This window comes from Hypericibacter sp., from assembly GCF_050729195.1.
In the GTDB taxonomy this organism is placed as follows: Bacteria; Pseudomonadota; Alphaproteobacteria; order Dongiales; family Dongiaceae; genus Hypericibacter.
The window spans coordinates 1-56,685 of sequence record NZ_JBOHKS010000101.1; the positions used below are offsets into that span (position 1 = coordinate 1).

Annotated in this window: 48 protein-coding genes; 28 read left to right on the forward strand and 20 right to left on the reverse strand. The window is 65.2% G+C overall.

The window, feature by feature from the left end; all coding sequences use genetic code 11:
• The 3 genes from ACREE8_RS07340 to ACREE8_RS07350 all read right to left on the reverse strand — a co-directional run.
• Positions 1-308, reverse strand: a 308-nt coding sequence (locus tag ACREE8_RS07340; RefSeq protein WP_431572330.1) for a helix-turn-helix domain-containing protein, incomplete at its 3' end; no start/stop codon positions are given.
• Between the two features lie 108 nt (positions 309-416).
• The gene (locus ACREE8_RS07345; protein ID WP_431572331.1) at positions 417-1,199 is read right to left on the reverse strand and encodes an N-formylglutamate amidohydrolase; all 783 of its coding nucleotides are present in this window, start codon (positions 1,197-1,199) and stop codon (positions 417-419) included.
• Entirely contained in the window at positions 1,177-2,595 is a 1,419-nt protein-coding gene (locus ACREE8_RS07350; protein WP_431572332.1) for an aldehyde dehydrogenase family protein, read from the reverse strand. Before ACREE8_RS07350 ends, ACREE8_RS07345 begins: the two co-directional genes overlap by 23 nt.
• Before the next feature lie 196 nt (positions 2,596-2,791).
• Here ACREE8_RS07350 and ACREE8_RS07355 point away from each other — a divergent pair, with 196 nt between their 5' ends.
• The 4 genes from ACREE8_RS07355 (at position 2,792) to ACREE8_RS07370 (ending at position 6,837) form a co-directional block, all read left to right on the forward strand.
• Positions 2,792-3,547 (forward strand): SDR family NAD(P)-dependent oxidoreductase, encoded by a 756-nt coding sequence (locus ACREE8_RS07355; protein ID WP_431572333.1) that lies wholly within the window; start codon positions 2,792-2,794, stop codon positions 3,545-3,547.
• A gap of 392 nt (positions 3,548-3,939) precedes the next feature.
• Positions 3,940-5,127 (forward strand): hypothetical protein, encoded by a 1,188-nt coding sequence (locus tag ACREE8_RS07360; RefSeq protein ID WP_431572334.1) that lies wholly within the window; start codon positions 3,940-3,942, stop codon positions 5,125-5,127.
• Positions 5,124-6,347 carry a DNA cytosine methyltransferase gene (locus ACREE8_RS07365; protein ID WP_431572335.1) on the forward strand — a complete coding sequence of 408 codons (1,224 nt, stop codon included), beginning with the start codon at positions 5,124-5,126 and terminating at the stop codon, positions 6,345-6,347. The genes ACREE8_RS07360 and ACREE8_RS07365 overlap by 4 nt, the downstream gene beginning before the upstream one ends.
• Positions 6,348-6,432: 85 nt before the next feature.
• Positions 6,433-6,837, forward strand: coding sequence for a very short patch repair endonuclease (locus ACREE8_RS07370; RefSeq protein WP_431572336.1), 405 nt, complete (start codon positions 6,433-6,435; stop codon positions 6,835-6,837).
• Between the two features lie 32 nt (positions 6,838-6,869).
• Here the strand turns inward: ACREE8_RS07370 and ACREE8_RS07375 are convergent, their stop codons facing one another.
• Complete coding sequence (locus ACREE8_RS07375) at positions 6,870-7,667, reverse strand: alpha/beta fold hydrolase (RefSeq protein WP_431572337.1); 798 nt, start codon at positions 7,665-7,667, stop codon at positions 6,870-6,872.
• A 9-nt stretch (positions 7,668-7,676) separates the two neighbouring features.
• Positions 7,677-8,423, reverse strand: coding sequence for a GntR family transcriptional regulator (locus ACREE8_RS07380; RefSeq protein ID WP_431572338.1), 747 nt, complete (start codon positions 8,421-8,423; stop codon positions 7,677-7,679).
• A gap of 358 nt (positions 8,424-8,781) precedes the next feature.
• Between ACREE8_RS07380 and ACREE8_RS07385 the strand changes: the two genes are divergently transcribed.
• The 10 genes from ACREE8_RS07385 to ACREE8_RS07430 all read left to right on the forward strand — a co-directional run bounded on the left by ACREE8_RS07385 (position 8,782) and on the right by ACREE8_RS07430 (position 21,907).
• Positions 8,782-10,593 (forward strand): hydantoinase B/oxoprolinase family protein, encoded by a 1,812-nt coding sequence (locus ACREE8_RS07385; protein ID WP_431572339.1) that lies wholly within the window; start codon positions 8,782-8,784, stop codon positions 10,591-10,593.
• 92 nt (positions 10,594-10,685) lie between these two features.
• Entirely contained in the window at positions 10,686-11,870 is a 1,185-nt protein-coding gene (locus ACREE8_RS07390; RefSeq protein WP_431572340.1) for an ABC transporter substrate-binding protein, read from the forward strand.
• 42 nt (positions 11,871-11,912) lie between these two features.
• Entirely contained in the window at positions 11,913-12,671 is a 759-nt protein-coding gene (locus tag ACREE8_RS07395; RefSeq protein WP_431572341.1) for an ABC transporter ATP-binding protein, read from the forward strand.
• A gap of 4 nt (positions 12,672-12,675) precedes the next feature.
• Positions 12,676-13,404: an ABC transporter ATP-binding protein gene (locus tag ACREE8_RS07400; RefSeq protein WP_431572342.1), complete on the forward strand. Its 729-nt coding sequence runs from the start codon at positions 12,676-12,678 to the stop codon at positions 13,402-13,404.
• Entirely contained in the window at positions 13,401-14,282 is an 882-nt protein-coding gene (locus tag ACREE8_RS07405) for a branched-chain amino acid ABC transporter permease (protein WP_431572343.1), read from the forward strand. Before ACREE8_RS07400 ends, ACREE8_RS07405 begins: the two co-directional genes overlap by 4 nt.
• 3 nt (positions 14,283-14,285) lie before the next feature.
• On the forward strand, positions 14,286-15,353 hold the full coding sequence (locus tag ACREE8_RS07410) for a branched-chain amino acid ABC transporter permease (protein ID WP_431572344.1): 1,068 nt from the start codon (positions 14,286-14,288) through the stop codon (positions 15,351-15,353).
• A gap of 10 nt (positions 15,354-15,363) precedes the next feature.
• Positions 15,364-17,421: a hydantoinase/oxoprolinase family protein gene (locus ACREE8_RS07415; protein ID WP_431572345.1), complete on the forward strand. Its 2,058-nt coding sequence runs from the start codon at positions 15,364-15,366 to the stop codon at positions 17,419-17,421.
• 200 nt (positions 17,422-17,621) lie between these two features.
• On the forward strand, positions 17,622-19,421 hold the full coding sequence (locus tag ACREE8_RS07420) for an adenylate/guanylate cyclase domain-containing protein (RefSeq protein WP_431572346.1): 1,800 nt from the start codon (positions 17,622-17,624) through the stop codon (positions 19,419-19,421).
• A gap of 259 nt (positions 19,422-19,680) precedes the next feature.
• Positions 19,681-20,880 carry an amidohydrolase family protein gene (locus tag ACREE8_RS07425; protein ID WP_431572347.1) on the forward strand — a complete coding sequence of 400 codons (1,200 nt, stop codon included), beginning with the start codon at positions 19,681-19,683 and terminating at the stop codon, positions 20,878-20,880.
• Between the two features lie 46 nt (positions 20,881-20,926).
• Positions 20,927-21,907 (forward strand): phosphoribosylaminoimidazolesuccinocarboxamide synthase, encoded by a 981-nt coding sequence (locus ACREE8_RS07430; protein WP_431572348.1) that lies wholly within the window; start codon positions 20,927-20,929, stop codon positions 21,905-21,907.
• Between the two features lie 57 nt (positions 21,908-21,964).
• Here the strand turns inward: ACREE8_RS07430 and ACREE8_RS07435 are convergent, their stop codons facing one another.
• The 3 genes from ACREE8_RS07435 to ACREE8_RS07445 form a co-directional block, all read right to left on the reverse strand.
• The gene (locus tag ACREE8_RS07435; RefSeq protein ID WP_431572349.1) at positions 21,965-23,611 is read right to left on the reverse strand and encodes a GMC family oxidoreductase; all 1,647 of its coding nucleotides are present in this window, start codon (positions 23,609-23,611) and stop codon (positions 21,965-21,967) included.
• Positions 23,608-23,967, reverse strand: a complete 360-nt coding sequence (locus tag ACREE8_RS07440) for a hypothetical protein (RefSeq protein ID WP_431572350.1) — start codon at positions 23,965-23,967, stop codon at positions 23,608-23,610. The genes ACREE8_RS07435 and ACREE8_RS07440 overlap by 4 nt, the downstream gene beginning before the upstream one ends.
• Before the next feature lie 190 nt (positions 23,968-24,157).
• Positions 24,158-24,499 carry a hypothetical protein gene (locus tag ACREE8_RS07445; protein WP_431572351.1) on the reverse strand — a complete coding sequence of 114 codons (342 nt, stop codon included), beginning with the start codon at positions 24,497-24,499 and terminating at the stop codon, positions 24,158-24,160.
• On the opposite strand from ACREE8_RS07445, the gene ACREE8_RS07450 reads away from it, so the two are divergent.
• Complete coding sequence (locus ACREE8_RS07450) at positions 24,498-27,821, forward strand: S8 family serine peptidase (RefSeq protein WP_431572352.1); 3,324 nt, start codon at positions 24,498-24,500, stop codon at positions 27,819-27,821. The genes ACREE8_RS07445 and ACREE8_RS07450 overlap by 2 nt on opposite strands.
• A gap of 14 nt (positions 27,822-27,835) precedes the next feature.
• Positions 27,836-29,347 carry an MBL fold metallo-hydrolase gene (locus ACREE8_RS07455; RefSeq protein ID WP_431572353.1) on the forward strand — a complete coding sequence of 504 codons (1,512 nt, stop codon included), beginning with the start codon at positions 27,836-27,838 and terminating at the stop codon, positions 29,345-29,347.
• A 36-nt stretch (positions 29,348-29,383) separates the two neighbouring features.
• On the opposite strand, the gene ACREE8_RS07460 is transcribed toward ACREE8_RS07455, so the two are convergent.
• From ACREE8_RS07460 to ACREE8_RS07495, 8 genes are all read right to left on the reverse strand, one after another.
• On the reverse strand, positions 29,384-29,884 hold the full coding sequence (locus tag ACREE8_RS07460) for a MarR family winged helix-turn-helix transcriptional regulator (RefSeq protein ID WP_431572354.1): 501 nt from the start codon (positions 29,882-29,884) through the stop codon (positions 29,384-29,386).
• Complete coding sequence (locus ACREE8_RS07465; protein WP_431572355.1) at positions 29,881-30,465, reverse strand: amino acid synthesis family protein; 585 nt, start codon at positions 30,463-30,465, stop codon at positions 29,881-29,883. Before ACREE8_RS07465 ends, ACREE8_RS07460 begins: the two co-directional genes overlap by 4 nt.
• Complete coding sequence (locus tag ACREE8_RS07470; RefSeq protein WP_431572356.1) at positions 30,462-31,046, reverse strand: amino acid synthesis family protein; 585 nt, start codon at positions 31,044-31,046, stop codon at positions 30,462-30,464. Before ACREE8_RS07470 ends, ACREE8_RS07465 begins: the two co-directional genes overlap by 4 nt.
• Positions 31,039-31,938 (reverse strand): UPF0280 family protein, encoded by a 900-nt coding sequence (locus ACREE8_RS07475; RefSeq protein ID WP_431572357.1) that lies wholly within the window; start codon positions 31,936-31,938, stop codon positions 31,039-31,041. The genes ACREE8_RS07470 and ACREE8_RS07475 overlap by 8 nt, the downstream gene beginning before the upstream one ends.
• Position 31,939: 1 nt before the next feature.
• Positions 31,940-33,430 (reverse strand): 6-hydroxynicotinate reductase, encoded by a 1,491-nt coding sequence (locus ACREE8_RS07480; RefSeq protein WP_431572358.1) that lies wholly within the window; start codon positions 33,428-33,430, stop codon positions 31,940-31,942.
• 1 nt (position 33,431) lies between these two features.
• The gene (locus ACREE8_RS07485) at positions 33,432-36,206 is read right to left on the reverse strand and encodes a molybdopterin-dependent oxidoreductase (protein WP_431572359.1); all 2,775 of its coding nucleotides are present in this window, start codon (positions 36,204-36,206) and stop codon (positions 33,432-33,434) included.
• 5 nt (positions 36,207-36,211) lie between these two features.
• Positions 36,212-37,042, reverse strand: a complete 831-nt coding sequence (locus ACREE8_RS07490; RefSeq protein WP_431572360.1) for an FAD binding domain-containing protein — start codon at positions 37,040-37,042, stop codon at positions 36,212-36,214.
• 99 nt (positions 37,043-37,141) lie between these two features.
• Positions 37,142-37,522: a hypothetical protein gene (locus tag ACREE8_RS07495; protein WP_431572361.1), complete on the reverse strand. Its 381-nt coding sequence runs from the start codon at positions 37,520-37,522 to the stop codon at positions 37,142-37,144.
• A 31-nt stretch (positions 37,523-37,553) separates the two neighbouring features.
• Between ACREE8_RS07495 and ACREE8_RS07500 the strand changes: the two genes are divergently transcribed.
• From ACREE8_RS07500 to ACREE8_RS07525, 6 genes are all read left to right on the forward strand, one after another.
• Positions 37,554-38,963 (forward strand): hypothetical protein, encoded by a 1,410-nt coding sequence (locus ACREE8_RS07500; protein ID WP_431572362.1) that lies wholly within the window; start codon positions 37,554-37,556, stop codon positions 38,961-38,963.
• A 128-nt stretch (positions 38,964-39,091) separates the two neighbouring features.
• The gene (locus tag ACREE8_RS07505) at positions 39,092-40,414 is read left to right on the forward strand and encodes an ABC transporter substrate-binding protein (RefSeq protein ID WP_431572363.1); all 1,323 of its coding nucleotides are present in this window, start codon (positions 39,092-39,094) and stop codon (positions 40,412-40,414) included.
• A 266-nt stretch (positions 40,415-40,680) separates the two neighbouring features.
• Entirely contained in the window at positions 40,681-41,562 is an 882-nt protein-coding gene (locus ACREE8_RS07510) for a branched-chain amino acid ABC transporter permease (RefSeq protein WP_431572364.1), read from the forward strand.
• On the forward strand, positions 41,559-42,554 hold the full coding sequence (locus ACREE8_RS07515) for a branched-chain amino acid ABC transporter permease (protein ID WP_431572365.1): 996 nt from the start codon (positions 41,559-41,561) through the stop codon (positions 42,552-42,554). Before ACREE8_RS07510 ends, ACREE8_RS07515 begins: the two co-directional genes overlap by 4 nt.
• The gene (locus ACREE8_RS07520) at positions 42,542-43,282 is read left to right on the forward strand and encodes an ABC transporter ATP-binding protein (protein WP_431572366.1); all 741 of its coding nucleotides are present in this window, start codon (positions 42,542-42,544) and stop codon (positions 43,280-43,282) included. The genes ACREE8_RS07515 and ACREE8_RS07520 overlap by 13 nt, the downstream gene beginning before the upstream one ends.
• Positions 43,279-43,992: an ABC transporter ATP-binding protein gene (locus ACREE8_RS07525; protein WP_431572367.1), complete on the forward strand. Its 714-nt coding sequence runs from the start codon at positions 43,279-43,281 to the stop codon at positions 43,990-43,992. Before ACREE8_RS07520 ends, ACREE8_RS07525 begins: the two co-directional genes overlap by 4 nt.
• Before the next feature lie 13 nt (positions 43,993-44,005).
• On the opposite strand, the gene pncA is transcribed toward ACREE8_RS07525, so the two are convergent.
• A complete protein-coding gene (gene pncA / locus ACREE8_RS07530; protein ID WP_431572368.1) occupies positions 44,006-44,647 on the reverse strand; it encodes a bifunctional nicotinamidase/pyrazinamidase in 642 nt (213 codons plus the stop codon).
• Between the two features lie 89 nt (positions 44,648-44,736).
• Complete coding sequence (locus tag ACREE8_RS07535; RefSeq protein WP_431572369.1) at positions 44,737-45,732, reverse strand: lipid A deacylase LpxR family protein; 996 nt, start codon at positions 45,730-45,732, stop codon at positions 44,737-44,739.
• Positions 45,733-45,983: 251 nt separating this feature from the next.
• Between ACREE8_RS07535 and ACREE8_RS07540 the strand changes: the two genes are divergently transcribed.
• The 6 genes from ACREE8_RS07540 (at position 45,984) to ACREE8_RS07565 (ending at position 52,733) form a co-directional block, all read left to right on the forward strand.
• Positions 45,984-46,574 carry a dTDP-4-dehydrorhamnose 3,5-epimerase family protein gene (locus ACREE8_RS07540; protein WP_431572370.1) on the forward strand — a complete coding sequence of 197 codons (591 nt, stop codon included), beginning with the start codon at positions 45,984-45,986 and terminating at the stop codon, positions 46,572-46,574.
• An 18-nt stretch (positions 46,575-46,592) separates the two neighbouring features.
• Entirely contained in the window at positions 46,593-47,474 is an 882-nt protein-coding gene (locus ACREE8_RS07545) for a glycosyltransferase family 2 protein (RefSeq protein ID WP_431572371.1), read from the forward strand.
• Between the two features lie 141 nt (positions 47,475-47,615).
• Positions 47,616-48,875, forward strand: coding sequence for a sarcosine oxidase subunit beta family protein (locus ACREE8_RS07550; protein ID WP_431572372.1), 1,260 nt, complete (start codon positions 47,616-47,618; stop codon positions 48,873-48,875).
• A gap of 12 nt (positions 48,876-48,887) precedes the next feature.
• The gene (locus tag ACREE8_RS07555) at positions 48,888-49,172 is read left to right on the forward strand and encodes a sarcosine oxidase subunit delta (RefSeq protein WP_431572373.1); all 285 of its coding nucleotides are present in this window, start codon (positions 48,888-48,890) and stop codon (positions 49,170-49,172) included.
• On the forward strand, positions 49,169-52,147 hold the full coding sequence (locus tag ACREE8_RS07560) for a sarcosine oxidase subunit alpha family protein (RefSeq protein ID WP_431572374.1): 2,979 nt from the start codon (positions 49,169-49,171) through the stop codon (positions 52,145-52,147). Before ACREE8_RS07555 ends, ACREE8_RS07560 begins: the two co-directional genes overlap by 4 nt.
• Positions 52,140-52,733 carry a sarcosine oxidase subunit gamma gene (locus ACREE8_RS07565; protein WP_431572375.1) on the forward strand — a complete coding sequence of 198 codons (594 nt, stop codon included), beginning with the start codon at positions 52,140-52,142 and terminating at the stop codon, positions 52,731-52,733. The genes ACREE8_RS07560 and ACREE8_RS07565 overlap by 8 nt, the downstream gene beginning before the upstream one ends.
• A 123-nt stretch (positions 52,734-52,856) precedes the next feature.
• Here ACREE8_RS07565 and ACREE8_RS07570 read toward each other — a convergent pair whose 3' ends face one another.
• Together ACREE8_RS07570 and ACREE8_RS07575 are read right to left on the reverse strand one after the other, a co-directional pair.
• The gene (locus tag ACREE8_RS07570; RefSeq protein ID WP_431572376.1) at positions 52,857-53,762 is read right to left on the reverse strand and encodes a 5'-methylthioadenosine/S-adenosylhomocysteine nucleosidase; all 906 of its coding nucleotides are present in this window, start codon (positions 53,760-53,762) and stop codon (positions 52,857-52,859) included.
• Between the two features lie 17 nt (positions 53,763-53,779).
• Positions 53,780-56,230, reverse strand: a complete 2,451-nt coding sequence (locus ACREE8_RS07575; RefSeq protein WP_431572377.1) for a GcvT family protein — start codon at positions 56,228-56,230, stop codon at positions 53,780-53,782.
• Positions 56,231-56,685 lie beyond the last annotated feature (455 nt).

Here is a 56,685-nt window from a genome sequence, read left to right on the forward strand (position 1 = left end):
TCACGGAAATCGCTGCACAGCACCTCGAACTTCATGCCGGGTGTGTTGTGAACGATGCCGCCGCCGACCCGCGTGATCGAGCGCCGCGCCACGGGTGCCGAGGTGGGGCTCGACAGGAAGGCCGTGACCGGGACCTTGAGGAGGCCCGACAGCATCAACGCGGTATCGAAGGTGAGGCGCGCTTTCCCGTTCTCGATTTTGGAAAGCTGCGAAACCGAAAGGCCGCTGGCCTGGCTTAATTGCTCCAGAGTCAGGCCTTTGGACTTGCGAATTTCGCGAATCTTGGCGAGGACGACGGGCCGGCGCACGGGTGACTCAAGCCTCCCTTTCCGATTTGGCAAAGCCATCCCCAAGCTAGCGTTGCGCTCGCCAGCCTGTCCATGGCTGCGTCGAGTACAATGCCGTCAAAGGAGGCGTCAGGTCGGGAGTCCGGCGATACACTGGGTCAGCGCCGGGGCGAGGCTGTCGGCGATCTCGTCGACACCGCGTGCCGTCGCCAGCCGGTCGTTGCGGATTTCGAGATAGAGGCAGGGGAGATCGCGGTCGAGCGCATAGCGCCGCAGCGTGTAGCCTTCGACCTGCCGCCAGTCGTAGGGATCGTTGTCGCCGATGGTGAAGCGCTCCTCGCGGCGCAACACGTTCAGGACCGGCGGTCCCATGCGGCAGGTTTCGCGCCAGAGCACGCCGATCTCGGTCGCCCGCGGCTTGCCACCGACCAGGGGCGTAAAGCTGTGAATCGAGACCACGGCTGGGTGCTGGCTCTCGTGAAAGCGGGCGATCTGCGCCAGCGTCGCCTGGTCGAAGGGCAGGCGCGCCACGCGTTCGCGCAACGCCTGATCCGCCGGATCGGGGTCGATATTGGTGGGGACCGGGATGCCGGCCAGGTCGGGGCGCATCACGTCCCAGTCGGTCTCGAAGCGGTTGATATCGAGGAAAAGCCGCGAATAGTTCGCGAGCACGGCCGGCGCCTTCAGGCGCTCCGCCAGCGCCTCGGTCAAGGCGCCGGCCCCGGCGTCCCAGCCGAAATGCGTATCGAGCAGTGATCGCGGCAGGCCGAGATCGGCCCAGGCTTCGGGGACCCGACGCCCGGCATGCTCGCAGATCAGGAGAATGCCGAGCTTCGTGTCGCCGTTGATCGTCCGGATCGAGGAAGCCGCGAGTTTTTCGGTATCCGCCTCAGACAAAACGGGTGCGGACATGGAAGGATTTGGTCTCCGTCGACTGCAGGATGCCCTCGCGGCCATTGACCCGGCCGGTGCCGGAATTGCGCAACCCGCCCCAGGGCAGATAGAGGTCGGCATGGTCGCATCGGTTGAGATAGACCGTGCCCGCATCGACCTGGTCGAGCAAGGCCACGCCGGTCTCGCTGTCTGCCGTCCAGACACTGGCGGTCAGGCCGTACTCGGTGTCGTTCATCAGCTTGACCGCTTCCTCGTCGCCGCTGACGGTCTGGATCGCCGCCACCGGCCCGAAGGTCTCGTCGCGCATGACCGCCATCGCGTGGTTCACGTCGATCAGCACCTCGGGCTCAACATAGGCCGGCCCCAGATCGCGCGCCGCGCTGCGGCCGATCGCGATCGCCTGCTTGGCGCCCTTGGCCAGCGCGTCGGCCACCTGATTGCGGATCGTGGCGGCCGAGGTCGCGCGCACGACGGGGCCGATATAGGGCTGCTTGCCGGCAATCGGATGGTCGAGCGTCACCGTCGCCGCTTCGGCGGCGAAGGCCTCGATGAAGCGCTTGCGGATCGATTGATGGATATAGATCCGCTCGACCGAACAGCAGGACTGGCCGGCATTGGAATAGCTGCCTTCGATCAGCAGCGGAATCGCGCGCTCGATATCGGCGTCGGCGCGGATATAGGCCGGATCCTTGCCGCCGAGCTCGAGATGGACCTGCGTCAGCGTGCCGGCCGCAGCGGCATGGACGCGCTTGCCGCCCGCGAGCGAGCCGATGAAATTGACGGCGCGCAAGCGGCCCGAGCCGATGATCTTCTCGGCATCGGGATGGGTCATATGGACCGCCTGGAACACGCCTTCGGGCAGGCCGGCCGCCGCGAAGGCCTCGGCCGCGATCTCGGCGGTCAGCGGCGTCTGCGGCGAATGCTTGAAGATCACGACATTGCCGGCGATCAGTGGCGCCGTGACCAGATAGCCCATCATCGCGACCGGATAGTTCCAGGCGCAGATCGCGAGCGTCACGCCATGCGGCACGCGGCGCACGAAACGGCGGATGCCGGGATCGGCCGGATAGCCCTCTTCGGTCAGCGCCCCGCCCGCCGCTTGCGCGGCCAGCTCGCCGACCAGCTTGAGGCGCGGCGTCTCGTCGGCCTGCCAGAGCGGCCGGCCCATCTGCCAGGCCAGCGTCTCGGCCAGCTGCGGCGCGCGCTTGACCATCTCCTGGCCGAAGCGCGCGACCAGCGCCACGCGGGTCTCGAGCGGAGTGCGGGCCCAGTCGCGGGCAGCCGCCTCGGCGCGCGCCAGCGCCGCCTCGATCTCGGTGCCGCTGGAATAACTCCGGCGCACATAGACCTTGCCGTCGATCGGGGAGACGACCTCCAGGGCCTGATCGCCATGGGCATTGACCGCGATATTCATGCTGGCTCCTGACATGCCGAATTCGAGAGAAGGCGAGTTTAGCGTGATTATCCGATTTGGAAAATTTTTTCGTATTCAGCCCAAAGGGCCGGATGTATGCTTTCCCTGCATGGCGGCAGCGGCCTCGCGCGGGAGAACGCGCGTCCGGCGGCGGCGGCAGCCAGGAAAACGGTCAGAAGACAAAGGCAGGTTCGGGATGCTCGCCTACGATTTCAGCGGCAAGTCAGCGGTGGTCACGGGTGCGGGCGGCGGCATGGGCGAGGCGATCGCGCTGGCGCTGGCCAAGGCCGGCGCGAAGGTCACCGCGATCGACATGAAGGGCAAGCCCGACAGCCTCGCCGCGGCGGGCGACCGGATCCATTTCGCGCAAGGCGATCTGCGCGACCTCGCCTTTGTCGAGAAGACCGTCGCCGCTGCCAATCAGCGCGCCGGCCGGCTCGATTATCTGGCGAATGTCGCTGGCGTGCTCTGGTTCGGGCGCGACAAGTCGGCGCTGGAGATGGATCTGGGCGTGTGGGACGAGGTGATGGCCATCAATCTCAAGACCATGGTCCATACCGCGCGGGCTGCGGTGCCCTTCATGCGCAAGACCGGCGGCGGCGCCATGGTCCATGTCTCGACCGTGCAATGGATGCGCGGCGATCCGCATCCGCAGGACGCCTATCAAGCCTCGAAGGCGGCGGTCTGCGCCTTCTCGCGCTCGCTGGCCATGCAGCTCGCGGCCGACAAGATCCGCTCCAACAGCATCCTGCCCGGCGCCACCCTGACGCCGCTCCAGGCGCGCTGGGACACCGACGATGTCCGCCGCCAGGTCGCGGACTATATCCCGATCAAGCGCATCGGCACCGCCGAGGACATGGCGCGGGCGACCATGTTCCTGCTTTCAGACCATGCCAGTTACATCACCGGTGTCGAGCTGCCGGTCGATGGCGGGCTGCTGCTGCGGAACTGACGGTACGATCTACTAACGGCGTTGGCAAAGCGGACATATCGGCAAGTGGCCTTGCTCGCCGACTAGATGTGCTGTCCAAGAAATACTCTTGGTCTCTGGCCCCGTACTTTCTTGTCGCTTTCGCGCGGAGCTAGGCATCTGTCCGGCGCTAGGTTCTACCCAGAATCTTGGCAGACGGCGGGCTAACGTGTTTGCCGATCAATTTGTGATTGACACTGCTCGTGGGGTCGGGCCAGATATCACATAGAACATTTAGCGAACAAATACTGCTAATTGTGATCAGAATGGCAGTTTCACCACAATCCATTGATCGCAGCCGCTCAGCGACCTTGTCGTCTTACCATGCTCGCCGCAGAATGCAGCAAAGCATGATACGAGGGCAGCCGCATCGCATGGCCGATACTTATCGAAGCTATCGAGTTTCTGCGGCGAAGCGGGCGGCTAGTGTAAACCGTCTAATCGAGGGACTCGAGGCCGCGGGCTGTCGAATTGTCACTCCTCCAGACTTTCATTCCGCTCCGTTCAAAATCGTGTTTGCCACGCCTAACGGTGAGCGCATTGGCGCGATCTTTTACCTTTTCACAGTCACATGTGTTGCCACCAGAAATCGGCCACTGGACGAATGTCGATTTCAGATCAAGTACGGCCCAAAGGACGGGCTACTTCATGAGCTGTGGCAAGATCCCACGGGGCTTTTTACGACAGTCTTTCTTGGCATCGATCCAGTGACTGGTTGCTGGGTGTCAGCTGATCCTGTTCTGCACAATCCCACTCGGATGTACATCTCCTTGGAGTTCAAGCGCCAAGATCTGGAGATTGCCCGTGAGACTGGTTGGCATGTTTGGGAGCGTGAGAGTTCACGCAAGAAGGATGAGCCTGTCGAAGTGCTCATTGGCGGTCGCCCCGAGCGCTTATTTGATCTTGTGCGATTTGAGCGTGCGGCGGTGGGTCTGGATCAAGGGAACCGACACCTGCTCGCAGCAGAGCATCTAAAGGACGTTCGCGAGCCGCCGAAATTGGAGGCTGTGCCGACCTTGTCAATGGAGATGCCTCTCGAGCGGTTGCACGAGATCGCACGCGAGTTTGAGATGAGTTCTGATGAAATTTTATCTCTCATTGGTACTGCTCCTCGCCTGAAGATGGCTGTGCGCGGTTGGGTTGCTGAAACTCACCTTCAAAGGACTCTGGCTACAATTCCTGGCGTAACCGACTGCGAACGCCTGAATCTCGAAGGTCAACCGGACATCAGTCTTAGGTACAAGGGTCGCGGGCCAATTCTTGTTGAATGCAAAAATGTCTTGCGACAGCCGACCGCTGATGGGATTCCGCGCGTTGACTTTCAACGCACGCGCGCTTCGCAGGGCGACCGTTGTTCTCGCTACTACCGCCCAACCGAGTTCAATGTTCTTGCCGCCTGCTTACACGCCATCACGGAGCGATGGGAGTTTGCATATCGCCTCCCGAAAACGATGGCTGCCCATAAAAATTGCCCGGGACGATTGTCGAATCTCGTTCGCGTCGACGGGAGCTGGGGTGACGCAGCACATGTTCTGGAAGCTGCCGCAGGAGACATCTCTTGAACGTAGTATCGCTATTCTCCGGTGCCGGCGGCATTGACTACGGATTTGAAGCAGCCGGTTTCGAGACGCGTGTTTGCGTTGATTTCGATCGGGATGCTTGCGCTACGATTCGCAATAGCCGTTCGTGGCCAGTTATCGAGGCCGATATCATGGAGGTCTCGGCGGAAGTCATCTTGCAAGAGGCCTCGTTGAGCGAAGGCGATGTCGATGTGCTCATTGGCGGCCCGCCATGCCAACCGTTCTCCAAGAGCGGCTTTTGGTCTCGAGGGCATGCATTGCGTCTTGATGATCCGCGGGCGGGTACGCTTAGGCGCTATCTTGAGATTGTTCGAGCGATTAAGCCCCGCACATTAATGTTCGAGAATGTCGACGCGATTAGCTATGCAGGTAAAGATGAGGGGCTGCAATTGCTCCTGGAAGGGTTACACGCCATAAACATTTCTGAAGGGACCGCGTACCGGCCCTTCACCAAAACACTCGACGCTGCCGAATATGGAGTTCCGCAACATCGAACTCGGTTTTTTCTTGTCGCATCTCGCGATGGGCTTGAATTCAAGTTTCCGCACCCGACGCACGGCGTTCGTGAGGCAGGCATGTTGGAAGCCAGACTGAAACGATATTCCACCGCGTGGGATGCAATTGGTGATCTGAATTCCCAGCCAACAAGTGAAGATTTGACGATGACGGGAAAGTGGGCGGAACTCTTACCATCCATCCCCGAAGGTCAAAATTATCTTTGGCACACTTCAAGAGGCGGTGGTGCACCGCTCTTTGGTTGGCGCACGCGGTACTGGAGCTTTTTGTTGAAGCTTGCAAAGAATCAACCATCTTGGACTTTGCAGGCTCAACCTGGGCCAGCGACCGGCCCATTTCACTGGCACAATCGCCATTTGAGCGCGCGCGAGCTTTGTCGACTCCAGACGTTTCCCGATGATGTTCTCATCTGTGAAGATCGCCGAACCGCTCAGAAGCTACTTGGCAATGCCGTTCCAAGCCTTTTGGCTGAGGTGTTGGCGCGAGAGATAAGTTCCCAATTCTTGGGCAGATCTGCCACCTACATGCCGCTTAGGTTAGTTCCAACCAGCCGGGCAGATGTGCCTGAGCCTGGGCGCATTGAGGCTGTGCCTGGTCGCTATCGCCATCTGATAGGGCATCATGAAGCACACCCGGGTACTGGAAAGGGCCGGCGTGCGAGTGTGCGGCCCGTGGCGGCTGAATGACTCGGAGTAATTCTTGAAGGGAATCTACGGCTGAGGTGATTTAGATAACTTTTGCTTGAGGGTCCCGATGGATGCTTCAAGTGTGATGAGCAGGATCCGGAAAAGAGACACTCGTCCGGAAATTGCGACTCGCTCCGTACTCCACCGCCTCGGGTATCGGTTCAGGGTGAACGTGCGGAGTTTGCCCGGCACACCCGATGTTGCGATTAAATCTCGCAAGGTAGCGATCCTGATTCATGGTTGTTTCTGGCATTCGCACCAAGGATGCCGGCTTAATAGGCCACCGAAGAGAAATACCGAATACTGGAATCCCAAGTTGCGGAGGAATAGGGCGCGCGACGTAAGAGTGTCGACCGAACTCAAGGCCCTCGGATATCGTGTGCTTGTGGTTTGGGAATGCGAAGTTGCGGACTCCGACACCTTAACGGCTAAGTTGGCAAGTTTTATGCAATCTGCATCAGGGGTGACCAGAGGGGTTTCCTCTGGATAGAGTCTGGAGCGCCCCTTGAGAACGCAAGTAGCTCATGCTGAGTCATTCTCGCGGATGAAGTCGACCGTCGCACGGGTCAGGATCTCGGGCTGATCGCGATGGGGCGAGTGCCGGCAGGCCGGGATCTTCAGGAGCTCGGTCTGCGGCGCCCGCGCCTTGATGCCGTCGATCTGCTGCATCGTCGCGTATTCATCCTCGTCGCCCTGGACCGCGAGCAGGGGACAGCGAATGGCGCTCAGTTCTTCCTCGATGTTCCAGTCGCGGAACTGGGGCGAGAGCCAGGCATTGCACCAGCCATAGAAGGCTGAATCCGGATCGACATGATAGGTCGAGAGCCGGTCGCGGAAGTCGGTGGTCTCGTAAGCGGTCTTGGCCTCGGCAATACCGACAACGCCTTTGTCTTCCACGAAATAATGTGGCGCCACGACGATGGCGCCTTTGAGCGCGTCGGGCAGCGAGGCTGCATAAAGCAGCGCGATCGTGCCGCCATCGCTGTGGCCGAAGAGCCAGGGTTTCTCCGCGCCGGCGCCGGCCGCCTGCAGCAACGCGGGCAGGACCTCGCGCGCCTGGCGATGGAGATAGTCGGGTGCCCAGCGTTCGTCGGATGCCCGCGGCGTGGAGCGGCCATAGCCGGGGCGCGAATAGACCAGCCCACGGAAACCGCCGGCCTCGCAGAGATTCAAGGGATAGTCGCGCCAGGCCGCGATCGAGCCCAGCCCCTCATGCAGGAACACCACCAGCGGCGCCTCGCGGCGCTCGCGCCCGATCCACCGATATTCCAGCCGCACGCTGCGGCCGTTCCACGCGATATCGGCGAACTCGATGGTCATGATCGCAGGTTAAAGCGCCTTGGCGATGAGCTTGGCCGCATCGTCGATATCCGTGCCGATGGCGCGGCCGGCGGCCTTGCCGTCGCGCTTCTTCAGCGCCTTGAGCAGCGCATGATGATGGATCTGCGGCGGCACGGCCGTCGACTTGGCATAGGCCGCCTGCTGGATCGTCAGCAGCGGCCCGATCTGCAGCCAGAGCGATTCGATGAGGGAGACCAGGATCGGCAGGCCAGACTTCCGGTAAAGATAGAAATGGAACTCGCGATTGCTCTCGAGATAGCCCGGCGATTGCGTCGCGTTGGGCCGCTCCATCGCGTCATTGAGACGGTCGAGCGCCTCGATATCCGCATCGGTGATGCGGGAGGCGGCTTCCTCCGCGGCCAGGCTTTCCAGCGAAATCCGGATCTGGGTGATCTCATAGAAACGGTCGCGCGTGATGACCGGAAGCGCCACCGAGCGGTTGGGCAGCATTTCCAGCACCTGCTCGGCCACCAGCCGGCGCAGGGCCTCGCGGACCGGCATGAGGCTGATGCCGAAGGCGGCGGCGAGGCTGCGGATCGTCATGCGCACGCCGGGCTCGAGCCGCCCCGCCATGATCGCCTGCTTCAACTGCAGATAGACCTCGTCGTTCAAGGTGTTGCGCTGCAGCTTCGGCACTTCGAACGGGCCGTTCTCGGCGCGCTTGGGGCGCGCCGCCGGCATCGCATCGAGCGACAGGCTTGCACGGGCAGGCTTCTTGGCGGGATGCTTGGTCATCGACGAACTCCGATCGGCCCGGGACAGCGAGCAGGGGCCTTGGCGCCCGGACGCCCCCCGCGAATCATCACAAGGAGTGCCGTCCGGCAAGCACAACCGGCGGGGTTCCCTTACTCCTGACCGGCGGGACGAGAATAATAGAATATCATGCCTTGTGATCACATGGCATTTTTGCTAATGGGTTAAGAGCCGGAAGCGGGCATCAAGACCCAGTGACCGGTCATCCAACGGTCGCCTCGGACGATAGCAAGGGGGCGCGGCGCGGTTCAACGGAGCCGCTCGAGCGCGCCTTGCTTCGCGCGAGGTGTCGCGGGGGACGCGGGGCCGGAACCCGCGGCCGGGATTGGGGAGGTTCAGAATGAGCAGCCACGAAACGCAGAAGCCCTCGGCCGCCGATGTCGGTTTCGATCCGATTCTGATGGCGGTGCTCTCCAGTCGCTTCGAATCGATCATCCGCGAAATGACCAACACGGTCATGAAGGCCAGCCGGTCGAGCGTGATCAAGAACGGCCGCGACATGTCCTGCGGCATCCTCACCTATGACCATCGCCTGGTGTCGGTCGAGGAAGCGCTGCCGATCCATGTGACGGCGCTCGAGCTCACCACCGAGCCGATCACCGAGCTGTTCGACGACATCAAGGAAGGCGACGCCTTCCTCAACAACAGCCCCTTCTTCGGCGGCACCCATCATGCGGACCTGACGCTCTGCGTGCCGGTGTTCCATGAGGGCGAGCCGCTGTTCTGGACCCTGGCGCGATCGCATCACGCCGACATCGGGGCGCCGCAGCCCACGACCTATCTGCCTTATGCCAAGGATATCTATGAGGAGGGGATGCATTTCCCCTGCGTCCGGATCCAGGAAGGATTCAAGGACAAGGCGGACATCGTCCGCATGGCGAAGCAGAAGATCCGCGTCAGCAACATCTGGTATGGCGATTACCGCGCCCAGGTCGGCGCCTGCCGTACCGGCGAGCGGCGCATCAAGGAGCTGATCGAGAAATACGGCGCCGATACCATCAAACGCTTCATCGAAGCCTGGATGGAGTATGGCAAGCGGCGCGCGATCGCGGCGATCCAGCAGCTGCCGAGCGGAACCTTCAGCTATCAGGTGCGCCACGATCCGGTGCCCGGCGTCGCCGACGAGGGCGTGCCGATCAAGGTGGTGGTGACGATCGATTCCAAGGAAGGCCTCATCACCGTCGACGCGCGCGACAATCCGGACTGCGTGCAGGGCGGGCTGAACCTCTCCGAGGCTTGCGCCGTCGCCTCCTGCCGCATCGGCGTCTTCTACAACATCGATTCCTCGATCCCGCATAACGCCGGCAGCGCCAGCCGCATCGTGCCGCTGTTGCGCGACGGCTGCGTGGTCGGGCGGCCGACCTATCCGATCGGCACCTCCTGCGCGACCAGCAACTGCAACGAGCGGCTGGCCAATGCGGTGCAATGCGCCTTCTCGCAGATCGGCGAGCCCTATGGCATGGCCGAGGGCGGCGGCAACTTCTCGGCGGCGCTGGGCGTCATCTCCGGCACCGACGGTCGGCGCAAGGATCCGGTGCAATACATCACCCAGCTCATGCTCGGCCTTTCCGGCGGTCCCGGCCATAAGGGCCATGACGGCTGGTTGACCTATGAGAGCTCGGTCGGCAACGGAATCATGGTGAGCGATTCGATCGAGGTCGACGAGGCCATGTATCCGATCCTCATCGAGGAGCGCCGCGTCTCCCTGGACAGCATGGGCTTTGGCGAATGGAACGGGGCGCCTGGCACGCAAGGCGCCTATCGGTCGCTGACCGGCGACATGGTGATCGAATATTGCGGCGATGGCGGCACCTTCCCGGCGCGGGGCGTGCTCAAAGGCCTTGATGGTCTTCCCTCTGGAACCTGGAAGCGCGGCGCCAACGGCCATGTCGATCGCCTGCCCGACTTCCATCAGGAGAAGGTCCGCTCCGGCGAGGCGATCATGTTCCGCAGTTCCGCCGGTGGCGGCTATGGCGATCCCTTGAAGCGTCCGCCTGAGCGGGTGGTGCGCGACGTCAACAAGAAATGGCTGAGCCCGGAAAAGGCCGCCGAGATTTATGGCGTGGCGCTGAGCCTGTCGAAGGATGGCGTCGAATATGACGTGGATGCCGCTGCGACGCGCCGGCTCCGGGAACAACGCGCCAGGGCATAAGACGCAAACGAACCAGCCCGGCCGGCGTGGTGAAGGCGGGGCTGGTTCACGAGACTTGAACGATAAAAGACTTCCATAGGGAGGATCGCATCATGGGCTTGAAACTGTTCGGAACGGTGGCGGCGTTGGGTTTGGCCGCATCGCTGCTCGCTTCGGGCGCTTCGCGCGCCGACGAGAAACCCATCATCATCGGCGCCGCCATCGCGCTCAGCGGCGATATCGCCCCTTATGACGACGGTCCGGCCAAGGGCATGGAGCTGGCGATCGAGGCCATCAACAAGAATGGCGGTCTCCTCGGCCGGCAGATCAAGATCATCTATTCGGACACCAAGTCCGACATCGCCTATGGGGCGACGGCGGCTCAGGACGTGATCGACAAGGGCGCCGACATGGTCGTTGTCACCTGCGACTATGATTACGGCGGAGCGGCGGCGACGGTTGCCGATTCCAAGAACCTGATCGCCTTCTCGACCTGCGCCGGCGATCCGAAGTTCGGTCCCAGCGGCATCGGCCCCAACGCCTTCACCATGGCGACCGGCTCGCCCGGCCAGGCGGCGCTGATGGCCGAATGGGCCTTCCAGAAAAAAGGCTGGAAGACGGCTTATGTGCTGCTCGACACCAGCATTGCCTTCGACGCGACCTGGGCCGCGACCTTCCAGAAGCGCTGGGTCGAGCTCGCGGGCGCCGACAATTTCCTGGGGCAAGACACCTTCGGCGGCGAGGACACCTCGATCGCCTCGCAGATCACCCGCATCAAGGCGCTGCCCAAGCAGCCCGACCTGATCGTGATCTGCTCCTATCCGCCGCAAGGTCCGGGCGCCATCCGGCAGTTGCGTGCGGCCGGCCTCAATCAGCCGCTGCTGGGCTCGGAATCCTGGGACGGCGATTATTGGCTCGAGGCGGTGCCCGACCTCTCCAACATGTATATCGTGACTTATGGCTCGATCTTCGGCACCGATCCGCGGCCCGAGGCGCAGGCCTTCTTCAAGGCGTTCCAGGACAAGTTCGGCGTACGGCCCGTCACCTCGCATTCGATGACCGGTTATGGCGTGATCCAGGCCTGGACCAAGGCCGTGACCGACGCGGGCACGCTCGACACCGACAAGGTCCGCGCCGTGCTGCAGACCTTCAAGGATGTCCCGACGCTGGTCGGCCCGACCACCTACACCGAGACCGTCCATATCAACATGCAGCGGGACATGATCGTGCTCGGCATCCAGAACGGCAAGCACGGCAACAGCGAAGGCGTCTTCCGCGCGCAGGAAGTGCCGCAATAACGCCGGCTTGAAGATCAGCATTCGGGGATTGGTGTTCTGCAGATGCAGGAGCGGGAGGAAGCAGGCCGGGGCAATGCCCCGGCCGTGCTCGAGACCATCGACGTGGCCGTCCATTTCCAGGGTGTGCGCGCGATCGATGGCGTGAGCCTGACGCTCGAGCCCGGCGAGATCCTCGGGTTGATCGGACCGAATGGGGCCGGCAAGACGACGCTGGTGAACGTGTTGACGGGATTCCAGCAACCGGCCCGGGGTTCCGTCAGGATGGGTGGCCAGGACATCACGGGTCTGGTCTCGCATAAGCGCAGCCGCATGGGGCTGGCCCGGACCTTCCAGAACGTGCTGCTCTTCGGCGGCATGAGCGTGATCGAGAATGTCGAGGCCGGCGCCATTGCCTGCGGCCTCGATCGCCATGCGGGCCGCCGCCGCGCCTGGGAAACGCTCGAATGGCTGGGGCTGGCGCATCTGGCCGAGGCCCGTGCCGACACGCTGCCTTTCGGCGAGGAGCGCCGGATCGGCATCGGCCGCGCGCTGTGCGGCCGTCCTACCTTCCTGCTGCTGGACGAGCCCGCCGCGGGCCTCAACACCGCCGAATGCGACGAGCTGTTGAACATCATCAGCGGTATCCGCAAGGAGTTCGGCTGCGGTGTGCTGCTGATCGAGCACAAGATGCCCCTGGTGTTCGGGCTTTGCGATCGCATCCAGGTGCTGGATCAGGGCCGCACCATCGCGCTCGGCGTGCCGACGGCGGTCGCGGCCGACCCGCTGGTGCGCCAGGCCTATCTCGGCGACGAGGTCGCGTGATCCCATGTTGAAGGTCAGCGATCTCCATGTGAGCTACGGCAATGTCGCCGCGCTGCGCGGCGTCTCGATCGAGGTGCAGGCGGGCGAGATCGTCGCCGTCATCGGCCCCAACGGCGCCGGCAAATCGACGCTGCTCTTGACGATTGCCGGCGTGGTGAAGCCGGCCCGCGGCGCCGTCGCGCTGGAAGACAACTCGATCCTCGGCATCGCGCCGGAAAAGCTGGTCACGCGCGGGCTGTCGCTGGTGCCGGAGGGCCGTCATATCTTCGCCTCCATGACGGTGGCGGAGAATATCCGTCTCGGCGGCACGGCCCGCCAGGACAAGCCGGCGATCGCGCAGGACCGCGACCGGGTGCTCGCCATGTTCCCGATCCTGCAGCAGCGACTGCAGCAGAAGGCGGGTCAGCTTTCCGGCGGCGAGCAGCAGATGCTGGCGATCGCGCGCGCGATCATGGCCCGGCCGCGGCTGTTGCTGATCGACGAGCCGTCGCTGGGCCTGGCGCCCTTGATCGTCAATCAGGTCTATGAGGCGGTCTCGGCCTTGCGTGAAACCGGCGTCACGGTGCTGGTGGTCGAGCAGAACGTCCATCGTGCGCTCGCGGTTGCCGACCGGACCTATGTGATGAATTCCGGCTCGGTCACCATGGCGGGCCGTTCTGCCGAGCTGAAGACGGCCGAGGGTTTCCAGGAAGCCTATTTCGGCTTCCGCGCCGCCAAGGGGGTGGTCGCGTGAATTTCCTGCAAAGCCTGATCGATGCCAGCAGTCTCGGCGCCGTCTATGCACTGGCGGCATTGGGCATCGGCCTGACCTTCTCGATCATGCGGCTGATCAACTTCGCCCATGGCGAGCTGATCATGATCGGTGGCTACACGCTCTATATGTCGGCGAGCCAGCCCTATCTGGTGATGGGCATCGCGGCGCTGCTGGTGGTGACGATCCTGGCGCTGGGCATGGAGCGGGTCGCCTTCCGGCCCTTGCGCGGTGCCAGCCCTGCGACCTTGCTGATCGCGTCTTTCGCGGTCTCCTTCCTGCTGCAGCATGTCGCCATGATGATCTTCGGTGCGCGGCCCGTCGCCATCGACTTTCTCTCGCCGCTCAATCAGAGCCTCGAGATCGGCGAGCTGCGGGTGCCGTGGCTCCAATTGCTGGCGCTGGGCGTCACCCTTCTGCTGCTGGTCGGGCTCTCCAGCTTCTTCCGCTGGACCGCGATCGGCGTCCAGATGCGGGCGGCGGCCGAGGATTTCACCATGGCGCGCCTGGTGGGGATCCCGGCCAATCGCGTGATCGCGGCCGCTTTCGCCATCTCCGGTACGCTCGCGAGCATCGTCTCGGTCTATATGGTCGCCCAGACCGGCGGCGCCTCCTACAAGATGGGCGTCAATATGGTGCTGTTCGCCTTCGTCGCCTCGGTCATCGGTGGTATGGGCTCGCTCGCGGGCGCGGCGCTGGGCGGCTTCCTGGTTGGCGTCGTGTCGGTGCTGCTCCAGACCTATCTGCCCGAAGGCATGCGGCTCTATCGCGACGCCTTCGTCTTCGCGCTCTTCATCGCCTTCCTGCTCTGGCGGCCGCAGGGCCTGCTGGTGAAGGCCTCCGACCGGGAGAGGGTCTAGACCATGGCCGAATCCTGGTCCGTCGAACGCCAGCGCAAGCTCAAGAGCTGCCTGTTCCTCGCGGCACTGATCGTGCTGGTGGCATTGCTGGCGGCGCTGGGCCCGCCGGCCCTGCAGCGCACCGTGACCGAGGCCATCATCAAGCTGGTGGTGGTGCTGGGCATGTTCATCTTCGTCGGCAATTCCGGCGTGCTCTCCTTCGGCCATATCGCCTTCATGGCGATCGCCGGCTACAGCTCGGCGCTGATGACCATCCCGCCGGTCAAGAAGGCGGTGCTGCTGAAGCTGCCGCCGGCGCTGGAAGCCCTGCAGATCCCAGTGGCCGTGGCGGCTGTCATCGCCGCGGCCGTGACCGGGCTCTTCGCGCTCATCGTCGGGGCGCCAATCATGCGCCTCAAGGGCATCGCCTTGCCGATGGCGACCTTCGGCGTGCTGATGGTGGTCCATGTCGTCACCGCCAACTGGCAGGAGGTGACAGGCGGGCGCCAGGCGCTGGTGGGATTGCCGGTCTATGTCAATCTCTGGGTGGCGCTGGGTGCGGCGCTGGTGACACTGGTCGTGGCTGCCGCCTACAAGCAGTCGCGGCGAGGCCTGCTGCTGCAATGCTCGCGCGAGAACGAGGTGGCGGCGACGGCGTCCGGCATCGATCCGGCGCGCGAGCGGCTGGTGGCCTTCGTCATCAGCGCGGTCTTCGTCGGGCTCGGCGGCGTGCTCTATGCGCATTTCATCGGCACGGTCACGGCCAACACCTTCTATCTCAACCTCACCTTCACCACGCTGGCGATGCTGGTGGTGGGCGGGATGCGCAGCCTGACCGGGGCGGTCGTCGGCGTCGGCGTCGTGTCGGCGGTCTCCGAGATTTTCCGCACCATCGAGAAGGGCATCTCGATCGGCGACACGGTCCTGTCGGCGCCGCCCGGCCTGCAGGAGATCGCGCTGGCGCTGATGATGCTGCTGATCCTGATCTTCCGCCCGCAAGGGCTGGTGGGCGATTTCGAGCTGGCTTGGCCAAAATGGGGTCGGGGTAGGCCGAAAACGGCGGCGCCGGCGGCCCCCGACGCGAGAGCATAGAGAAACCGACATGTTCGTAGGCTGCATCGATATCGGCGGAACCTTCACCGACCTCATCCTCTATGAGCGCGGCAAGGGACTCGAGATCATGAAATCCCCGACCACGCCGGGCGAGTTCGAGCGTGGCTTCATGGATGTGCTGACCCTGGCCGCGAAGTCGCGCGGCCTGTCGCTCGCCGACTTCCTGGCGAAGCTCGAGCTCCTGGTGCATGGCACCACCGTCTCGACCAATGCGCTGGTCGAAGGCAAGGTCGCGGCCGCCGGGCTGATCTGCAATGCCGGCCATCCGGACATCCTCACCCTGCGCGAGGCGCCGCGCAAACGCGCCTTCCTCACCAAGATCGACTATCCGGAGCCCTATATCCCGCGCAAGCATACCTGCGAGGTGCGGGGCCGCATCGACGCGATGGGCAACGAGCTCGAGCCGCTGGTCGAGACCGATGTCGTGGCGGCGGCGAAGCACCTCAAGGTCTGCAACGTCGCGGCGGTCGCGGTCAGCCTGCTCTGGTCGATCGTCAATCCCAAACATGAGCTGCGCGTGCGCGAGATCCTGCAGAGCGAGCTGCCGGGCATCCCCGTCACCCTGAGCCACGAGCTCAACCCGGTGCCGCGCGAATACCGCCGCACCATCTCGACCGCGATCAACGCCTCGCTCTATCCGATCGTCGGCGCCTATGTCAGCCAGCTCGACCAGGCGCTGCGCGCGGCCGGTTACAAGAATGAGCTCCTGATCGCCAACTGCGTCGGCGGGATGATGCCGCCCGACGAGATCATCGCGCGGCCGATCTACAGCGTCATGTCGGGCCCGACCCTGGCGCCCATCGCCGCCATGCAGCTCACCACCGATCCCAATGTGATCGTGGTCGATATGGGCGGCACCACCTTCGACGTCTCGGCCTTGCGCGATCGCCAGCTGGTGGTGACGCCCGAGGCGACCTTCGGCATGGACATGCTGGGGATTCCCAAGATCGATGTGCGCTCGGTGGGGGCCGGCGGCGGCAGCATCGCCTGGGTCGATGCCGGCGGCCTGATCAAGGTCGGCCCGCAGAGCGCCGCCGCCAAGCCGGGCCCCGCCTGCTACGGCAAGGGCGGGACCGAAGCGACCGTCACCGACGCCAATGTGGTGCTGGGCATCATCGATCCGGATTATTTCCTCGGCGGCCAGATGAAGCTCGACCGGGCCAAGGCGGTCGAAGCGGTCGAACGCTTCGCGAAGCGAGTCGGTCTCGGCACGGTCGAGGCGGCTTACGCGATCTACACCACCTCGAACCACAACATGATCGGCGCGGTCGAGGACATCACCGTCAATGAGGGCATCGACCCGCGCGACACCTATCTGGTGTCGGGCGGCGGTGCGACCGCCTGCCATATCGGCGAGATGGCGCAGATCCTGGGCATCAAGCGCTTCATGATCCCGAGCTTCGCGGCGGGCTTGAGCGCCTATGGCGGCCTTATCTCCGATGTGCGCTGGGAAGAATCGGCGACGCTGCATGAGACCCATACGGATTTCGACCTGGAGCGCACCAACGCGTTGATCGACCGCCTGCGCCTGCGCGGCCGCGACTTCCTCGACCGGGCCGGCTTCCCGCGCAACAAGCAGCGCTTCGAATATGCCTATCAGGGCCGCTATCTCTACCAGTCCTGGGACATCGAGGTGCCCTTCACGCTGCCCGGCGACCGGCTCAGCGCGGGCGACTTCCCGCGGCTGGCGGCGGCCTTCCACCAGATGCATGAGCGCATCTACACCATCAAGGACGAGAGCGACGTGGTGGAGTTCACCACCTGGAAGGTGCGGGCGGTGGGCGACACAGGCGGCGCCAGCCGGCGCGGCGTCGACCTGCCGAAACAGGCGGCGGCGCCCACGCCCAAATCGCGCCGCAAGGTCTATCTCGGCGCCAAGCAGGGCTTCGTCGAGCTGCCGGTCTATCAGGGCGACGCGCTCGGCAGCGGGGCCCGCATCGAGGGGCCGGCGCTGATCGAGGAACCGACCACCACGATCCTGCTGCTCAAGGGCCAGACCGCGGTCACCGACGCGCACCGGAACTATCTGGTTGAATTGACGGCCTAGGGCGTGAACTCTTAAACGCGGCGGCGTGACGGGTTCATGGAGTCTGGTCTTGAGCTCCAAGCGGCCATCAGACGCAGCAGGGAGCATGTCCGAGATGTGCCACGACCAGACATCGGTCGACCGCGCCCCCACACCTTCGTCATCCCTTGGCCCTCGCAGCTAAAGGCGTAGACTGGCCTAGACCAATCGAGGAGGAAGACTTGGCGATCGAGCGGCCAAACCGACGGCTGACGACGATCCTCGCGGCTGATGCAGTCGGCTACAGTCGTCTTGTGGGAGCTGACGAGGAAGGTACGCTCGAGCGCCTCCGGGCCATCCGCAAGGACCTGATCGATCCCCTGATCGCCGCGCATCGCGGGCGCATCGTCAAGACGACCGGGGACGGCCTCCTCGTCGAGTTCGCCTCGGTTGTGGATGCGGTGCGTTCGGCGGTCGAAATGCAGCGGGTTATGGCTGACGGCAATGCTGACCTGGCGCCGGACAAGCGCATCGAGTTCCGCGTCGGTATCAATCTCGGCGACGTGGTCGTCGAGGACGATGGCGACCTCATGGGCGAGGGCGTCAATGTGGCGGCGCGATTGGAGGGGATCGCCGAGCCGGGTGGTATTTGCCTGTCTAGGGCGGCCTATGACCAGGTGCGCGGCAAAATCGATATCGCCGCGCAAGATCGCGGTGAGCAGCGCCTAAAGAACATCGCCGAACCGGTGCGAGTCTTTGCGCTTTCACCTGCGCACCCTGCAGTGGCGGCGCTGCACGCCGCCGTCGCGCCGCGCCTCTCCATCGTCGTCCTGCCCTTCGTCAACCTCAGTGCCGACAGCGGGCAGGACTATTTCGTCGACGGCGTCACGGAAAGCCTCACAACCGACCTTTCGCGCATTTCTGGCGCCTTCGTCATCGCGCGCAACACCGCCTTCACCTTCAAGGGCAAACCAGTCGAGGCGCGCGCGATCGGCCGCGAACTCGGCGTACGCTACGTGATGGAAGGCAGCGTGCAGGACGGCGGGAACCGCATCCGCGTCAACGCACAGCTCATCGACACGGAAACCGGCTCGCACCTCTGGGCCGAGCGTTTCGACAAGCCGCGCACCGATATCTTCGACATGCAGGACGAGATAACCACACGCCTCGCCCGCACCGTGGGCATCGAGCTCGTTGCCGCAGAAGGCCGCCGGGCGGAGCATGAGCGGCCGAACAACATGGATGCCGTGGACCTGGCCATGCGCGGCTGGGCAATCCTCAACCAGCCCTTGTCACTGCACCGCGCCCGCGAGGCGTGTGACCTGTTCGACGCGGCAGTCAGGCTCGACGATCGCAATGTCGAGGCGTTGGTCGGTCTCGCCTCCTGCCATGTTAACGCCGTTCGCACCTTCGCCTCGACCAACCGGGACGAACAGCTGCGTATCGCCGAGACGGCCATCACCAAGGCACTGACGCTTGCTCCGGGCAACGCCTTAGCCCATTTTGTCCGCGCCAATGTCCTGCTGGTCTCAGGCGCGACGGAACGATCGCTGCGCGAGCTCGAGTTCGCTATCACACTGGATCGCAATCTGGCCTGGGCCCATGCTGACGCCGGCTTCATTAAGGTGCTACTCGGGCGCGCGGAAGAGGCAGAAGCCGATCTCGCAAACGCGATCCGGCTGAGCCCGCGCGATCCCGGGCTGGATCGCTGGCACAGCCTGCTCGGGATCGCCGACCTATTCCTTGGTCGGCTCGAATCAGCCCTGGACCGGCTGCGTAAATCGGTCGAAATCAATCCGAACGTCGCCCTGACCCAGTTCCTCCTGGCGGCGGCCTCGGCGCTGAGCGGCCGCGCTGCGGAGGCGCGGGAGGCGCGGGACGCCGGCCTCCGGCTCGACCCGAACTTTACCGTCGCCAGATTTCGCAACGAGCGGCGCAGTGAAAACCCGACCTTCCTTGCCCAGCGCGAGCGCATCTACGAGGGCCTAAGCTTGGCAGGCGTGCCAGAGGGGCAAGTAGCGGTTGGTACGGGCAAACAATAGCAGTACTGATGACTAGGGTGGTTCGTTTGTCCGCTTCGGGTCAAACTGGGACGAACGGCGGATTTGATGCCATGTCCGCTTAGCTACTGACTCCCGCAAAGCCAACTATTTCGCCTTCATCAAGCTCGGCTCGATCCGCATCGGGCTGCGGGATTATGAGTCCACGTCTAGTTTCGGGCCCGCGGGTCGGCCTTGCGGTGCGGGCCGGTTCTTTGAATACTGGCGCTCCCAACCCTCAAGACCTCCCGGGAGTGCGATCATGGCAGCCGAGGAAGCCAAGCCGGCCGGCGGGCCCAGCAAGCTCGTCATCCGCAATATTGGTCTGCTGCTGAGCGGCGACCTGAAGAAGCCGATCCTCGATGCCGACGCGATCGTCGCGATCGACGGCCGCATCTCGGCGGTCGGCCGGGCCAAAGATCTGGACCTGTCGGGCGCCGGCACGGTGATCGATGCCAAGGAGACGGCGGTGGCGCCGGGTCTGATCGACAGCCATGTCCATCCCGTGGCCGGCGACTGGACGCCGCGCCAGAGCCAGATCAACTGGATCGACAGCTATCTGCATGGCGGTGTCACGACCATGATCTCGGCGGGCGAGGTCCATATGCCGGGCCGGCCCAAGGACATCGTCGGCGTCAAGGCGATGGCGATCTTCGCCCAGCGCGCCTTCGCCAATTTCCGCCCCAGCGGGGTCAAGGTCCATGGCGGCGCGCCTGTGATCGAGACCGGCATGAGCGAGGAGGATTTCAAGGAGCTCGGCGCCGCCGGCGTCAAGTATCTGGGCGAGGTGGGGCTGGGCGGCGTCAAGGACGGCCCGACAGCCAGGAAGATGGTCGCCTGGGCCCGCAAATACGGGATCCAGAGCACGATCCATACCGGCGGCCCCTCGATTCCGGGCTCGGGACTGATCGACAAGGACGTGGTGCTGGAAGCCGACACCGACGTGATCGGCCATATCAATGGCGGCCATACCGCCCTGCCGGACGATCAGATCCGCTGCATCTGCGAGGGTTGCCAGCGCGGGCTCGAGCTGGTCCATAACGGCAATGAGCGCTCGGCCCTCTTCACGCTGCGCACGGCCAAGGAGATGGGGCAGCTCGAGCGCGTCATCCTCGGCACCGATGCGCCGGCAGGCTCGGGCGTGCAGCCTCTGGGCATCCTGCGCATGATCTCGATGTTGTCCTCGCTGGGTGACATTCCGGCCGAGATCGCGATCTGCTTCGCCACCGGCAACACCGCGCGGATGCGCTCGCTCGATTGCGGCCTGATCGAGAAGGGCCGGGCGGCCGATTTCGTCTTCCTCGACAAGGCGCAGCATTCGCCGGGCAAGACGATGCTCGACAGCATCCGGCTGGGCGACCTGCCGGGCGTGGGCATGACCGTCATCGACGGCATCGTGCGCACCCAGCGCAGCCGCAACACCCCGCCCGCGACCCGGATCCCCGAACTCGCCGCGCATTGAGCGCGGCCGCAATTCCCTCATTCACACCAGAGACAAAGCCTTATTCATGATCGATCCGAAGTCCGTGGAGCCCTATCTCGACCGGGTTCTCGCCGAAGTTTCCTTTCCCGAGCTGCCCAACCATTACAGGGGCAAGGTGCGCGACAATTACGATCTGCCCGACGGGCGGCGTATCATCGTCGCGACCGACCGCCTGAGCGCCTTCGACCGGATCCTGACCTCGATCCCGCTCAAAGGTCAGGTGCTGACGCAGACCGCGCGCTTCTGGTTCGAGGCGACCGCCGATATCTGCCCCAACCATGTGCTGGCCTATCCCGATCCCAATGTCGTGGCCTGCCGGCGCCTCGCCATCATGCCGGTCGAGATCGTGGTGCGCGATTATCTGGCGGGGACCACCGGCACCTCGATCTGGCCGATGTACAAGGCCGGAAGGCGCGAAATGTACGGGATCAAGTTTCCCGAGGGCATGCGCGAGAACCAGAAGCTCCCGCAGACCATCATCACCCCGACGACCAAGGCCTTCGACGCCGGCCATGACGAGCCGCTCTCGGCGGCGGAGATCGTCGAGCGCAAGGTGCTGAGCCGCGCGCAATGGGACCAGTTGTCCCGCTATGCGCTGGCGCTGTTCGCGCGCGGTCGCGAGATGGCGGCAAAGCGCGGCCTGATCCTGGTCGACACCAAATACGAGCTCGGACTCGATGAGGGCGGGAAGATCATCCTCGCCGACGAGATCCACACGCCCGACAGCAGCCGCTACTGGTTCGCCGACAGCTACGAGGCGCGCGTCGCGGCGCACCAGCGGCCCGACAGCTTCGACAAGGATTTCGTGAGGAGTTGGGTGACCGCGCGCTGCGACCCCTACAAGGACCCGATCCCCGAGATCCCCCGCGAGATGCGGCTGAAGACGGCGGCCGTTTATATCGAGGCCTTCGAGCGGATCACGGGGCGGAAGTTTGCGTGGCCCGATCCCAAGGTGGCGCCGGCGGATCGGATCGGGAAGGCGTTGAAGGCTTATCTGAAAGCGTAGGGCGATCTTTCCTCGCCCCCGTCAGGGGGAGGGGAAAGAAAATCGTGAGCCGGACGTTTATTTCGCATCCGCCAGCACGAACTCCGAGCCGCGTTCGCCGATCATGATCGTGGGCGCGTTGATATTGCCGGACGTGACTGTCGGGAAGACCGAAGAATCCACGATCCGCAGGCCCGACAGCCCATGCACGCGCAGCCGCGGATCGACCACCGACCCCTTCGGGTCCGGCCCCATGCGGGCGCTGCCGCAGGGATGGAAGACCGAGTAGGCGCGGGCGCGGATATCGGCGGCGATCTCGTCGTCGGTGGTGCCGCCCGGTCCCGGATGCAGCCGTTCCGCAATGACCGAGGCGAGCGAGGGGGCCTTCGCCAGCTTGGCCATGAAACGGATGCCCTCGACCAGCTCCTGCATGTCGTGATTGGTCGACATCAGGTTGAGCTGGATCGCGGGCGCTTGGCTGGGATCGCTCGATTTGATCTCCAGATGGCCGCGGCTGGTCGGCCGGGTGGGCGAGACGCTGATGATGAAGCCGGGGAAGGGGTCGGGGCCCATCAGCTTCTTCACACCGGGGAGCGCCTTCTCATAAGTCAGCGGCGAGAAATAGAGCTGGATGTTGGGCCGATCCAAATCGGGCCGGGAGCGGAAATAGCCGCCGCCCTGATTGACGCTGAGCGAGAGCGGGCCCTTGCGCGTCAGGATATATTGCAGCCCGACCCGCAGCTTGCCCCACCAGGGATAGAGATCGTTGTTCAAGCTCGGCCGCGAGGCCCGGTAGATATAGTCGTAGCAGACATGGTCCTGCATATGGCGGCCGACCGCCGGGCTCTCGTGATGGACGGCGACGCCGACCCGCTTCAGGACATCGGCGGGTCCGACGCCTGAAACTTGCAAGAGCTGCGGCGTGTTGATCGAGCCGCCGGAGAGGATGACCTCGCGGGCCGCATAGGCTTTCGCCTCCCGGCCGTTTTGGCGATAGGCGATCCCGGTCGCGCGCTTGCCCTCGAACAGGATGCGGGTCGCGAGCGCGCCGGTCTCGACGCGGAGATTGGCGCGGCCTTGCGCCGGCCAGAGATAGGCGCGCGAGGAGGACCAGCGCAGCCCGTTCTTGGTGGTGATCTGGTAGAGGCCCACGCCCTCGATCGTCTCGCCATTGAGGTCGGGCGTGTAGTTGAGCCCGGCCTCCTGGCCTGCTTTCACATAGAGGTGGCTCAACGGATGGACGGCGTTCCTGATGTCATCGACATGGAGCGGCCCACCGGCGCCGTGGAAGGGACCGGCGCCCAGTGCATGGTCCTCCATCTTGCGATAGGTCTGGAGCACTTCCTTCCAGCCCCAGCCGCTGTTGCCCATCGCCTCCCAGTCTTCGTAGTCGCCCGCCTGGCCCCGCGAATAGACCATGGCGTTGATCGAACTGGAGCCGCCCAGGATCTTGCCGCGCGGCACGTAGTTGGTGCGGTTGTTCAGGCCGGGGATGGGCTCCGACTGATACATCCAGTTGAGGTCGGGATTGTAGAAGGTCTTGCCATAGCCGATCGGCACCTGGACCCAGAAGCGGCGGTCGGAGGGACCGGCCTCGAGCAGCAGCACCTTATGGCGCCCGTTCTCGCTGAGGCGGTTGGCCAGCACGCAGCCGGCCGAGCCGGCGCCGACGATGACGTAGTCGTAGCGATCCGGCGAACCGGCCTGGGAGGCATTGTCGTTCATGAGGACTTCTCGGCGGTCCGATCTCGTTGAGCCATGACGCTGATCAAGCCGAGCAGCCCGGAGCCGATCATGAGGAACGGGAACACGGCATTGATGACGGGGGTCGAGCCCTCGCGCATGCGATCATACATGGTGATCGTCAAAGGCGGATCGGACCCGACCAGCATCAAGGTCGTATTGAAATTCTCGAACGGAATCAATAGCGCTACCAGGGCGAGATGGCCCGTGTCGCGATCCCGGCAATAAAGGAAACTCGCCGGGCGCCAGCGGGGCCGTCGGGAAGGCCATGAGCTCTCGGCAGCCGGTCGGAAGTCAATCATTCTCCTTATCAAAAGTTGCATGGCACGATCGATCATTGGACGCCCAGTCAGCCGGCTGCTTCAGTGGCGGTCGCAGAACGAGGCCGCCTTGTCGCTCGGAAAATGTCATTTGTGAACTCCCGGCAACGGGTCCAGAGTCACACCGATAAGTAGAATGAGCCTGGGCATGGCGCGGCCCTTCATTCTGACGCTGGGGGCAGGAAACAGCGCACTCACCGTTTCTGCTTCAGCCGCCGTGTTCTTGAATCCCGCGGGCCTCGACGACATTGCGGTACCGGCATTCGATCGCGGCCGTTCGGCATGTCGCGCGATCCTTGCCGTTGTTGGACGCTAATCGGCGATCACAGGGGGCATGATCGATGGCGGACTCGGTCGTCAGGATTTTGGTGAAGTCGGCGTCCGGCGTGCCCGGTGCGCAGCTGACGATCGGCGCGGCCAAAATGAATTTCACCGCGACGCCGCTGTTTCGCAGCATCGGCAGCGCTGCAACTTCCGGCAAGCGCCGCGGCATGGCTGCCGATGCCAGCCCCCGGGGCCAATGGCATATCCTGACGCCGAGCTTTGCCATGGACGATCTCAATCCCTGGGACGCTTGCCATTCTCTCTTGCAGGGCGGCCTTGGCATCGCCGGCACGGTGGCGCCGATTTTTGCCGAGCCCGATTTTCCGCAGCGCTGGCCGACCGGCCGCGACGACATGGCGGCACTCGCTGCGGCCGGAGAATGTGTCGTCGATCCGCAAGATCCGCGGTTCCCCGTCAACCCGGATCCGTTCTGGTTCAAGGACGACCAGCATGGTCAGTTCACCAGCGCGCTCGGCCCGATCAAGGAACCGATCGCCGACCGGGTGCGGGTCGCACATCTCGATACGGGCTATGATGCCGACCAGGACACGCTGCCGCGGTTTCTCAACCGCGATCTTCAGCGCAACTTCGTCGATTCCGGCCGGCCGAACGATGCCCGCGACGACAGCGACGGCCCGCTCAACAATCTCGGTCACGGCACCGGCACGCTGAGCCTCCTCGCAGGGAAGACAGGTGGGCCCAACGGCTCGGCCATGGGTGCCGCTCCCTTCGTCGAAGTGGTGCCGATCCGCGTCGCCAATCGTGTGGTGCTTTTCTACAACAGCGCGATCGCGCAGGGGCTCGACTATGTGCATGAGCTCTGCACGCGCCGCAACGCACCGATGCCGGTGCATGTGGTGACCATGAGCATGGGCGGCCTCGCCTCCCAGGCCTGGGCCGAAGCAGTCAATGCGCTCTACGACGCGGGTGTCTTCATCGTCACCGCCGCGGGCAACAATTACGGCAATCTGCCTACCCGCAACATCGTCTATCCGGCGCGCTTCAAGCGGGTCGTCGCCGCCTGCGGCGCGATGGTCAACGGCAAACCCTACGCCGACCTGCCGCTCTCCGAGATGGCGGGAAACTACGGTCCCGACAGCAAGATGGATACGGCCATCGCGGCCTTCACGCCCAACACACCCTGGGCGAAGCTCGGTTGCGCCCATATTGTCGATCTGGACGGCGCCGGCACGTCGGCGGCCACGCCCCAGGTCGCGGCCGCAGCCGCCATCTGGATCCAGCGCAACAAGCAGGCCTACGACAAATATCCGCAAGCCTGGATGCGGGTCGAGGCGGTGCGCGCGGCGATGTTCGGCAAGGCCCGGAATACCGACCGGAAGCATTTCGGCCGCGGCGAGCTGGCCGCGCGAGATGCGGCGGGTGTGGTGCCGACGGCCGCGTCCTTGAAGGCGACGCCCGAGGATTCGGCCTCGTTCGCCTTCCTGCGCACGCTCACCGGGTTGGGCCTCCAGCCCATGCCCGCCATACAGCAGCGCATGATCGAGCTGGAGGCCCTGCAGCTGTCGCAGTCGGCGCGGGTCGAGGCGGTTCTGTCGGATCCCGAAGCGCCGCTCGACAAGATGAGCGAGATCGACCGCCGGCGCGTGATCGAGGCTATCGGCGACCATCCTCAAGCCTCAAAGATGTTGCGCGACGCTCTCGGGCGCGCGGGCCAGCCGCGGTCGCAAGGTGGCGCAATCACGATCGAGGCAGCAAAAGGCGTGGAGAAGCTGCATCTCCAGCTTGCCGTCAGTCCCCCGATTTCGCCGCCCACGCGGCGTCGTTTGCGCGTTTATGCCTATGATCCTTCACTGGGCACGCATCTCGACACGATCGGCATAAACCAGGCCGTGCTCGACGTCCGGTGGGAAGAGAAACTGGAACCCGGACCGGTCGGCGAATATCTGGAAGTGATCGATGTCGATCCGGCCAGCGGCTATTGCTATGCGCCGGTCAACCTGAACAATCCCTATCTTTTGGTGCGTGACGGTTTGACGCCTTCGGAGTCCAACCCCCAGTTCCACCAGCAGATGGCCTATGCGGTGGCGATGAAGACCATCGAATATTTCGAGCAGGCGCTCGGCCGTGTCGCGCTATGGTCGCCGCGCACCCGAGGCGAAGGCGCGTCACCCCAGGAACCTTACGAACGTTATGTTCAGCGTCTGCGGATCTATCCGCATGCGCTGCGGGTGGCGAACGCCTATTACAGTCCCGAGCGCAAGGCGTTGCTGCTCGGCTATTTCGCGGCCGTCCAAGAAAACTCGGGCGATGTGCTGCCAGGTGGCCTGGTGTTCGCAGCCTTGTCGCACGATATCGTCGCGCACGAAACCTCCCACGCGCTGCTCGATGGGCTGCACAGGCGCTATCGCGAATCGACCAATCCAGACATGCTGGCCTTCCACGAGGCCTTTGCCGATATCGTGGCGTTGTTTCAGCATTTCACCGTGCCTGAAGCGCTTCGCAGTCAGATCACAAAGACGCGTGGTGACCTGGGAACGCAGAGCCTACTGGCCCAATTGGCCGTCCAGTTCGGCCAGGCAACGGGCCGTTATGGCGCGTTACGCAACGCAATTTCGCATGATCCGAAACGGGACGATTATGAAAAGGCAACCGAGGCGCATGACCGCGGAGCCGTGCTGGTTGCGGCCGTTTTCGGCGCCTTCCTGCATATTTATGAGGCGCGAACGGCGGACCTGATTCGTCTCGCCACGGGCGGTTCCGGAATCCTTCCGCAAGGCGCGATCTCGACTGATCTGATGGAACGGCTGGCGCGTGAAGCGAGCAAGGTCGCGGGCCAGGTGTTGCGCATCTGCATCCGTGCGCTCGATTACTGTCCACCGGTGGATCTTACGTTCGGTGAATATCTGCGCGCCTTGATCACGGCCGATCGCGACATGGTGCCTGACGATGACCGTGGCTATCGCGTCGCGTTCGTATCGGCTTTTCGCGACCGCGGCATCTATCCGGCGGAGGTCAAGAGCTTGTCCGTCGGCAGCCTGGTGTGGGAACCGCCGCCGCTGCCACTCAAGAAACTGGACAAGGCCATCGACCAGATGAATCTCGGCTGGGATCTCCAGGTCGATCGCGAAAGCGCATACAACGCCTCACGCGACAACGCCGTGAAAATGCACGACTGGCTGATGAAGACTGCCACGGACGAGGAAATCTCTGCGTTGGGTCTGTTCCGGAAGACCGGGAACACGACCTTTGGCGGCGTTTCCGGCAAGCTCCGCCGGATCGAGGTCCATTCCGTCAGGCCGGCGCGTCGCGTCAGGGCCGACGGGCAGTCGCAGGTCGATCTGGTGGTGGAGATCACGCAAGGATTTCAGCTTGATCCTCCCAACGACGGCATCGTACGCGGCGGATGTACGATACTGATCGATCTGGGCACGAAGGAAGTCCGCTATTTCATCCGCAAGCGCGTCGACAGCCCCCTGCGGATCGCTGCCAATCTCGCCCTGGCGGATGAAATGGGTCTCGCTGCCAACTACTACGGCGCCCAGCGTGCCGCGGCCGAGCCCTTTGCCATGCTGCACCGGACCCCCTGAGGAGGAAGCCGCTCATGGCCCGAGCCAAAATCAAGACCGCAGCCAAACGCAAGACGAAGGCTGCCGTCAAGCGCAAGGCCACCACCAAGCGTAAGGCAACCGCGAAGCGCAAGGCGATCGCGAAGAGCAGACCCGTGGTCAAGCGCAGAGCCGCCGCCAAGCCGACCTCCCCGGCCGCCTCGAAGCCGACCGCAACCGCGGCGCCCGCTCGTCGGCGGGCCGGTTCGGCGAAAGGCAGCTATCGCGCCAAGGTTCGGATGTACCGGCATGGATTGGGCGACTGCTTCCTGGTCACGCTGCCGACCGACGCCGACGGCAAATTTTTCATCCTGATCGATTGCGGGGTCATCCTCGGCACGCCCGATGCGACAGCCCTCATGGGCAAGGTGATGGCGGATGTTCTGGCCACCACCGGCGGCAAGGTGGATTTGCTGCTCGCCACGCATGAGCATTGGGATCATGTCTCGGGGTTCGCGCAGGCGAAGGCACAATTCGACAAGCTCCAGGTGGATCAGGTCTGGATGGGCTGGACCGAGGACGCAAGCGACAGCCTTGCCAAGGAATTGCAGGGCGGCCGAGCCCGTGCGCTCGCAGCCCTGCGTATGAGCGCCTTGCACATGCAGATGGCGGGCGACGCCGATGGGGCGGACGAGGTATCGGCGCTCCTCGATTTCTTCGGCGCGGCGTCGGGCCCCAGCACCCATGATGCGCTCGAGGCGGTGCGGGCCAAGGCCCATCCCAAGCCGCGTTACTGCAATCCGCTGGATCCGCCCACGACGCTGGCCGGTACGGATGTGCGCGCCTATCTGCTGGGGCCGCCCCGGGACGCCAAGCTGATGAAGAAAACCCTGCCCTCCTCGAAGGATCCGGAGACTTATGGGATGGCGTTCGGCGGCTTGCAGGCTCTGCTCGATGGCGGGGCGACCGATGTGTCGCAGGCGCCCTTCAGCACGCTCTTTGCGATTCCCCTGCCGGTCGCACGAGAGATGGATTTCTTCAAGAGCCGCTATTGGGGCGGCCCAGAATGGCGCCGGATCGATGCAGCCTGGCTCGATGACGCAGCCGAGCTGGCGCTCCAGCTCGACAGCGCGACCAACAATACCAGCCTCGTGCTGGCGCTCGAGCTCGGCGATGGCGACGTGCTGCTGTTCGCGGCCGATGCGCAGGTCGGCAACTGGCTCTCCTGGCAGAATTTGAGCTGGACGGTGGGCGGCAAGGCGGTCACGGGCCCCGATCTGCTGAAGCGCACCGTGTTCTACAAGGTCGGCCATCACGGCAGCCACAACGCGACCTTGCGCAAACTCGGCCTCGAGATGATGGACAAGCTGGGGCTGGCGATGATCCCGGTGGATGAGGAAATGGCCAAGAAGAAGCGGTGGGGGCGCATGCCGCTGCCGGATCTCGTCACGGCGTTGACCGCCAAGACCGGCGGCGCCGTGCTTCGTACCGACGACAAGGCTGTGCCCGCAGCAGTCGCCGGCAAGGTCGATGCCAGCAATCCGCTGTTCTACGAAGTGACTCTATAGAACGGCCATTGGCGCTAAACTCGCCGCCGGCCTGCCCTAGGCCAGTTTGCGCAGCAACTCCAGCAGTGACGCCTGCTCGCGGGGGCTCAAGGGCTGCAGGGTCTCGCGGCTGAGGGCGCTGGCGTGCGCCAGCGAGCGCTCGACCAGGGTCTGGCCGGCCTCGGTCAGGGCCACCACGCGACGGCGCCCGTCCTCGGGATCGGCGCGGGTCTCGATCAGATGGCGCTTCATCAGCCGGTCGACCACGCCCTTGATGGTGGCGGCATCCATGGCGGTCAGGCGGCCGAGGCGGTTCTGCGTGGTCGGGCCTTCCTCATAGAGCTTGGCCAGCGTCGCCCAGCGTGTGGGCGTGATGTCTTTCTCCATATGGCGCGCGAAGATCGCGACATGGCGCTGGCTGACCCGGCGCAGCATGAATCCCACCTGGTCGTCGAGCCGGTAATGCGCGATCGGCGTGGCGCGGCCGTTCTTGCGCAGCCGCGGCGCGCTCACGCCTTCGGCAACCAGCGCCAGGTTCGAGGCGGCCCGGGCCCTCACCGGAGGCCGTCCTCGCCCTTGATCTCGGCCTTGGTCAGGCCGCCGACGCGCGGCAGGGGCCGTCCGCTGTCGGTCACGGCCACGGCGACCATGATCTCGTTGGCGCGCGGCGCGTCATGGACCCGCACCTCCATGCCGTCGAAATGGCTGCGCACGAAGGCGGCGTCCTTGTGGCCCAGCGGGATGTCGAGCGCCACGCCCAGCCCGCCGCGTTTCTTGGAAGAGGGGATGAGGGCGGCACCCTTGCCCAGGGTCTTGCGGAAGGGGGCACCCAGCTTCGGATGCAGGATCGCCGCCGCATGCTCCAGCTCGCCATTCTCGCCGACGGCCGCGGCCTTGCCATAGCTCTCGACCTTGGTTCCGGGAATGCCCAACGCCGCGACCGCGCGCTCCGACAGCAGCCCGCCCAGTTCCTCGCCGATATCGATCAACTCGGCCAGATCCTCGACATAGCGTCCGGCGAAGGGGTTCTCGATGACCGCGACCGCGGCGGCGCGGCGCACCGGCGGCTTCACGTCATGGCCCAGCTCCTGGCTGGTCTCTTCCACGACGGTGACGATCTTGCGGATCCTGGCTTTCATCTGAGGCCGTCCTCTCCCTTGACTTCACTCGCCTTGAGCCCGCCGACCCGGGCATGAATGCGCGGCCCCGTCGTCATGACCAGCGCCAGCAGGATCTCGTCGGCGCGCGGCGCATCCGTGATGCCGACCTCGATGCCGTCGAAATGACTGCGGACATAGGAGGCGTTGATGTGGGTGACCGGTATGTCGAGCCGCGTGCCCGGACCGCCGACCTTCTTGGTGGAGGCCACGATCGCCTTGGCGTTCCCCAGCATCTCGCGCATGCCATAGCCGCCCGGCACATGCCAGAGCGCGCCATGCTCGAGCTCGCCGCCCGCGCCGACGATGGCGCCCTTGCCATAGCCTTCGATCGCCTTGGCGTTGTCGCCCAAGGCCGCGATGAGGTCCTTCGCCATGCGCGTGCCGAGCGGCTTGAGATCGTCCATGAAGCCGGCGATCTCCTCGACATAACGGCCGGCGAAGGGGTTGTGGATCACGGCGAGCGCAATGCCCCGTTTCAGCGGCTTGGCCGGGGCGGGGCCGCCTTCGTGATAGATCTCTTCGACCGAGATCAGATATTTGCGCAGGATCACATCATGCATGGGCGGTCGCCTTCATAAGGGCCGGGTTGGGGAGCTGCGGTGCGATATTGTCGGACGCGACGCTGATAAACCGGGTCTGGCCTTGAAGATGCAGGGCCGCTGCCGCGATGAGGTTTCGTGCCTGCAACGATAGGGCTGCCGCTTCACCGGCGTCGAGCGCCGCGGCGATCTGGCCCCGCGTCAATTCCGGGACATGGCGGGTGACGAGGTGCCCGCCCAGATCGCTGTCGGGCTGAAGATCGGTCGCCGGAACGCGGAGGATCCCGGGATGGCCCGGCAGATCGACGGCATTGGCGATCACGGTCGCCGCGGCATCGGCCATGGCCGCCGTCGGCGCCAGCACCGTGACCGCATCGGCGATGCCGAGCGAGAAGCTGCGGCCACGCCAGCCGCTGGTGGCGATGCCGCGCACCGGCTCCTCGGCCGCGATCGTTACGGTGCCGAAGAGCGAGGGGCGGTCGGGCCGGTCGATCATGGCGATCGTGAAGGCCTCGCCCGGCGCCAGATGCAGCGCGATGTCGCCGCCATTGTTGACATAGGCACGGGCGAGCGGGGCCGCCGTCATCGCGCCCAGGACTTCCTCGGCCACGGCCCCGGCAACGGCCGCCATCGGCGTAATAAAGATGTCGTTCGCGAAAGGCGCGACCGCCGCATGCAGGCGCCGGGCGACGATGCCCGTCAGCTCGCATCGGCTTGAATCGGCCGCGCTGCGGAGCAAAGGCAGCTCGGTGCAAAGCTCGTCGAGGATCGTGACGAAACGATCGGCCGCGGCTCGATAGGCGGCCTCGACAGCCCCGTGCGCACCCCAGGCCTCGATGATCAGGTCGATCGGCCCGTCCTGCAGATGCAGCCGGCGGCCGTCGGGCAACAGGGCGATCTGCGCACGGGCCATGTTATCGGCCGCTTCCATGCACCGGCGTCATCGGCCAGGGATTGTCGGCATGGGGCGTCACCTCGCGCCGGTCGCTGCCGCGATCGAGCGAGGCCAGCGGCCGCACCTGGTCGAGATGCCCGCCGAGCGCGGCGTAATCCTCGAGCGTCATGGTGAATTCGATCGGCGCCACCAGGGCGGGTGTCGGCACATAGCCGAAGCCGTTCTCGGGCACACGGGTGACATCGACCATGAAGGTGATGCCGCCGCCCGGCCAGATATAAACCGGGGCGCCACCGCAGGTGACGCGGGTGAGGGACTCCTTGACCGAGCGCGTCAGCCGCACCGGATTCTCGGTGACGCCGGCGCGCAGCGAGCCGCCGGCACCGCCCATGAAGAGAACGGTGCAGAGCGCCGGCTCGCAATTCTCGCGGATGCGCTCGACCGAGACGCGCAAAGCCTCCGGCAGTTCCTCCTCGACCGGCCGCAGCGCTTCGTTCAGCCGATAGAAGCCATATTGCTCGCCGGTGGTGCTGACCATCAGCATCGAGGTGCCGGGTTTCGCCACCTTCTTGTCGAAGGGCTCGAGGATCGAGAGCGGATCGGAAATATTTGTGCCACCCCAGCCGGTGCCGGGCTCGGCCACCTGGAAATAGCGGCCGGGCGTGGAGCGCCGGCCCTTCATGCGGATGCCGGTCTCGCCGATGCCGAGATATTTGCCGGCCTGATGCTCGGAGAGCACGCCGGTGATGTGGTCGTCGACCACCACCACCTCGTCGACCTTGCCGAACCATTGCCGCGCGAACATGCCGATGGTGGCGGAGCCGCAGCCGACGCGCATCCGCTCCTCGGCGGTGCCGTTGACGACCGGCGGTTTGCCGGCCTGGACCAGGACCGCGGCGCCTTCGTCGACCGTGAGCTCGACCGCCTTGCCGTTGCAGAGATCGAGCAGGGTCTCGCAGGTGACGCGGCCTTCCTTCTTGCTGCCGCCCGTCAAATGATGCACGCCGCCCAGCGACAGCATCTGCGAGCCATATTCGCCGGTCGTGACATGGCCGACCGCCTCGCCCTTGGCCCGCACCGGATTGCGCTCGGGCCCCAAATACCGGTCGGTGTCGATTTTGATCTTCACGCCGCAATAGCTGAAGATGCCCTCGGTCACCACCGTGACCATGTCGACGCCGTCGATCTCGGAAGAGACGATGAAGGGTGCCGGCTTGTAGTCGGGATAGGTCGTGCCTGCGCCGATCGCGGTGACGAAGGTGCCGCCACCATTGACCAGCTGCCCGTCCCAGCCGGCGCGCCCGAACGGCACCACGCTGCCGCCTTGCAAGACCGTGCGGTTCAGCAGCAGATGCGGATCGACGCGGACGATCTGGCCGTCATGATTGGCATAGCGATCGCAGGCGCCGACGGCACCGGGCTTGATGTAGCACATGACCGGACAGGCATCGCAGCGGATCTTGCCGTCGGCCCCTGCGGGTCCCGTGGCGCTCGTCGGAGACGCAGACATCTCAGCCGCCCTCCTTTCCCATGACCCGCAATCGCGTGGCCAGGATCGCCGCGCGCACCCGGTCCGGGGTCGCGGGCGCGCGGCGAATGCGGGCACCCGTGGCGTCGAAGATGGCGTTGAAGATCGCCGGCGCGGTCGGAATCAGCGCCTGCTCGCCGATGCCCTTGGCGCCGAAGGGGCCGACCGGCGAGGCATCCTCGATCAGGATCGAATGGACCTTCGGCATGTCGCCGACCGAGGGGATCAGATAGTCGTGCAGATTCTCGCCGCGGCCGGGCAGGAACTCTTCCATGAGGGCGAGCCCCAGACCTTGGGCGGCGCCGCCCTCGATCTGGCCCTCGACCAGCGTCGGGTTGATGGCGCGGCCGACATCATGCGCGGCGGTGAGCGCGGTCAGCTTCACCGTGCCGAGGTCCATATCCACCTCGATCTCGGCCAGATGCGCGCCGAAGCCATAGACCGCGTAGGGCACGCCCTGGCCGTTCTCGTCGAGGCCGGTGGTCGGCGGATTAAAGGTCGCTTCCTCGGCGAACACATAGCCGCGCGCATCAACCGGCAGAGTCTTGAGATCGATCCGCCGCTCGTGGGCGCCGTCCTGGACCGTGACATGGTCGGACCCGAACTGAATCTTCGCGTCCTCGCCCGCATTGGCGGCGCGCAGGATCTGTGCGCGCAAAGCCCGTGCCGCCAGCTCCGCGGCCTTGCCCGACACGAAGGTCTGGCGTGAGGCCGAGGTCTTGCCGCAATCGGGCGTCAGATCGGTATCGGCCGCGACCCGATCGATGCGATCGATGGGTGCCCCCAGCGCATCGGCAAAGATCTGCAGGATGACGGTGTTCGAGCCCTGGCCGATATCGACCGCACCCTGATGCAGCGCCACCCGGCCATCGGGCTTGAGGCCGGTCCGCATGGTCGAGGGATTCGCCATCGATGTGTTGCCGCAGCCATACCACATGCCGGCGACACCGACGCCGCGGCGCATCGGCGTTTTCGTGCTGCGGTTGAAGGCGGCGGCCTCCGCGCGGGCGGCCTGCCAGCGCGGCCGCAACGCTTCGAGGCAGGCGCGGATGCCGACACCTTCGCCGATGACCTGGCCCGTCGCTGTCGGCTGATCGCCGCGCAGCGCGTTCTTGATGCGGAACTCGAGGCGGTCCATGTCGAGCTTGTCCGCGAGCTCGTCGAAGAGCTGCTCCTGCGCCAGCGTTGCTTGCGGCACGCCGAAGCCGCGGAAGGCGCCCGCCGGCACCAGATGAGTATGCACCGCGCGCGTCAGCGCCCGGTAATGCGGCACGTAATAGGGTCCCGAGGCATGGACCGGCACGCGGTTGGCGACCGTCGGGCCCCAGGAGGAATAGGCGCCGGTATTGAAATCGGCTGTGACATCGATCGCCAGCAGCGAGCCGTCGCGCGCGGCACCGATCTTCGCGCGGATCTTCGAGGGATGCCGTTTGGTCGAGGCCATGAGCGATTCCGGCCTCGTATAGACCATCTGCACCGGCTGCCCGGTCACCCAGGCCGCGACCGCGAGGAAGGGCTGGACCGACATGTCGAGCTTGGCGCCGAAGCCGCCGCCGACGGCGGTCGGGATGATGCGCACTGCGCTCTGCGGAATCCCGAGGATCTTGGCGATGTCCTCGAGATTCATGTAGGGCGCCTGGGTGCAGACCTGGATCTCGATCCGGTCGCCCACGCGCCGCGCGAAGCCGGCCTCGGGCTCGATATAGGCATGTTCGACGAAGCCGGTCTCGAACTCGCCTTCGACCGTGACCGGTGCCGAGGCCAGCGCCGCCTCGACATCGCCTTTCACCACGCGGCCGCGCGTCAGGATATTGCCGGGGCGCTTGTCATGAACCAGCGGCGCCGTCTCGTCGAGCGCCGCCGCCATGCTGGTGAGGGCCGGCAGCGTTTCCCAGACGACCGGGAATTTCGTGAGATCGAGCGCCGCGATCGCGGCCGGCTGGCCGACGACCGCCGCCACCGCCTCGCCGCGGAAGCGCACCGCGTCATGGGCGAAGACAGTCTGGTCGGCGAAGGGCGGAATCGGGCCGTAGCAATCGACGCCCGGCACGTCCTTGGCGGTCACGACTTTCACGATGCCCGGATGGCTCGCGACATAGCGGTCGAGATCGCCGAATTTGAACCGCGCATGGTGATGCGGGCTGCGGATGGCGCGCAGCAGCAGCGAATGAGCCGGCGTCTCGTCGGCGCCGAAAATCTCGGTGCCGTCGGTCTTGGGCTTGCCGTCGACACGGCGCAGCCGCTTGCCGACCGCACTCCCGGCAACGGGATCGGAATCGGCGACGCCCGGCTCGCCCTGGTCCAGGATGGCCGAAACGATCTTGCGATAGCCGGTGCAGCGGCAGAGCACGCCGCCGACCGCATCCATGGCTTGGGCCTCGGTCGGGCGCGGGTTCTGCTCCAGGAGCCGCGTCGCCGCGACCAGCATGCCGGGCGTGCAGATGCCGCATTGTGCGGCGCCGTGACGAAGGAACGCGTCCTGCAGCTTTTGCGTCACGGGCGAGCTGGCGGTGAGGCCTTCGATGGTTTCGACCCGATGGCCTTCGACCTGGCCGACGGCCACCAGGCAGGCGCAGACCGGCTCGCCGTCGAGCAGCACCGTGCAGGCGCCGCAATCGCCGGCGTCGCAGCCGACCTTGGTGCCGGTAAGGCCGAGCTCATCGCGCAAGGCCCGCGTCAGGCGCTGGCCCGGCGGTGTCGCGACATTGACCGCGCGGCCATTGAGGGTGAAGCCGATGCTGGTGTCGGGACGATCCATGGCGATCAGCCCGCCACGCATTGCTCGAGGGCGCGCGCCACCAGCGTGCGCGCGGCATCACGGCGATAGGCGGCCGTGGCGCGGATATCGTCGATCGGCGCCAGGGCCGCCAGGTGCGAGAGCTCGACCCGGTCGCCGATTCCGGCGGCCATGGCGGCTCCCTGCAACGCGCTCTCCAGCTCGGGCAGGCGGCGCGCCACGGCGGAGCAGGAACCGACCGCGATCCGCGCCTGCGCCACCAGGCCCTTGCCGTCCGCTTCGAGAATGACGGCCACCATGGCGATCGAGATCACCAGATAGCGCCGCGCGCCGAGCTTGAGAAATACCGACGGGCCCTCGATCTTGCGCGGCACCAGGATCGCCGTGACCAGCTCGTCGGGCCGGCGTTCGGTCTTGCGATAGCCGGTGATGAAATCGTCGAGCTTGAGGCGGCGCGTGCCCGCGCGCGACATCAGCTCGACCTCGGCATCCAGCGCCAGGAGCGGCGGCACACCATCGGCGGCGGGCGAGGCGTTGCAGAGATTGCCGGCGACGGTGCCGCGATTCTGGATCTGGATCGAGCCGACCTCGCGCGCGGCGGCCTTGAGCGCATCGAAGCAGCGGGGCAGGGGCGTGGCGACCAGCTCGCTCCAGGTCGTGCCGCCCGCGATGCGGTACTGCGAGGGCTCCTCATGGATGCCGCTCAGCTCACGCACCGCCGTGATATCGAGCACGGGCGCCGAGAGATGGCGGTCGCCCAGCGCCGGGTAGAAGTCGGTGCCGCCCGCCAGGATCTGGATCCCCGGCGTCGCCAAGGCATCGACCGCCTCGCGCAGGCTTGTCGGTCTCAGGAACATGAAAATTTGAACATGGGGCCCGTCTCTCCACTGGCCTCGCACCCCGCGGCCCGCAGGGGTTCATTCGTATGCAAATGATCTCCGGGAGGCCCGAAACTGTCAAGGCGAGCCTTGTTTGCCGGCTCGCCTTTCCCCCATGATGGCGGCTCGCCCCAATAGTGGTTGCCTTGGTCCATGCAATTCCTGGCTGTCGTCTTCTTCGGGATTTGCGCCGGCTTCGCCGTCACAAAGGCATTCGATGCCCATAGGTGGCGGGAGACGCGCCGCTTCTGGATTTGTGCTGCGATTGCGGTTCCTCTCATCGCGGCCACGGCGGCGATGACGTGGAGCTTCTTCGTGAATCCGATCAGACCTAGAAGAATGAATGCTGGATTCGGTCCAGACTGGCTTTGCAGCGGAACGAACGATCGTGATCTTTTTTGCATCAAGAAACAGCCCCATCCGTGACACCCGACGCAGGGTCGCATTGAGACCCGCCATTTGGCCTTTGCGTCTATGGCTCGGAAGCCTCTTGTCGGCCGTTGTAGCCGCTCCCGCCTGGGCTCATGCTTCCGACAAGGGCTTCGTGCTGCTGCTGCCGACGCATTACTACATCGTCGGTGGTACCCTGGTGGTGGCGGCTTCCTTCCTCTTGCTGCTGGCGGTTCCTGACGGCTTCCTGCGCCGCATCGCCACCGCGCGGCTCGATCTCGGCGTCTGGCCGGCGCTGCCGCGGGTCGCGATCAGCGCGGCCAGCTTCCTGCTCCTGGTCCTTCTGCTGATTGCGGGCATCTATGGCAGCCGCGATCCGCTGTCGAACCCCCTGCCGCTCTTCATCTGGACGATCTGGTGGGGCGGGCTCACGGTCGCGCAGGCCCTGTTCGGCAATCTTTGGAGTTTGCTCAATCCCTGGCTGGCGCCCTATCGGCTGATCCGGCGGCTTTCGGGCGACACGGGTTCGTCGCCGGGCCTTCTGGGATATCCGCCCTGGTTTGGCTATGGGCCGGCGATCCTGTTGTTCCTGGGGTTCGCCTGGTTCGAGCTGATCGACCCGGCGCCCGACGACCCCGCGCGGCTGGCCGAGGCGATCCTGGCCTATTCGGCGATCACCCTCGCCGGCATGGTGCTGTTCGGCGAGCGAAACTGGCTCGCCAAGGGCGATGGCTTTGCGGTCTTCTTCCGTTTCGTGGCGCTGCTGGCGCCCTTGCGTGCGGAACCGGTCGAGCCGGATCTTTCGACCGGTCTCAGCAAGCGATATCGGCTCTCTTTGGGATTGCCCGGGCGCGGGCTGCTGCAGCTTGGGCCCTTGCCCTTGAGCGGTGCCTTGTTCGTGCTGCTGACCTTGGCGACCGTTTCCTTCGACGGGCTCGACAAGACCTTCTGGTGGCTCGGTTCCTGGGACGTCAATCCGCTCGAATTTCCGGGCCGGACCGCCCTCATGCTGCCGAACAGCCTGGGGCTGATGGGGGCCTGGCTGCTGCTCGGTGCGGCTTACGGTCTGGCAATGGGGCTGGGCGCGCGCCTGGCCGGCGGGCGGATCGACCTCGGCACGCTGCTGGGCGCCTTCGTCCTGTCGATCCTGCCGATCTCGATCGGCTACCACTTCGCCCATTACCTGACGTCGTTCCTGGTGAATGCCCAATATGCGGTGTTTTCGATCGACGATCCGTTCGGCTGGGGCTGGCACCTCCTGGGGATCGCGGATCCCCATGTCAGGGTTTCATTCCTGTCGGACATGGGGTCGGTCTGGATCATCTTCTCGGCACAGGCGGGTGCCGTGGTGCTGGTCCATATCCTGGCGGTGCTGCTGGCCCATCTGATCGCGATCGAGCGCTTTCCCGACAAGCGCGCCGCCCTGGCGAGCCAATGGCCCCTGGCGCTGCTGATGATCGGTTACACGCTGTTCGGGCTCTGGCTGCTGGCGGCTCCTACGATTGGATGAAGGGCCGCCATATTGCCTTTTGCCGGGTCGCGTGATTTCATTTCTATGCAAACGTTCGCCATAACAAGAACCGGTGCCCGCGCGGGAAAAGCGTGCGGGCCACCGCTCAACGCTGGGGAGGCGCGACGATGACTGCCAAGGGGACCATCAGGAAATCGAACGGCTCGCTCGTCACGCGCCGCAGCCTGGTCAAGGGACTGGGCGCTGCCGCCGGTGCCGCCGCCGCGTCGGGATTGCTGCCGACGCCGATGCGCTTCATCCAGGCGCAAGCCGCCGAGCCGATCAAGCTGGGCTTCCAGGTGCATCGCACCGGCATCGGCGCCGCCTATGGGCGCTGGTATGAGCAGACCACGACTGCCGCGGTCAAGCTGATCAACGATGCCGGCGGCATCAATGGCCGCCAGATCGTGATCATCGCCGAGGATGACGGCACCGATCCGAAGCGCGGCGCCGAGGTGGTCGAGAAGTTCGCGACCAAGCACAAGGTCGATGCGGTGTTCGGCACGCTGTTCTCCCATGTGGTGATGGGATCGGCACCGACCGCGGGGCAGCTCAAGATGCCTTACTTCGTCGTCAGCGAAGGCCATCACGTCGCGTCGGGTGCCTTGAACCGCTACACCTTCCAACCCGGCATCACCGATGTGAAATCGCAGGTGATCTCGATGGCGCCCTGGATCGCGAACAATCTCGGCAAGAAGGTGTCGATGATCTATCCGGACTATGCGTTCGGCTATGACCATCGCGACTTCTTCTCGGCCGCGATCAAGGAGCAGGGCGGCTCGATCTCGGCGCTCATTCCGGTGGCGCCGACCGAGACCTCCTATTCGAAATATTTCGCGCAGATCCCGGTCGACACCGAGGTCATCTATCACGTGATGGTCGGCCCCGGCGTGCTCACCTTCGTCAAGGAGATGGGCGACCATTTCGGCTCGACCCGGCCGCAGATCTTCGGCTTCATCGATTCGCTCGAAGCCACCGACCTGAAGAGTCCCGGCCTCGAATATCTGGACGGCACCTATTTCTGGGAGGCCTATCCGCGCTACGCCCAGCAGGACCAGACCGATTTCGACAAACATTACCGCGCCGCGGTCGGTGTCGACGGCAATGGCGCCTCGACTGCCGATCCGAAGGAAGTCTCGACCTATTCCCACATGTTCGGCTGCTGGGAGACGCTCTATGTCATCAAGGCCGGCATGGAGAAGAGCGGCTATCAGAAGCCGACCTTCCATGACAAAGGCATGCTGATCCAGGCGGTCGAGGCGATGACGGTCTTCCCCGAGGGCGACGAACATCCCCAGGGCGACAAGACCTTCAACGGCAAGCTCCACCAGTGCTACGGCCACCAATACATTTCGGAGGTCGAGGGCGGCAGGCTGAACGTCGTCCATAAGACCGCGATCCAGGACGGGCTCTATCCGCCCGAAACGGACTACACGACCAAGCCGCTCTGACGCGGTTGGCCGCGGGCGTTCGACGTTGATTGTGCGGCTTGTTTCGGCGACCGGAGCGGCTCCCCCTCACCCTACCCTCTCCCCCTCCAAGGAGGGGGAGAGGAAAGAATATGGTGAAGCCGACGCCGAGCTTTCAGAAGTTATCTTCCTCTCCTCACGCGGAGCGGGGGGAGAGAGTAGGGTGAGGGGGAAGCTTTCGTGATTCGTGGGCCAATGATCCCGAGCAACGGGCCGAAACGGATCATCACGCCTCCCTGCATCCGAACATGAGTCTCGGCCCCCATCTTCTCCTGGCCTTCCTGGAAGGAACCGTCGCCGCCTTCGTGCTGGCGCTGACAGCGCTGGGGCTGTCGCTGGTGTTCGGCGTCATGCGCATCGTCAATGTGGCGCATGGCGAGTTCTTCATGCTGGGGGCGGTGCTGGCCTATGGCTTCAGCAGCCTGGTGCCGGGCATCCCGGCGCTGGGGTTCCTGCTGGCGCTGATCCTGAGCCCGCTGGTGGTGGGCGCCATCGCCTGGAGCGCCGACCGGCTGGTCCTGGCCCGGCTCAATTACAATCCCGAGGCAACCATCGTCGCCACCATCGGCATGCTCTACATCATCCAGCAGTTGGTGCTGACCTTCTATGGGCCCGATGCCCATCCGGTCGAGCCCCCGATCAGCTTCCGGGTGCTGTTCCCCTGGTTCGGTTATTCCGGCTACAAGCTGGTGGTGGTCGCGGCCTCGGCGGCGCTGCTGCTGCTGACCTGGTTCCTGCTGATGCGCACGCGCATCGGCCTCGTCATGCGGGCGACGCAGTTCGATCGCGAAACCGCGCAGAATTTCGGCATCCCCGTCGCCCATGTCTATTCGATGATCTTCGCGCTGGGCGCGATGCTGGCGGCGGTCGCGGGCGTGCTGATCGTGCCGATCCAGCAGGCCCATTACTTGATGGGGCTCGATCCGCTGCTGCTCTCCTTCATCACGGTCATCGTCGGCGGGCTCGGCAGCCTGCGCGGCACGGTGATCGCGGCCATCGTGATCGGGCTTTCCGACGGGATGATCTCGGTCTTCTTCTCCGGCACGCTCTCCAAGATCATCGCGACCCTGCTGGTGGCGCTGGTGCTGGTGTTCCGGCCGGAAGGGCTGTTCGCCCGGAGTGCCCGATGAGCCTGGCCGTTGCACCGGTCGCTGCAGCGCGTCACACGGATCGGCGGCCGCTCTGGCTGCATCTGGGCGTGATCACGGCGCTGTTCGCGCTGCAGTTCCTCCTGCCGGCCTATGACCACACCAATATGAGCCGGATCATGATCCTGGCGAGCTACGCCATGGGTTACAACCTGCTGCTGGGTTACACCGGCCTGATGAGCCTCGGCCATGCGATGTTCTTCGCGGCCGGTCTCTATGGCGCGGGCCTCAGCGCCTATTATCTGGGACTCGATCCGCTCTCCGCCTTCCTGGTCGGCCTCGTCGCAGGCCTCGCCCTTTCGCTCCTCGTCGGCATGATCGCGCTTCGCACCAGCGGCGTCTCCTTCATGATCGTGACCTTGATGTTCGCCCAGGCCTGTTTCCTCCTGACGCTCTATTTCAACGAGATCACCCAAGGCGACCAGGGCTTCGTCATCGATCTGAGCGCCTGGAGCTGGGATACGGGCAGCGAGGACGGACCGCTCACCCTGGTCTCGCCGCCGATCCGCTACAATCTGGCGCTGCTGCTGTTCACCATCAGCCTGCTGGTCTCGCTCTTCCTGGTCCGCTCGCGCATCGGCCGCGTGCTGGTGGCGATCCGCGAGAACGAGGCGCGGACCGTGATGCTGGGCTATCACAGCTTCCGCTACAAGTTGGGCTCGCTCGCGCTCTCGGGCACGCTGTCGGCGGCGGCCGGCGCCACTTACGCGCTGCTCTTCTCCTATGTCGGCTCGACCTTCGCCGGCATCCAGTATTCGATCCTGCCGTTGCTGTGGGTGCTGCTGGGCGGGCAGGGCACGATCCTGGGGCCGCTGCTCGGCACGGCCTTGATGTATTATCTGATCGATATTTCCAGCGAATATACCTCGAGCTATATGCTGATCGTCGGCGTGGCGCTGGTGCTGCTGGTGCTCTGGTTTCCGAAGGGCATCCTCGGCGCTCTCCGGCAGAAATGGCTGCCATGGCTGCCGTGAATGGACCGGAAGCGCCGCTGCTGACGACGGCAGGTTTGAGCCGCCGGTTCGGCGGCCTGCGCGCGGTCGACGCGGTCGATCTGTCGGTGAAGCGCGGCGAGATTCGTGCGGTGATCGGACCCAACGGCGCCGGCAAGACCACGCTGGTCGGCATGATCTGCGGGAGGATCCAGTCCAGCGCGGGCCGCGTGCTGTTCGAGGGCGAGGACATCACCGACTTGCGCCCTTGGTCGCGGGTCGAGCGCGGCATCGCCTATACTTTCCAGATCACCAGCGTCTTCCAGAACCTGACCTGCTTCGACAATGTGGCCCTGGCGGCGCAGCGCGAGCTGCCAAGAGGCGCCGGCGCGGATGAACTCGCGCAGAAGGTCGAGGCGACATTGGCGCAGGTCGGGCTGGCCGGGCGCGGGCCCGTCCTGGCCTCGACCTTGCCCTATGGCCATCAGCGCCTGCTCGAGGTGGCGATCGGGCTGGCGTTGGCGCCCAAGCTCCTGATCCTCGACGAGCCGACGCAAGGCCTCTCCGAAGAAGAGATCGTCGGGTTTTGCGCGCTGATCCGCGAGATCGCCGAGGAAGCGACCGTGCTGCTGATCGAGCACAACATGCCGGTGGTGATGGAGCTGGCCCACCGCGTCACGGTGATGAACAACGGCGCGATCCTGGCCGAAGGGACGCCGGCCGAGATCAGGGCGAATCCCGAGGTGCAGAGGGCTTATCTCGGCACATGACCCTCACCCTCGATGCCGTGAGCTGCTTCTATGGGCGCGTCCAAGTGCTGCGAGATCTCTCGCTGAGCGTGGCGCCGGGCGAGGTGCTGTGTCTCCTGGGTCGCAACGGCGCCGGCAAGACCACGACGCTCAAGACCATCATGGGCCTGATCAAGCCGCGCTCGGGGCGGGTGCTCTTCGGCGAGGTCGAGCTGAGCGGCCTGCCGGCGCATGAGATCCCGCGCCGCGGCATCGCCTATGTGCCGCAGGGCCGCCGCCTGTTCGCGGAGCTGACGGTCGAGGAGAATCTGACGATCGGCCTCATGACCCGCGACCGGGGGGCCTCGGTGCGCGAGCGCGTCCTGGCCCTGTTCCCCGTCCTGAAGGCGCGTCTCGCTCAAGCCGCCGGGACGCTCTCCGGCGGCGAGCAGGAGATGCTGGCCGTCGCTCGGGCGCTTTGCCTGGAGCCGAGCGTCCTGCTGCTGGACGAGCCGACCGAGGGGCTGATGCCCAGCATGATCGCGACCATCCTCGACACGGTCAGGCTGCTAAAGACGCAGGGCGTGGCCACCATCCTGGTCGAGCAGCGGGTCGAGGCGGCCTTATCGGTCGCGGACCGGGTCGCTTTCATCGAGAATGGCACCGTGAAGCAGACCAGCGATGTCGCCGGCCTCCGATCCGATCCAACGCCCCTACAGCGTTATGTCGGGGTCGGGTTGCGGTCAGCCTGATGCCCCGAGGGGCTTAGGCAACCAGCCGCGCGGCCTCGCCCAGATTGACGCCCGCCAGCTGCATCTGCCGCCGGGCCGTCGCCATCGAGCCATTGAGATCGATGGCGCGGCAGGCATCCAGCAGCACCGTCGTCTCGAAACCGAGGCGCGCGCCATCCAGCGCCGAATAGGCGACGCAGAAATCGGTCGCGAGGCCGACCAGGGCCAGCTTGGTCAGGCCGCGCTCGCGCAAATAACCGGCGAGGCCGGTCGGGGTCTTGCGGTCGTTCTCGTAAAAGGCGGAATAGCTGTCGATCGCCCGGCGGAAGCCCTTGCGGATGACGAGCTCGGCCTTGGTCCCGGCGAGTTCCGGGTGGAATTCGGCGCCGGTCGTGCCCTGGATGCAGTGATCCGGCCAGAGCGTCTGAGAGCCGTAGGACATCTGGACCGCGGAGAAGGGCGCCTGTCCGTCATGAGTCGAGGCGAAACTCGAATGGCCGGCGGGATGCCAGTCCTGTGTCAACACCACATGCTCGAAGGAACCGATGAGCCGGTTGACGAGCGGCACGATCTCGTCCCCGCCGGTGACGGCGAGCGCGCCGCCGGGGCAGAAATCGTTCTGCAGATCGATGACGATGAGGCCCGCGTTGGGACTCTCTTTCCTGAGGGCGGCCACGGGCGATGCTCTCCCTGAATCCAATGCCGTTGCGACGTTGGCCCCGAGTCTAAGGCGGGCCCAGGGGGAGATCAACCGATCCGCCAGTGTCAAAAGCGGAGCGACAGGCTGAGCGCGCCGAATTTGTCGGCGTCGTTCTGGCCCTCGAACTCCGGCGTGCGGAAGACATGGGTATAGGCCAGGCGCGCGGCCCGGATCGTGAAGGCGATCCCGACCTGCGCGTCGCCGACCAGGGGGTTCTTGTTGACGCTGCGGCTGTCCTCGAAAGTATTGCCGTCGAGGAAGATGTTTCGTGCCACCAGCCGCCCCTCCAGGCCGGCGAAGATATAGAAGCCGAAATCGCCCTGGGGCTCGAAGAAGCCGGAGCCCGGCAGGCTGGGCTCGATGCGCGGCGGACCGTAATCGTTCGGCAGGTTCCAGCCGAACCGGAAGGTGGCGCCGCCATTGGCGTAGGTGAAGACATTGCCGACCGCGCCGCCGAGATGGGGGGTGGCATCGAAGGAGAAACCCCAGATGTCGCCGGACACGAAGGCGCGCCAGCTGCGCTGATAGGTGAGGACGATTCCAGGCTCGTTGTTGATCTGATGGTCCCAGCCTTGGGGCTTGTCAGCGCCGATGATCCCATGGATCCAGGTCTGGGCCTTGTCGGCGAGCGAGGCGGGCCCGACCATGCCGAGTTGCAATTGCAGCTGGTCGAGCCGCGTCCCTGTCTCTTCCGTCAGGCCGATCGACCCGTAGAGCCAACCCGCATAGGGCCTGTCGTCGGCGGGAGGGTCGGAAAGCGTGATGTCGTCCGGCGTGTACATGCTCTGGCCGATGCCATAAGTGACCCGGACGTCGCCGTGGTTGGCAAAGAAGGGGAGCCAGCGGGCGGCGTCGACCGCCCAGGACGGGGCGTCGTCCTTCCCGGAGGTCCAGGAGACCTGGATGCCGTTGGTGTAGTCATGGTCGAAGCCGGCGAAGAGGTCGTTCTCGAGGACAACATTGAAGGTTCCGTCCTCGAGATCGTCGGCCCGGGCCGACGGGGCAAGGCCGAGCCCGAGCAGGACCGCACAAAGAACGGCCGCGATCTTCCGCGGCCGCATCAGGGACCGCGCCGTCCGCTTGGCGATGTCGGTGGTGACGTCAAGGCTGACAGCCAGAACGATCTCTCCGAGGCGGTTGAGCGACGGTCAGCCAAGAATGACCGGATAGACGGCCGGAAGTCACGGGTCCAGTGATCAGGAACGGGCGGCTGGGCAGCGGTGGGCGAAAGCGGTAGTCTAACTGAGGGGATAGCCGGAAGTTCCGTGGTTGTCGCGCAGGGGATGGCGCGGCCAATTGCAGGGGAATAAGAGTGGGCGATCTCGTCAGCGACGTCGATTCGACGGACGTCGATGTGAAAGTGAAGCCTGTCGCCATCGCCGGCGTTCGACTGCGCCCCCTGATGCCTGCCCGCGATCTGCGCGGCAGTCTTTGCGAAATTCACCGCGACTCCTGGGAACTGGCAGCGCGGCCGGTGCAGTGGGATTTCATCAATACGAGAAGCCACGTCTTGCGCGGGGTGCATGTGCACCGGCTGCGCACCGACTATATCGTCGTCGTCGGTGGCCAGGCGACGATCGGTTTGGCCGATCTGCGCCGCAACAGGTCGAGCTTCCGACGCGGCATGACGCTCAAGGCGGATGGCGAGGTGCCCCAGGTCCTGATCATCCCGCCCGGTGTGGCGCATGGCATTTATGCCCATGACCCGGTCACTTATCTCTACGGCCTCAGCGCCTATTACGACGGTGTCGATCAGGCCGGATGCCGCTTCGACGATCCTGCTCTGGAGATCGACTGGCCGTCGCCCGATCCGATCCTGCTGCCGCGCGATGCCGATCTTCCCGGTTTCGAGATCCTGTTGCGCGAGTTCGAGGCGGCAGGCGGAGTGCCTTCCCGCTCATGAGGCGCTGACCCGATCTCGATGCCGGCCGCCACCATCCTGATCCCGACCCATAATCATGTGGCGCCGTTGCGCCACGCGATCGCCGGCGCGCAGAGCCAGACCCTGCAGGATTTCGAGCTGTTCGTGGTGGGCGACGGTGTCGGCGACGCCACGCGCGAGATGATGCGCGAGCTGGGCGCGGCCGATCACCGGATCCGCTTCTTCGATTTTCCGAAGGGGCCGCGCAAGGGCGAGATCCATCGCCACGAGGCGCTGAAACAAGCGACCGGCCGGATCGTCGCCTATCTCGGCGATGACGATGCCTGGATGCCACAACATCTCGAGACCCTGGACCGGTTGCTGCGGGAGGTCGATTTCGGCCACACGCTCCATATCGGCATCGACGAGGACGGCGCTCTGCGGTTCCTGCCGGCCGATCTGGAGAATCCCGAATTCCGCCGGCTGATGCTGACACAGCTCTTCAACCGGTTCGATTTCACCTTCGCCGGCCATACGCTGGAAGCCTACCGGAAGCTGCCCCACGGCTGGCGTACCACCCCGCCCGAGTTCCCCTGGACCGACCTTTATATGTGGCGGCAATTCCTGGCCGAGCCCTGGTGCCGGGCCCGATCGGCCATGGTGCCGACCTGCATCTGCACGGCCAGCAGCGCCCGGCCGAACCTGACGGACCGGGAGCGGGCCGACGAGCTGGCCGCCTGGCGGGCCCGATTCGAGGAGCCCGGATTTCGGGAGGCGATCTGGCGCCAGGCCGCCGATGCGCTGGCCCGGGAGGCGATCCGGGAGGAGCTCGACACGCTGACCTTGAAACGGACGGCCGCCAAGGGCGGACGGCTGCTCAAGGCCGGGTTGGCGCGTCGTTGGGGAGGCCGCGGCCCCGCCGGGGGTCCCGGCCGGACATAGCCTGGCCGGAGGGCGGCGTCGCCCCCTGAAAATGAGGGGTTTGGCGACGCCCTGTCGCTAATGCCCGTCGCTATTGACAGCCGGCGCGTCTCTCATGTCCCTATCATCCCCGCGCTAAAGCATCAGTTCGGGTTTCCCGCCTTGGCAAAACGCTATTCGGCCCTCTCCCTTCTCCGCCACGCCCTCCTTCCTTCGAGCCCTTGGCCCCGTGCCTGGCGGTCGCCGGCGCCCAAGCCGAGCTATGACGTCGTCATCATCGGCGGCGGCGGGCACGGGCTGGCCACGGCCTTCTATCTGGCGGCCAATCACGGCATCAAGAATGTCGCGGTGATCGAGCGGGGCTATATCGGCTCGGGCAATGTCGGGCGTAACACGACAATCGTGCGCTCGAACTACATGATCGGCGGCAACACGCCCTTCTTCGAGTTCTCGCTGAAGCTTTGGGAGGGTCTGTCCCACACCCTCAACTTCAACGTGATGCTCTCGCAGCGCGGCCAGGTCGGCCTGGCCCATAATCCGTCACAGATGGATGTGCTGGCGCGCAAGGGCAACATCATGCGGCTGCATGGCATCGATGTGGAGTTGCTCGATCGCGGCCAGGTCATGAAGCTGCTGCCTTATCTCGATTACAGCGACGCCGCGCGCTTTCCTGTCGTGGGTGCCCTGTTCCAGCAGCGTGCCGGCACGGTGCGCCACGATGCCGTCGCCTGGGGCTATGCGCGCGCCGCCAGCGATCTCGGCGTCGATATCATCGAGAATTGCGAAGTCACCGGCTTCCGCATGGAGCAGGGCAAGGTCACGGGTGTCGAGACGACCAAGGGTCCCATCCGCGCCGGCAAGACCGCCATCGCGGTTGCGGGCCACAGCTCGCATGTCGCGGCCAAGGCGGGCTTGCGGCTGCCGGTCGAAAGTCATCTGCTGCAGGCCTTCGTCTCCGAGCCGATCAAGCCGCTGATCCATCACGTCGTCTCTTTCGGCGCCGAGCTCTTCTATATCTCGCAGTCGGACAAGGGCGGCCTGGTGTTCGGCGGCCATATCGACGGCTTCAACAACTATACCCAGCGCGGCCAGCTCCCGAAGATCCAGGGCGTCGCGGAATGCGCGGTCTCGCTGATCCCGGCTGTGTCGAGGCTGCGCTTGCTGCGCCACTGGGCCGGCATCATGGACATGACCCCCGACGGCTCGCCTTTCATCGGCCGCACGCCGGTGCCCGATCTCTATCTCAATGGCGGCTGGTGCTATCAGGGCTTCAAGGCCATCCCGGCTTCGGGCTGGACCTTCTCCCACACGATCGCGAAGGGCGAGGAGCATGAGCTCAATCGCTGCTTCAGCCTCGACCGTTTCGAGAAGGGTGCCGAGCTCGACGATCATGGCGCCGGCAACTGGAACTACAAGCAGTAAGGCTCCTCGAGAATGCTGAGAATCACCTGCCCCTGGTGCGGCGAGCGCGACTACTCCGAGTTCCGCTATGGCAGCGATGCGAGCAAGGCGCGGCCGGCACATGGCACGGGCGACCTGAAGACCTGGCATGACCATGTTTTCCTGTTCGATAATCCCAAAGGGCTGCATCGCGAATATTGGCAGCATGTGCTGGGCTGCCGGCAATGGCTGGTGCTGGAGCGCGACACGGCGACCAACGCTCCCGGTGTCGCCAGGCCCGCGCGCGATGCCGCGCCCAAGGGCGGGGCCGGCCGATGATGAGGGGCAATTCGCATCGTCTGCCGCAAGGCGGACGGATCGATCGCAGCCTGCCGCGCTCCTTCACGCTCGACGGGACGCGGATCAATGGCTTCGCAGGCGATACGCTGGCCTCGGCGATGCTGGCCAACGGCGTGGCGCTGGTCGGCCGCAGCTTCAAATATCACCGCCCGCGCGGATTGATGGCCGCCGGCATCGAGGAGCCGAACGGCCTCCTGACCTTGGGCGAGGGCGGACGGCAGGAACCGAACATCCCCGCGACCATGACCGAGCTGGTCGAAGGAATCGTGGCGCGCCGGCAGAATGGCTGGCCCTCGGTCGAGTTCGACCTGATGGCGGTGAACTCGCTGGCGGCCCCGCTGCTGACGGCGGGATTCTACTACAAGACCTTCATGGGGCCGACCCGCGGCTCCTGGATGGTCTACGAGCCCTATATCCGCAAGGCGGCAGGATTGGGCGAGGGCACCTATGCCCCCGATCCCGATCGCTACGAGACCCGTCACGATTTCACCGATGTGCTGGTGATCGGTGCCGGCCCCGCGGGCTTGGCGGCGGCCTTGACGGCCGGGCGCAGCGGCGCCCGCGTGGTGCTGGCGGAACAGGATTCCGAGCTGGGCGGCAGCCTGCTGTCGGAGCCGAGCGAAGGCCCCGGGGCGAGCTGGATCGAGGAGCGCAAGGCCGAACTCGGTGCCCTGCCGAACGTCCGCATCTTCACCCGCAGCACGGCCTTCGGCGTCTATGACGGCAACACCGTCGCGCTGATCGAGCGGCGCGATCATCTCTCGCCCGATCCCAAGAAGGGCGAAGCGCGCCAGATCGTCACCATCCTGCGGACCCGGGCCGTCGTCTTCGCGACCGGCGCCATCGAGCGGCCGCTGGTGTTCTCCAACAACGACCGTCCGGGCGTGATGCTGGCCTCGGCGGCGCGCAGCTATCTCAACCGCTTCGCGGTCGCGCCCGGCAAGCGCGTCATCGTCGCCACCAACAATGACAGCGCCTATCGCGCGGCCTTCGATCTCGCGGCGGCGGGGCTGAAGGTCACCATCGCCGATCTGCGCGGCGAGATCGGTCAGGGCCTGCAGGCCATTGCCGCGCGCCATGGCATCGAGCTTCGCCCCGGCAACGCCATTCTCGATGTCGAGGGTGGCAAGTTGGTCAAGGCGGCGCGGCTGGGGCCGGTCGGCCGGGCATCGTCGGGCGAGCTGCGTCCCTGCGATCTCGTCTGCATGTCAGGCGGTTGGTCGCCGGCGGTGCATCTGACCTCGCATGGCGGCATCAAGCCGGTCTATCGCGAGGCGATCGCGGCCTTCGTGCCGGGCGGCTTCGCCAGGGGTCAGTTCGGCGCCGGTGCCGTCATCGGCACGCTGGCGCTGGATGCCGCGATCGGCGAAGGCGCAGAAGCGGGCGCCAAGGCCGCCTCCTTTGCCGGTCATTCGATCAGCGCCGCCAAGCCTGCCTCGCCCGCGATCGAAGGCGAGGGCGGCTATGCCATCGCCCCGCAATGGGAAGTGAAATCGAGCGCCCATGGCAAGGCCTTCGTCGATTTCCAGAACGACGTGACGGTCAAGGACATCGCGCAGTCGCATCAGGAAGGCTATCAGTCGGTCGAACATCTCAAGCGCTACACCACGCTCGGCATGGGGACCGACCAAGGCAAGACCAGCAACATCAACGCGCTCGCCATCATGGCGGGCTTGCGCGACGTGACGATCCCCGAGGCCGGCACCACGACCTTCCGGCCGCCTTATTCGCCGGTGGCGCTGGGTGCCATCGCCGGGCGCAGCGTCGGCCATCATTTCCGGCCCGTCCGTCTCTCGCCATTGCATGACTGGCATCTGGCGAATGGCGGCCGCATGACGCCGGCCGGGCCCTGGTTGCGCGCCTGGTACTACGACTGGGCCGGCAATGACGCGGCCACGGCCTATGTGAAGGAGATGGATCTTGTCCGTCATGGCGTCGGCATCGCCGACGTCTCGACGCTCGGCAAGATCGACGTGCAGGGTCCGGACGCGGCCGAATTCCTCAACCGTATCTATGTGAACGGCTTCGCCAAGCTGCCGGTCGGCAAGGCGCGCTATGGCGTGATGCTGAACGATGACGGGCTGGTGCTGGATGACGGCACCACCACGCGGCTTTCCGAGACGCGCTTTTTCATGACCACCACGACGGCGCAGGCCGGCGAGGTCATGTCCTGGGTCGAGTTCCTGCTGCAGGCGGCCTGGCCCGAACTCAAGGTGCATGTCGCGTCATTGACCGACGAATGGGCCGCCATGGCGGTCTCGGGCCCCAAGGCGCGCCAGGCGCTGGCGCTGGCCTTCCCCAGTGTCGAGGTCGGCGACAACCGGCTGCCCTATATGGGCGCGCTCGAATTCACCCATGACGGCGTGCCGGTGCGGCTGATCCGGCTCAGCTTCTCGGGCGAGCTCGCCTACGAAGTCTATACGCCGGCCGATCATGGCGTGGCGCTGTGGGAGCATATCCTGAAAACAGCCGCGCCCCTGGGCATCAAGCCCTACGGCCTCGAGGCGCTGGCCTCCTTGCGCATCGAGAAGGGCCATGTGGCCGGGCTCGAGCTCGATCACCGCACCTCGCTCGACGACCTCGGGCTGGGCAAGATGGCCGGCAAGGAGAAGGCCTATATCGGCAAGGAGCTGCGTTTCCGCCCTGAGATGCAGGCGCCGGATCGCTGGAGCCTGGTCGGGATCGAATGCCTCGAATCCGACAAGCGGCTGCGTGGCGGCTCGATCCTGTTCCTCAAGGACGACAGGATCGAGGGCCATGGCCGCGGCTATATCACCTCGGTGACCTGGTCGAACGAGCTGAAGAAATATATCGCGCTCGGCCTCTTCAAGGGCGGGCTGAAGCACGAGGGTGCGGAGATCCTCTGCGCCTATCCGATCAAGAACGAGCAGGTGCGCGCGCGCATCGTCTCGCCGCACTTCATCGATCCCAAGGGGGAGCGTCTCTATGCTTGAGCGGCGATCGGCGCTGGAGAAGGACCTGCAGCAGGGCGGGCATGAAGGCGCCAAGGGCGAGCGGGGCGTGGCGCTGGGCGAGGTCCGCGGCTGGTCGCTGGTGCAGGCCTCGGGCTTTCCGGACCAGGCGGCTTCATTCGAGGCGGCGCTGGCTTCGCAGTTGGGCGCGGGCCTGCCGGCCAAGGTCGGCGACGGTGTCTCGGCGCAAGGCCGCACCATCATGCGCGTGGGCCCCGAGCATTTCTGGATCGTGGGACCGGAGAAGGACGACCTTGCCGCGCGGCTGTCTCAGGCGGTGGCGCCCACGATCGGCTCGATCCTGCCGCTCTCCCACAGCCGCACGCGGATCTTCATCGAGGGCGCATCTGCGCGCGAGGTGCTCGCCAAGGGCATCCCGCTCGATTTCGATCCGAATGTCTTTAAGGTCGGCCAGTTCGCGCTGACCGGCCTGCATCACACACCGGTCCTGGTCCATCGCAGCGCCGCCGACCGCTACGAGATCTACGCGATGCGCACCTTCGCCCACTCGATCTGGGAGTGGTTCACCGACGCGGCTTTGCCGGTCGGGTATGACGTGGTGAGATAGAGCCGGCCCACCCCTCCCCCCTCCCCTTGCGGGAGGAGGTAGGGGGAGGGGTGTTTCAGGATTGAATGCGGCGCTGATCGAAGGGCGCGCTCGAAGCTTCGAAGTAGAGCGCAGCGATCATATCTACTTCAACGCTTTCAGGAACGCCCTCACGACCTTCGCCGCATTGTCGGACGCCAGCTGAAAGAACGTGCCGATCTCGTTCTCGCCTTCTCCCCCGCCGGCGAGGTCCGAGAGGCTGCGAAAGGCGATGAAGGGCTTGGCGTTGACATAGGCGACATGGGCGACCGCCGCGGATTCCATGTCGAGGACCTCGGCCGCGAACGCGCTTCGCGCATATTCCCGGAACGCCTTGTTGTCGACGAAGGCCTGGCCCGAAACTCCGTTGCCCCCGACCACGATCTTCGGCTGGTGGCCGAGGCATTTCTGTCCCGCGCAGTCTTGCAAGACAGTTGCGCTGGCGACGGTCCTGGCGACGGCCAGGAGCGCCGGGTCGACGGGAAACCAGTTCCGCTTCTCGGTCGCGTCGCCATTGATGATCTTCACGGGCTGCGGAAAGATCATGCCGAAATGAGACGGCGGCTTGTCGGCATGAGCCGGCAGCTCGTAGGTTCCGTCCTTCTCGCGGGCGAACACGGCCTCGAGATATTCGCTCCACTGTTCCGGAACGACCACGTCGCCGATCGTGAGATCCGGATCGACACCGCCGGCGATGCCGGAGAAGACGATCCGATCGACGGTGAAATGGTCGAGCGCCAGCTGCGTCGTCATCGCCGCATTGACCATGCTGATGCCGCTGAGGAACAACAGCACCGGCTTGCCCTCGAGGGTGCCGGTCGCGAACACCGTTCCGTTGACGACGTAGTCCTTCCGGCCCTGCAGCTCGGACTGGAGCAGCACCCATTCCGGCTGATAGGCCGACATCACCGCGGTGCGCGGCGTGGCGTCGAGCGTCTCCGCCGCCCAGGCCGGCGCTGCCGCCACGAATAGCGACAGCAGCAGCGCGGGGACCGTCAGCCGTTTCAGCATCGGGGCCGTGCCGCTCGTCAGCCGCGCATCCGCTTCGCCTCCGGATCGAACAGCGGGTCGGTGATGATCGTGGCCTTGCGGCGTTCGCCCAGGATCTCGATCTCGAAGGCGCTCCTGGCGGTATCGGTGGCGAGTTCCTTGGGCACATAGCCCTGGGCCAGCGACTTGTCGACATAATGGCCGTAGCCGCCTGAGGTGACCCAGCCGATCACCTGGCCCTTGTGCCAGATCGGCTCGTCGCCGAGCACGTCGGCATCCGACGCCTCCACGACCATGGTCACGCGGCGCAGCTTGCCGCCGGTCTCCTTCTCCTTCACCGCTGCTTCGCGGCCGATGAAGTCGTTCTTGGTGAGATCGACGAAACGGTCGAGGCCCGCCTCGAACGGCCCGTAGATCGGCCGCAGCTCGCGATACCAGGTCGGGAAATTCTTCTCGAGGCGCAGCGAGAGAAGGGCGCGCATGCCGAAATTGATCAGCCCCAGATCCTTGCCGGCCTCGTGGATCGCCAGGAACAGGCGGCGCTGATATTCGGGCGCCACCCAGATCTCGTAGCCGAGATCGCCCGAATAGGTGACGCGGTTGATCATGGCCGGCAGGTTGGCGATGTCGATGGAGCGGTGATCCATGAACTTGAAGGCGGCGTTGGAGACGTCCTCGTCGGTCAGGCGCTGCAGCAGCTCGCGCGATTTCGGCCCCGCGATCGAAAGCCCGACCAGGCCCATATCGTAGCGATGGATCTGGACCGAGCCGTCGGCTGGCAGATGCTTCTCGAACCAGCGCATATGGTATTTCTGCGCCTGGCTCGAGCCCCACATGATGAAGCGCCCGTCGCCGTTCTTGTCAGGCTGGGCCTTGGCGATCGTGAAGTCGCCGATCAGTCTTCCTTCCGGATTGAGCATCGGCGTCAGGATCAGACGGCCGGCGCGCGGCATCTTGTTGGTCATGAGCCGCGACAGGAAGGCCTCGGCGCCGGGTCCCTTGAACTCGTACTTCGCGAAATTGGCGATCTCGGTGACGCCGACCGCGTTGCGCACGCCCAGGCACTCGGCCTTCACATGCTTGAAATCGTTCGAGCGGTGGAAGGAGACGATGTCCTTGGGCTCGACGCCCTTGGGCGCGAACCAGAGCGGCGTCTCGAGGCCCCAGCTGTCGCCCATGACCGCGCCCTGCGCGATCATCACGTCATAGAGCGAGGTGGTCTGCTGCGGGCGTGCCGCCGGCAGCTCCTCGTTCGGGAAACGGATCGAGAAACGGCGGGAATAGTTCTCGCGCACCTTCTCGTTGGTGTAGGAGCGGGTGGCCCAGTCGCCGAAGCGGGCGATATCCATGGCCCAGACATCGAAGCCCGGATCGCCATGGACCATCCATTGCGAGAGGGCGAGGCCGACGCCGCCGCCCTGGCTGAAACCCGCCATGACGGCACAGGCGCACCAGAAGTTCCTGAGGCCCTGGACCGGGCCCACCAGCGGGTTGCCGTCGGGCGAGAAGGTAAAGGGGCCGTTGATGATGCGCTTGATGCCGGCCTTGGCCATGGCCGGGAAATGCTTGTGGCCCAGCTCGAGCGAGGGCGCGATGCGCTCCAGATCGGGCGCCAGCAGCTCGGTGCCGAAGTCCCAGGGCGTCTGGCGCGGCTGCCAGGGGCGGCAGTCCTTCTCATAGGTGCCGAGCACCATGCCGCTGCGCTCCTGGCGCATATAGATCTCGGCCTTGAAGTCGATCGCATGCGGCAGCTCGTGGCCGCGCTCCTTGTTGAAGGCGACCACCTCGGGCATCTCGTCGGTCACGAGATACATATGCTCCATCGCCAGCACCGGCAGCTCGAGCCCGACCATGCGGCCGACCTCGCGCGCCCAGAGCCCGCCGCAATTGACGACATGCTCGGCCTGGATGTTGCCCTGCTCGGTGATGACGTCCCAGCTCCCGTCCTTGCGGGGCTTGAGCGCCGCGACGCGGGTCTTGAGATAGATCTCGGCGCCGTTGATGCGCGCCGACTTGGCGTAGGCATGGGTGGTGCCGGAGGGATCGAGATTGCCGTCGGCCTTGTCGAGCATGGCGCCGACGAAATGCTTCGCCTCCATCAGCGGGAACAGCGCCTGCGCCTCTTTCGCCGACAGGAGCTCGGTCTCGAGGCCCAGATAGCGCGCGCGGGCATGGGCCATCTTCAGCCATTCCATGCGCTCATGCGTGTCGGCCAGCATCAGCCCGCCCGAGCGGTGCAGCCCGCAGGACTGGCCCGAGATCTTCTCGAGCTCGTCATAGAGGCCGATGGTGTAGCCCTGGAGCTTGGCGACATTGGGATCGCCATTGAGGGTGTGGAAGCCGCCGGCGGCATGCCAGGTCGAGCCCGAGGTGAGCTGGTCGCGCTCGATCAGCACCACGTCCTTCCAGCCGGCCTTGGTCAGGTGGTACAGCACGCTGCAGCCGACGACGCCACCGCCGATCACGGCGACCTGGGTATGCGATTTCATCCGAGTGGTTCTTTCCTGAAAGCCGCTTGAAGACCGACGAGGTACGGGCCCGGACGCCGTTCGCAGCGCCGCAGGCCGGGCGATGAGGGAGGGGTGTTCCGGGGCGGTCGCGACCGTCCCCGAATGTCCCGGCGCGGGGGAGAATGCGTCGGCGGGTTTCGGCCGGTCAAGGCGGTTCGCGGAAGGCGGGAGAAGGGCGGGAAACCAGGGTTTCAGGTCGCGTTTGGAGAAATTGTGGCTCTCAGAATTGTCCTTCGTTGCATGGCTCGATCAGGGTCGGTCCAATGGATTCGGCGCGATCCGACATGGCGCAAGAGTTGTCTCGGGACTTGCCGAACGGAAACCAGCTTTGAGTCGGACCGCCTTGGGCCGTTCTCAACAGGAGCGATTCAATGGGCCCACGCATTGCCATCGCAACATAATGCGCGCCGCGGGGGGGGGGGGGGGGGGGGGGG

Bases quoted from the DNA above. Each gene is read 5' to 3' on its own strand.
- ACREE8_RS07345 (WP_431572331.1), bottom strand. From the start codon at position 1,199: ATGTCCGCACCCGTTTTGTCTGAGGCGGATACCGAAAAACTCGCGGCT.
- ACREE8_RS07350 (WP_431572332.1), bottom strand. From the start codon at position 2,595: ATGAATATCGCGGTCAATGCCCATGGCGATCAGGCCCTGGAGGTCGTC.
- ACREE8_RS07355 (WP_431572333.1), top strand. From the start codon at position 2,792: ATGCTCGCCTACGATTTCAGCGGCAAGTCAGCGGTGGTCACGGGTGCG.
- ACREE8_RS07360 (WP_431572334.1), top strand. From the start codon at position 3,940: ATGGCCGATACTTATCGAAGCTATCGAGTTTCTGCGGCGAAGCGGGCG.
- ACREE8_RS07370 (WP_431572336.1), top strand. From the start codon at position 6,433: ATGAGCAGGATCCGGAAAAGAGACACTCGTCCGGAAATTGCGACTCGC.
- ACREE8_RS07375 (WP_431572337.1), bottom strand. From the start codon at position 7,667: ATGACCATCGAGTTCGCCGATATCGCGTGGAACGGCCGCAGCGTGCGG.
- ACREE8_RS07380 (WP_431572338.1), bottom strand. From the start codon at position 8,423: ATGACCAAGCATCCCGCCAAGAAGCCTGCCCGTGCAAGCCTGTCGCTC.
- ACREE8_RS07385 (WP_431572339.1), top strand. From the start codon at position 8,782: ATGAGCAGCCACGAAACGCAGAAGCCCTCGGCCGCCGATGTCGGTTTC.
- ACREE8_RS07390 (WP_431572340.1), top strand. From the start codon at position 10,686: ATGGGCTTGAAACTGTTCGGAACGGTGGCGGCGTTGGGTTTGGCCGCA.
- ACREE8_RS07395 (WP_431572341.1), top strand. From the start codon at position 11,913: ATGCAGGAGCGGGAGGAAGCAGGCCGGGGCAATGCCCCGGCCGTGCTC.
- ACREE8_RS07400 (WP_431572342.1), top strand. From the start codon at position 12,676: ATGTTGAAGGTCAGCGATCTCCATGTGAGCTACGGCAATGTCGCCGCG.
- ACREE8_RS07410 (WP_431572344.1), top strand. From the start codon at position 14,286: ATGGCCGAATCCTGGTCCGTCGAACGCCAGCGCAAGCTCAAGAGCTGC.
- ACREE8_RS07415 (WP_431572345.1), top strand. From the start codon at position 15,364: ATGTTCGTAGGCTGCATCGATATCGGCGGAACCTTCACCGACCTCATC.
- ACREE8_RS07425 (WP_431572347.1), top strand. From the start codon at position 19,681: ATGGCAGCCGAGGAAGCCAAGCCGGCCGGCGGGCCCAGCAAGCTCGTC.
- ACREE8_RS07430 (WP_431572348.1), top strand. From the start codon at position 20,927: ATGATCGATCCGAAGTCCGTGGAGCCCTATCTCGACCGGGTTCTCGCC.
- ACREE8_RS07435 (WP_431572349.1), bottom strand. From the start codon at position 23,611: ATGAACGACAATGCCTCCCAGGCCGGTTCGCCGGATCGCTACGACTAC.
- ACREE8_RS07440 (WP_431572350.1), bottom strand. From the start codon at position 23,967: ATGATCGATCGTGCCATGCAACTTTTGATAAGGAGAATGATTGACTTC.
- ACREE8_RS07450 (WP_431572352.1), top strand. From the start codon at position 24,498: ATGGACGATCTCAATCCCTGGGACGCTTGCCATTCTCTCTTGCAGGGC.
- ACREE8_RS07445 (WP_431572351.1), bottom strand. From the start codon at position 24,499: ATGGCAAAGCTCGGCGTCAGGATATGCCATTGGCCCCGGGGGCTGGCA.
- ACREE8_RS07455 (WP_431572353.1), top strand. From the start codon at position 27,836: ATGGCCCGAGCCAAAATCAAGACCGCAGCCAAACGCAAGACGAAGGCT.
- ACREE8_RS07465 (WP_431572355.1), bottom strand. From the start codon at position 30,465: ATGAAAGCCAGGATCCGCAAGATCGTCACCGTCGTGGAAGAGACCAGC.
- ACREE8_RS07470 (WP_431572356.1), bottom strand. From the start codon at position 31,046: ATGCATGATGTGATCCTGCGCAAATATCTGATCTCGGTCGAAGAGATC.
- ACREE8_RS07475 (WP_431572357.1), bottom strand. From the start codon at position 31,938: ATGGCCCGTGCGCAGATCGCCCTGTTGCCCGACGGCCGCCGGCTGCAT.
- ACREE8_RS07480 (WP_431572358.1), bottom strand. From the start codon at position 33,430: ATGTCTGCGTCTCCGACGAGCGCCACGGGACCCGCAGGGGCCGACGGC.
- ACREE8_RS07485 (WP_431572359.1), bottom strand. From the start codon at position 36,206: ATGGATCGTCCCGACACCAGCATCGGCTTCACCCTCAATGGCCGCGCG.
- ACREE8_RS07490 (WP_431572360.1), bottom strand. From the start codon at position 37,042: ATGTTCCTGAGACCGACAAGCCTGCGCGAGGCGGTCGATGCCTTGGCG.
- ACREE8_RS07495 (WP_431572361.1), bottom strand. From the start codon at position 37,522: ATGGCGGGTCTCAATGCGACCCTGCGTCGGGTGTCACGGATGGGGCTG.
- ACREE8_RS07505 (WP_431572363.1), top strand. From the start codon at position 39,092: ATGACTGCCAAGGGGACCATCAGGAAATCGAACGGCTCGCTCGTCACG.
- ACREE8_RS07510 (WP_431572364.1), top strand. From the start codon at position 40,681: ATGAGTCTCGGCCCCCATCTTCTCCTGGCCTTCCTGGAAGGAACCGTC.
- ACREE8_RS07515 (WP_431572365.1), top strand. From the start codon at position 41,559: ATGAGCCTGGCCGTTGCACCGGTCGCTGCAGCGCGTCACACGGATCGG.
- ACREE8_RS07520 (WP_431572366.1), top strand. From the start codon at position 42,542: ATGGCTGCCGTGAATGGACCGGAAGCGCCGCTGCTGACGACGGCAGGT.
- ACREE8_RS07525 (WP_431572367.1), top strand. From the start codon at position 43,279: ATGACCCTCACCCTCGATGCCGTGAGCTGCTTCTATGGGCGCGTCCAA.
- ACREE8_RS07535 (WP_431572369.1), bottom strand. From the start codon at position 45,732: ATGCGGCCGCGGAAGATCGCGGCCGTTCTTTGTGCGGTCCTGCTCGGG.
- ACREE8_RS07545 (WP_431572371.1), top strand. From the start codon at position 46,593: ATGCCGGCCGCCACCATCCTGATCCCGACCCATAATCATGTGGCGCCG.
- ACREE8_RS07555 (WP_431572373.1), top strand. From the start codon at position 48,888: ATGCTGAGAATCACCTGCCCCTGGTGCGGCGAGCGCGACTACTCCGAG.
- ACREE8_RS07560 (WP_431572374.1), top strand. From the start codon at position 49,169: ATGATGAGGGGCAATTCGCATCGTCTGCCGCAAGGCGGACGGATCGAT.
- ACREE8_RS07565 (WP_431572375.1), top strand. From the start codon at position 52,140: ATGCTTGAGCGGCGATCGGCGCTGGAGAAGGACCTGCAGCAGGGCGGG.
- ACREE8_RS07570 (WP_431572376.1), bottom strand. From the start codon at position 53,762: ATGCTGAAACGGCTGACGGTCCCCGCGCTGCTGCTGTCGCTATTCGTG.
- ACREE8_RS07575 (WP_431572377.1), bottom strand. From the start codon at position 56,230: ATGAAATCGCATACCCAGGTCGCCGTGATCGGCGGTGGCGTCGTCGGC.